Genomic DNA, 57,097 nt, shown 5'->3' on the forward strand with positions numbered 1-57,097 from the left:
CGGACAAGTCGCTTGACCTCAATGATCGGATGTATGGCTCGGATGATGCCGACGTCCTCTATGCCGGGAATGGCAATGACGCGGTCTACGCTTATGGTGGCGGCGACACGATCGTCGCGGGTCACGGGCAGGGTGCGGATTACTATGATGGCGGCGATGGCTCAGACACGGTGACTTTCACCAGTACCAGCGCCGGGATTACTGTTGACCTAGCTCGCGGAGTCGCGTCGGGCGTTGAGATCGACAATGACATTCTTGTTAGTATTGAAAATGCTATTGGTGGTGCCGGCAACGATATGCTGATCGGCAGTCTTGACGACAATGCGCTTGCCGGCGGGGGCGGAAACGACGTCTACGTCTACAACAGGGGCGGCGGTCACGACGTGCTTGTGGAGGGAGCGGGTCAGGGAGCCGCCGATGAGCTCGTAGTCAACGGCGTCAACGGAACCACAGAGACCCATATTACCGCCATCGGTGCGGATCTTCTCATCGAGATTTACGAGAGTGCGCCGGGGGCAGGGGACGGAGGGTCCATTGTCATCAAGGACCAATTGCGCTCCGATGGTGATTTCGGTGTCGAAACTATAGAGGACGGGTTTGGCAACACCTGGACCAAGCAAGACATTATCGACTTCCTCTATCCGGATGGCGAAGGGATAACCGTGGATGGTTCATCGGGCGACGACGACATCCTGGGCAGCGTCAAGGACGACAGCCTCTATGGGGGGGCCGGGAATGATACGATCCGAGGGCTGGATGGCGCAGACACGCTTTCCGGCGATTCTGGAAACGACCTTCTTGAGGGTGGCGCCGGCGACGATTGGCTCCTCGGCGGCGAGGGTAACGACACCTTCGTCTTCGGATCAGGCACGGGCGAAGATGGTATCGGAGACTTCGAAGCCCACGGCGGAACCGCCGACGGCGACGTCATCGAGCTACACGGCCAGAGCGCATCGACGTTCGAGTATCTGATGGCCAATGCAGAGGAGTGGGGCGGCAACAGCTGGCTCCACCTCGACGATGGCGATCTCGTCATTCTCTACGGCGTCGGGTTGTCACAATTGTCGGCCGACGACTTCCGATTTGTCGCCTGACTCACTTAGCACTTTCTGCAGGGGCGTCACTACGAGCGCCCTTGCAGTCCACGCGTTGCTATGAAACAGGCATTTTCCGGGCGTCTTTTAGCGTGGTGAAAGTCAATCGTCTCTTGCTTGCGAACTGTGATACAGAACGCGTATCAATTTGCCATTTCTCGTTGCATGTAGACGAGAAAACCTCGTAAATACAATGTATTATCATTGGGCCCGATTCCCTTCACCCGCTCCATTTTCCGCTCTGTGTAGTTCGCTCTATGCGCGGGATGCCGAAAGCCTTGCAGGCTGTCATTCGGTGCCGTCTGACGCACAGGCGGACGGTGCCAGCGGAGTAGCGCAGAACCCTTGCCTCGCTATTGGGCCGCACGAAGCCAGTTCGATGCGGTAGATATCCGAGGCCGTGGCGTGGCCACGGGCGTACCTGCCGCAGGATCGGGGTAGACCCGATATAAGAGGATGGGCTATGGAGGAAAAGGGCGTCGGCGTTGGCGACGCCGAACTGTGCCGAAAGCGCCTCGGCTCCGCCCATCTGGCCGACCAAGTCAGCCATGGTGGCTTCGTGTTCGGCAATGCGCGCAGTCATTTCTTCGGACTTGCCGAGGGCTTCGCCGATAACCGCGACCGATTCCAGTCCATCGAAATAGTCACCGGTGATGCTGTCGAGTACGATTGTGGGGCGATCTCGGACATGGCCTCGTAGACTTCGGCATGTCGGGAGGTGTCGGCAATAATCAGATCCGGCTGCAGGGAAGCCATAACTTCGAAGTTCGGCGCTTTGCGCGCGCCAACCGAAACCCATTCGTCCCCGATGGCATCGGTATAGGCGGGGATAACGTTCTCCTGGTTGTTATCGTCGGCAATGCCCACCGGTGCGACGCCCATTGCGGCAAGCGCGTCGATAAAGCTGTATTCAAGCACGGTCACGCGCTGGGGATTGTCGGGAACCTCGGTCGTGCCGAGCTTGTGGGTGACTTCTGCCGCCTGGCTTGCCGTGCTCGCAAGAGCCACCGCCGCGACGGAGAGCAGATGCTTCAGGGACATGTTTCAATGGTCAGTCGGACGGGCATGAGATTGGCACATTCCAGTGCCAATCATCCTTCAAAAGCGCCATTCTCCGGCCAATTCCCTATGGCTACGCCTTCGCGGGCAAGAAGATCTTTCGCCGTTTGGGGCATCTCGAACACCGGCGGTTCCGCGGACGGGTCCGGCGCCGCAAAGACCGCGGTTGCGATCCATGTGGTGCCTTCCGGCACTGCGCCAAGAAGGCGCGGGAAGAATGTGCGGGGGAACAGCAAGTTCGTGTTGGGCGCAGCGCGCACGATCGTTCCGTTCCGCGTTCCAGACAGATCGTGGATGGCCGATACCGCCGAAAGCGTCCGAACACGGGCATGTCCTGCCGACTCGTTGATCCAGTCTGGCGGCGTGATGTGTCCGTCTCCCGTGCGATCGACCGAGAACCCGCCTTCGGCAACCTTCAGGGGACGATCGGTGACGATCCGGTGCAAGCGCACGTGCCATCCCGGCGGGCCGACATCGAGCCAGCTGTCTACTGTCAGGCCCGCATCCGGCGCCCACCGACCCCAGGCCATGTCGCCGTCGATACCCGCCTCGGTGATTGTGGCGCGGGAAAGCCACGAGAGGCCGTCGCGCGAGATGGCCAGGCCGCAATCGACCGCCGCGCGCTCCGGCCGGTCGCCCCAGGCGTCCGAGGCGACGGAAACGGCGAAGGATGTGGAATAGGCGAAACGGCCGTATTTCGCGTCATGGCAACGATGTTCTCGGCCGTCCTGGCCGCCGGTCAGCATCAGGGCGTCCTCGGCGCTGCGTCGCGCGATGTAGCCACCGGGCCGGCACACGTGACGCGTTTTCGGCAGGGCCTCGGGCGGTTCTTCCTCGGCGGTCCAGAAGGGGTGATCGTCGGGGAGGGCCAGAACGAGGAAGGATTTGAGCGCCCAGTAGGGAGACCCCGGCGCATTGTAGGCCTCCGACATCAGCAGATTCGGATAGGCGTAGCCGATGGAGAGCACGCCATCCCGGTCGGTGATCGGCCGCTCGGCCCACCACCGCAGGTTTCGTAGCAGCAGGCCTTTCACCCGCCCCCATGGGAGCACTTCTTCGCCGGCGAAAGCACATGCGGCCCAGAATGCGCTCTGCGCGAAGCGGTAGGTCATCGACCGGCCGAACGGCACCGCCCCGCCATCGTCCGCAAACCAGTGCTGGAAACCCTGCGCAAAGGCACCGGCACGTTCGCGGTAACGGGCGGCCTGCTCGGGGAACAGGTCCGGTGCGAGCGTGGCGACCATCAGCCCGTAGAAATGCATCCCCATGGGCGTGTAGTAGTCGAGCTGATACCACTTGCCGTCCCGGTAGTGCCCGTCAGCGATGTGAAACGTCTCGATCCGGTCGAGCGCCGCGCGCGTCAGCTCTTCGGACCAGTCTTCGCCGACATGCCGCAGCGCGAGGTTGGTCAGCACGCGGAAGAACAGCCAGTTGTTGTCGGCTGGCGGAAACGCGTTAATGCGTTGAAGCCAGGCGGCGAGCCGGGTTTGCGCTTCCCGTCCCAACGGCGTCCAGAAGGTTGCGGGCGCGAGCAGCAGACCCAGCGACAACCCCGCCATTTCGACCATGCGTTGGTCGTGTTGGGCGACATCGCCCCAATATTCCCGGTGATCGGGATTCGTTCCGTTCGCAAGACCGGTGACCCAATCCGCAGCCAGTTGATTTTCGAAGCCGCCGGCAACCAGTGGCGCCAGGCCCCAAAACGGGCGCGCAAAAGCCTCCATTTCGGCCGCCGCCGCGCCATAGTGAGCTCCCCCCACACCTAGGCGGATGCGAGCGCGTCCTTCGGATACGTAAGGCAGAAGGGGGGAAAGCAGGGCGTGTACCGCCCGGGCGAGGTCCTCGCGGGTTGCCAAGGGGTTTCCATGCAGTGGATTGCGTCCGACAAGCATGCGCACCGCATCTTCAGCCAACCAGGCTGGCGTTGGAGGCGTGGGGGTCATTCGAGGCTTCCTGATCGAGAGGGTGATGCCGTGAGAGGCTTCAAGTTTATTGCGGCGCCATCGAACCCTACATCGGGTGAGATTTGCCGGCCGGTGCGAGGCGATGACTGTGCAACAGGGTGCGATGCCTGTCCTGGCTGCCGACCAGGTGATTGTGCATTGCCTTTTCGGCGCCGTCCCGGTCGCCATTGGAGATCGCGCGCACGATGGCGTCATGTTCGCTCATGACAAGGTCGCGATAGCCGCGGCGCGTTGCATCGTCGGATATAGGGCTAAGGTGGGATTGGGGTACGAGGTTCACGCCGATCCTGGAGATCACGTCGGTGAACTGCGCATTATTCGTCGCTTCGGCGATCGCGAGGTGCAGGCGGAAGTCGGCTTCCCGGAAGCTGTCGCCGCCCTCTTCGACAAGGTTAAACATGTCGGCATGGCAATTCAGGATACGCTCTTCCTGCGACGGTGACCGGCGTAATGCCGCAAGGCCTGCCGCCGCGACCTCGAGCGGGGTTCTGACTTCGAGAATCTCGAGAGTGGAAGCAAGTCTTGCCGTCTCGGTCGGCATTGTCGCCGCACGGTCAAGCACGAAGACGCCGGCGCCTTGATACGCCTCGACCAGTCCATCGAGCCGTAGTTGCGCAATCGCCTCGCGCACTACGGTTCGGCTGACGTTATGCGCTTCGGTCAACTGAGCCTCGCTGGGCAGCTTGTCGCCGGGTCTGTATTTGCCCGCGAGGATAGCCTGCCTCAGTTCGTCTCCGATTCGCTTTGACAGGGTTTCGACGCGGCGAGGCGCTCCATTGCTCAATTTTCGATTCCCATCCTCTCGTCCAGCCCGTCCAAAAATTCACTTATCTTGCTGGAGGGCGCGTATTCGACCCCCATTGCTTCGATCCGCGTCAGGGCGGGAAACGGCGACGGATCGTCTGCCGCTACGAGATCTTGTAGCACAAGTTGTACAACTTGTCGCTGCTTAATTGGAAAGGCCTGCCGCCGCCCCGTCTTGGCGAGCGCAAGGCTCTCCGTGTCGCCGTTGCCAAAGTTGATCGTGGCTGAGCGCCACCACGAATCGTGGGGGAAGTCTGCGCGCAGGGTCAGGGCGATCTCATCGATGATCACAGGCCGCCCGAATGTGACCGTGAGTGCCGCCCGTGGGTTCTGGGCGATTCCCCAAGAGGTGTATGGCCAGTGGCCATGCCCGTCGTTCGCGATCTCACCGTCGATGGCGGTGCGGGCGGCGAAGCAGGCCTCGCCCCTGGTTGCGGCATTGGCGCTGGCGTGCGGGAACGCAGTGCTTTGCGCGTGGTCGTAGGGGTTGAGTGCCAGATCGCGCCGCGCCGCGATCTCCTCGTGCCGTGCGAGCCGCACAATGGATCGCCGCCTTGTCCCCGTGAAGGCGCAGGGGGAATACCCTTCCGCTGCAGGACCGAACGGGATCGGGAAGGCGAAATGGCCATCGCGAAGGAAAATCAGAGCCGGTGCCATAGCGTCGTCGAGTGCGACAACCAGGAAGGAACCGTCCGGCGCATTCAGGTTCAGCACAGTTCCCTCTTCGTGCGACCGGTCGTGGACTAGGTAGAGTTCATCCTGGCCTTGGGCCCGGGCCACAACCGCGCCCGCCGCGTCCGTTACGGTGAGTTCCAGCATGTTTGCCTCATTCAATGATCATTCGCAGCCAGTTTCCTGGCACGTTCAGGCGTACCCGCCAGATGCCGTCCGGCCAGGATTCGGCGAGCCTCGGGTCGGTGACCTGCACATGTTCCACCCGGCTCGCCGCGCTGCCTTCGATGCTGATCCGGGCGCGGCCCGGCATGTGCAGTTCATTGTCTGAAATTCTCGGGGGCATGGGGAGGATGAGGGACAGTTCCGCCGACAGATCGCCGTCGTAACTGTCCTCGATCACGACCCCGCGTCCCTTCTGCAACTCGACCCGGCGCATCGCTCTCCGGATTCGCGCCGTTTCGGGCCAGGCGCCGGCCATGTCCAGGGACATGGAAGCCGTCGTGGCCTCGAGCCGCGTCTGAACATCGCGAGCGCCATGTTCCGCTCCCGCCGCCTGCATCACGCCACCGAAGGTGGGGAGATTGTGCCAGGCCGATTGCATCGTCCAGATCTGGTAGCGATCGGGCGAGAAGGTTTTGGCAGTGTAGGTCTCCACCCCGAGGTCGATCAGCACCGGCAGACCGTCGCTATAGAGAATCACGCTGCCGACATCGTTGTGATTGTGGCTGTCGCCATTGGTCCCGGCCTTGACCGCGAGGGTGAACCGCTCGTCCCGCGCCACCATGAGCCCGATGCTGGGATACCAGACGTCGCGCGGTTCGGGGGCGGCCTGCGGCTCGCTTATTTCGCTGGCGTGAAGCGCCTGCAGCAGCCGGTACCACAAGTTGATTTCATCGGGCAGGTCGGACCAGCCTTCGGTTGCGGCGTCCGCTTTGGCGAAGGCCTCCAGCCGGGCCGAACCGACAGCGCGGCCGAACAGGACCTCGCGTAGCGAACAGCGGGTGGCGACTGCGGGGCAGTCGGCAAAGTTGATGTAATGCCGGTCAGCAACGTGAACCGCTTCTACATACTCGGCGATATTGCGGACTTTTTCGTCACTCCAAACCGGAGCGAACACTTGTGGCATGGCGCGCGAGAGCAGATCCAGCGCACCCCACAGGCACAGCCCCGCATGCCGGTAGTACAGTACGCCTTCCTCGCAGGCGCCGTCTTCGCCATAATCCGCGAGAAAGGCGTCGAGGCTCTGGACCGCACGGGCGACGAGCGCCCCGCGACGGTGTGGCGCCATGGGCTGTGTCAGGCCGGTTAACAGGATATTCTGGGTGATCCACGCCGTCCAATTGTTGGTCGGCCCCTCGACGCCACCCATCCACCACCACTCCCGTGAGAGATAGGGGGTCAGTATTCTCGCCTCGATCTCGGATTGGGCCCGATCCCTGAGGCCGGGCAGTCGCGCGTCGAGAGCGTCGCCCAGAACTGCAAGCAGTATCGCGATCTGGGCTCCAGTCTCGGCGGCGAAAAGATCGAGTACCGGGGTGCCCGGGTCCGGCAGCGGTGAGCGCGCTGCGCCGCGCCGCTGTGCGTTGTGGGCGGGCAATTGCCAGCCGCTTTCCTCGCAGATCAGCCAGAGGCCGTCGGCGATATCGTCGAGGAAGCGTCCGCGCGCCTCCACCAACTCGCCCATGACCAGTGCATTCAGCTTGCGCCGCCGCGCGAAATAGTCGGCCTCGAAACGCGCCCGGTTCCCGTCGCGCACGAAGGCAGAATAAGCGCTGGCGGTAAGCATCGGCCAGGGCAGGGCGCGTGCTGCTTCGGCCCGGGAAAGTAACGTGCCGGTCACGGTAGCCGGCAGCCGCTCCCAGACGGTTCGCTCTGCCAAGGGCGGTACGGGTGAAATGGCAGCGATTTCGTCCGGCAATGCGAGAGGCACGCCCGCCAGGATAAGCTTCGAAGTCATTTTGTCCGCGTCTTCGACATCGTCCGGCCTGACCGTTTCACATATATCTTGTCTAACTTGTTATAGTATGTCATACAGAAACGCAACAAGTTGGTTCAGCCGCAAATCGGGACGTCGGCGAGCTGGCGGGAGGAATGACGATGAGCTCCAGCACTGATTTTGAAAGCGCCGTGGCGCACGCCGACCGTCCGCTCTTGACGAAGCGGCAGAGACAGCGGCGTTCGACGCTCGTCGCCCTCTCCTTTATTGCGCCCAATTTTCTCGGCTTTCTGATCTTCACGCTCGGGCCAGTTTGTTTTGCCTTTGCGCTGGCCTTTACGCATTGGGACGGGTCCAACCCGATCACCTTCGCCGGGCTCGACAACTTCTGGGAGCTGTTCGAAGACAAAGCCTTTCAGGCAGCGCTTTGGAACACCATTGTCTATACGGTGTTTTCTGTGCCTCTGACGCTGGCTGCAGCGCTCGGTGTGGCCGTGTTGCTCAATGAAAAGATCGTTGGCCGCGACTTTTTCCGAACCGCTATGTTCTTTCCCTATGTGGCCAGCCTCGTTGCCGTCGCCGTGGTATGGAACATGCTGTTCAACCCGGCGATGGGGCCGGTGAACATGGTGCTTTATACCTTGGGTATCGACCCGCAGCAGCTGCCTGGTTGGGCTGCCGACCGGCACTGGGCGATGGCTACCGTCATCCTGTTCGGGGTTTGGAAGGATCTGGGGTATTTCATGGTGATCTACCTCGCTGGTTTGCAGGGTATTCCGCGCGAACTCTACGAGGCCGCCGAAATCGATGGCGCCAATGCCTGGCAGAAGTTCTGGAAGATCACGGTTCCGCAGCTAGCGCCCACGACTTTTTTTGTATCGGTGATCCTGACGATCCAGTCGTTCAAGGTGTTCGATCAGATATTCATGATCACCCAAGGCGGGCCCGGCACGTCGACGCTCGTGCTTGTCTACCACATCTATAACGAAGCCTTCATCTCCTGGGACCTGGGCTATGCCAGCATGGTCGCGATGGTGCTTTTCCTGATCGTGCTGATCGTCACGATCGTCCAGTTCCGCGTCACCCGCGACATCGACTGAGGGGGAACATGACTGCTGCATCGACCAATATGACCCGCGCCGTCCAGCGCCGCGGCCGGTCCCGGGTCAAGTGGACTCGCGTTGCGCTTTACGCGGCGGTTATCGCGATCACCGCCATTATGGTGCTGCCGTTCTTCTGGATGTTGTCGGCTTCTCTGAAGCTCGACCGGGAAGTCTTCGCCTTCCCGATCCAGTGGATTCCGGAAAGCCCGCGCTGGCAGAACTATGTGGACATCTGGAAGATGATCCCCCTGGCGACCTTCGTTTTCAACACGGCCAAAATCACCGTCATCGTTACCATCCTGCAGCTTTTGACCTCCAGCTTTGCCGCCTATGCCTTTGCGAAGCTGCGTTTTCCGTACAAGAATGTCCTTTTTCTTGGATATATCGCGACAATCGCGGTGCCGTGGCACGTCTACATGGTGCCGCAATTTATAATGATGCGCGGGTTCGGGCTTAACAACACGCATCTGGCGTTGATCTTTTTGCAGACCTTTACCGCGTTCGGCGTATTCCTGATGCGGCAGTTCTACATGTCGATACCGGATGAGTTGTGCGAGGCGGCGCGGATCGACGGCATGAACGAGTACCAGATCTGGTACCGGATCATGCTGCCCTTGTCGAAGCCGGCTCTGTCGACCCTTACCATTTTCACCTTCGTGGCGACCTGGAACGACTTCCTCGGGCCCATGATCTACCTGACCGAGACGCGGCTGAAGACGATCCAGATCGGCTTAAGGATGTTTATCTCGCAGTATTCCAGCGAATACGGGCTGATCATGGCGGCCTCTGTCGTGGCGCTGATCCCGGTCCTTGTGGTCTTCCTCTCGCTCCAACGGTTTTTCGTCGAAGGCATCGCTTCGACCGGATTGAAAGGCTGATCTCCGATGAGCTTTCAGACAATAATCGAGGCCGTCGCGCCGCTCACGGATACCGAGCACGCTGCCGCGATCGATGTCGCGTGTGCCCAGGTTGAGCGGAATCTGCCCGCGTTCACCTACCAGGCGCAGAACCATTCATCGGTGAACAATGTCTATCCTGCGGTTGCGAACAATCAGTGGACTGCCGGATTCTGGCCCGGTCAGATCTGGTTGGCCTTCGAGCACACCGCAGATCCTGTATTTCGCCATGCCGCACAGATCCAGGTGCAGAGCTTTCTCCATAGGATCGAGAACCGGATCGAGACCGACCACCACGACATGGGGTTTCTCTATTCGCCCAGTTGTGTCGCGGCGTGGAAGCTTGTCGGCGACGAGGACGCCCGCCGCGCCGCGATCCTCGCGGCCGACCAACTGATCGAACGTTACCAGCCGGTCGGGCAGTTCATTCAGGCCTGGGGCCGCAAGGGTGTTGCCTCTGAATACCGCTACATCATCGACTGTCTCTTGAACCTGCCGCTGCTTTACTGGGCCAGCGATGAGACAAAAGATCCGAAATACCGCGATATCGCCCTGATTCATGCTCGCACGACGCTGGCGAATTCGATCCGGCCGGATAATTCGACCTACCACACATTCTACATGGATCCTGAAACCGGTGCGCCTTCGCACGGGGCGACGAAGCAAGGGTACAGCGACGACAGTTCCTGGGCGCGCGGTCAGGCTTGGGGAATTTACGGCATGGCGCTGAGCTACCGCTACGAGCGCCTTCCTGAGTATCTCGATACGTTCGAACGACTCCTCGACTACTACCTAACCCGACTACCGAGCGATCTCGTGCCCTACTGGGACATGATCTTCGTGGACGGCGACGAGCCGCGCGACAGCTCCTCTGCCGCGATTACGGCCTGTGGGCTTCTCGAAATGAGCGACCTCGTCGGCGGCGACCGTGCCGAAGGCTGGCGCGATCTCGCCCGGCGGATGACCGGCAGCCTTGTGCGCGGCTATTCGGTGACGGATCCGGCGGTTTCGAACGGGCAGCTCCTGCACGGCACCTATTCGAAAAAGAGCCCATTCAACACCTGCCGTGGTGAGGGCGTCGACGAGTGCGTGTCCTGGGGAGACTACTATTACATGGAGGCGCTTATGCGCCTCAAGGGAGACTGGTCCACCTATTGGTGAGACCGATGGAGACGATATGGCACAGATTTCCTTCAGGAAACTGAACAAGACCTACGGCAGTGCCACGGTCATCCACGATATCGACCTCGATATTGCGGACAAGGAGTTCATCGCGCTGGTCGGTCCGTCCGGCTGCGGCAAGTCCACGACACTGCGCATGATCGCAGGGCTCGAGGAGGTTTCGGATGGCGAGCTCTGGATCGGCGAGCATATGGTCAATGACGTGCCGTCGAAGGACCGGGACATCGCGATGGTGTTCCAGAACTATGCGCTTTATCCGCATATGAGCGTTTATAAAAATATGGCCTTCGGCCTGGCCCTACGAAAGGCGCCCGAAGCCGAGATCGATATCAAGGTGCGCGAGGCGGCGCAGATCCTCGACATTACGCATCTGCTGAACCGCAAGCCCAAGGCGCTGTCGGGCGGACAGCGGCAGCGCGTCGCCCTCGGCCGGGCGATGGTCCGCAACCCGGAAGTCTTCCTCCTCGACGAACCCCTGTCGAACCTCGACGCCAAGTTGCGCGGTACGATGCGGGCCGAAATCACCAAACTTCACAAACGGCTGAACGCGACCTTCGTATACGTCACCCACGACCAGATCGAGGCGATGACGATGGCCGACCGGATCGTGGTTATGAAGGACGGGCACATCCTGCAGGTCGACACGCCGCAGAATCTCTATGACCGTCCCGTAAACATTTTTGTCGCGGGCTTTATCGGTGCGCCGCAGATGAACATGCTGCCGGTTACGATCAAGCCGGTGAATGGCGGCTTCGTCGCGGACTTCGCCGGCACCACGCTGCCGCTGCCCGACACGATGGATCGCGACAAGATCGCGCCCTATGCCGGTCAGTCTGTCGTGCTCGGCGTACGGCCGGAGGACTTCCACGAAGCGCCACCTCCGGGCGTGGCGGACGCGCGCATTGCGCGGTTGGCGGCGACGGTGGACCTTGCCGAGCCGTTGGGGTCGGAAAAGCACCTCAACCTCAGTGCAGGAGATACCTCCATGATTGCGCGCGTCTCTGCTCGCTGTCCAGCTCAAGATGGTCAAGCCATTGAGCTGATCGTGGATATGTCGCACGTGCATCTGTTCGATCCGGAGACCGAGCTGTCGATCCTTCATACAGGCGTCAAGTGAATGAACCTGCTCTCCCGCATCTGGTCCCGTGAGGGACCCGGCGTGCCCAAGCACGAGGCTCCGAAGACGGGCCTTGCGCTGCTCGGTGCCACGATCCGACGCGAGGCGGGAGACTTGCTCGGGCTTAATCTCATGATCGTCGTCGCCTCTCTGCCATTGATTACTTTGCCAGCCGCTCTTGCCGCCGGTGCGCACGTTGCCATCGAGATGCTGGAAGACCGGCCGATCTATCTCTGGCGCCAGTACTGGCGCGCCTTTGCCGATTGTTTCGTCCGGGCAACAGGCTATGGGCTTGCACTCATGTTCCTGATTACTGGTGCGCTGTGGACGACCTGGATCTACGGCCAACTCGCCAGCCATCACCTTGTTTTCGTTCCGCTCCTTGTTATCGGGGCCTGCGTAGCGCTCGCGCTCACTGTATTGGCGCTTCATGTGATCTTGCGGATCGCAGAGGAGAAGCGGGGCCGTCCCGGTCTCCTGCGCCGCGCCGCGCTCGGCGCGTTGACCCGCCCTCTTGCGACATTGGTCGGGCTTGGAGCTGCAGCATTGCTGTGGGGCTCGGTACTCGTGTTTTACCCCGTCACGGTGCTCCTGGCCGCGACGTATCTGTTTTCGTTCAGCATCCTCGTAGTGACCTTCGCGGCGAGGCCTGGCGGAATTCCCAGAGTGGTAAAGGACCACTCGTCAACTTTGGAGGAGACCAAGTGAAAACTCTTATGACTTCAACATTCCTCGTCGGGCTGCTCGCGCCCGCCGTGGCTTTCGCACAGGACGAGCCTGTCAGCTTGAACTGGGCGCTGTGGGACTGGAACTCGGTCGCATACTATCAGCCGCTGATCGATGCCTACGAGGCGGAGCACCCCAATGTTACCATCGAGTACACGGACCTTGGCGCCGCCGACTTCCCCCAGATGCTCATGACGCAGCTTACGGGAGGTGCTGACGACATCGACATCGTGTCGATCAAAGATATCCCGAGCTATGCGCAGCTTATCAGCACCGACCGCCTCGTGGACCTCACTGGAGCCTATGACGAGCCTGTCGATCCCGCTCCCTATGGTGGCTTGCTTGAGGAACTGACCGTGGATGGTGGCCTTTACGGTCTTCCGTTCCGTGCCGATTTCTGGCTCGTCTACTACAATAAGGACCTCTTCGATGCGGCCGGTGTCGACTACCCGACCAACGATTGGACTTGGGATGAATTCTACGAAAAGGCCCGTGCGCTGACCTCGGGCTTCGGTGCGGACAAGGTCTATGGCGCGCATTTCCATACCTGGCGTTCGACCGTCGAATTGCCGGCGATCATGGACGGCGAGAACACGTTGATCGCCGAGGACTATTCCTTCCTCGCGCCATGGTATGAAAGCGTTCTAGCGTTGCAGGAAGAGGGCGCGGTCCAGTCTTACGGCGCGCTCAAGACGTCCCAGACCCACTATTCCGGCCCGTTCTACAACGAGCAGATTGCAATGTTGCCGATGGGCAGCTGGTTTATCGGCACCCAGATCAACAAGGTCGACTCGGGCGAGAGCCTGTCCGAGAACTGGGGCATTGCGAGCTATCCGCATCCTGAAGGGGTCGCGCCTGGCACCACCGCCGCCACGATCACGTCGCTCGGGGTGAACGCGAACTCAGCCCACCAGGAAGCCGCGCTCGACTTCATCCGCTGGGTGGCCAGCCCTGAGGGGGCCGCTATCATCGCCAAGACCGGAACGCTGCCCGCGATCCGCGACGATGCCGTGATCGAGACTATCGCCTCGAATCCGGGCTTCCCCCAGGACGAGAACAGCCGTGATGCTCTGCGCACGACGCAGACCTACCTCGAATTGCCGGTCGATTTGCAGGCTGCTGAAATCGAGCTCGTGCTGAACCGTGCGCATGATAACATCATGACTGGCAACGTCTCGGTCGAGGACGGCATTGCCGAAATGAACGCTGGCGTGCAGGATATCCTGGACTGACCATCTTTGCGGACGCGGGCGGCATGTCGCCCGCGTCCGTTCTCGGATCCGAAAGGAGCCGGATTGGCCCGTGGCGAGACGCCACCAATCATTGCGCCCATGTCAGGGCGACTCAGGCACCCATCAGAACAACCAGTGCCCGCGCTTTGTTGCCCGGGCAAAGTCGAAGAAAAGGAAGCACCCCATGCTGTCCGTCAAAACCATGCATGCGGTTCACCAGAGCCAGGCACGAACTTTCGATACCGCGACACTGCGTGAGCACTTCCTCGTTGAAGACGCCTTCCGTCCCGGCGAAATTCGCCTCACCTACACACACTATGACCGGTTCATCCTGGGCGGCGCGGTACCGAATGGCGGCAGCCTTACGCTTGGAGAGGTCAGCGAAGCCGGTACGCCGTCGATCCTTGACAGGCGCGAGATGGGAATCGTCAACATCGGCGAAACCGGCGAAGTTGCTGCCGGTGGAGAGAGCTGGACTCTCAACCGTGGTGACGTGCTGTATCTGGGTATGGGCGCTGGCGAGGTAACGTTTTCAGGCAGCGGCCGTTTTTACATCACTTCCGCGCCGGCGCATCGGGCTTGTCCCAACCGGCTTGTCGCTATTGGCGACGCGAAGGAGGTGAAGCTGGGCGAGGTCGCAAGCTCCAACAAGCGTACTATTCGCCAGTTCATTCACCCCGATGTCATGGAAAGCTGCCAGCTAACCCTCGGCTATACCACGCTCGAGGACGGATCGGTCTGGAACACGATTCCGAGCCATACGCATGATCGCCGTATGGAGGCCTATCTCTACTGGGGCATGGACCCTGAGGCTCGGGTCGTCCACCTGATGGGTGAGCCACAGGAAACGCGGCATCTGATGGTCGCCGACGAACAGGCGGTGATATCGCCTTCCTGGTCGATCCATTCCGGCGCGGGGATCGGCGGTTACACCTTCATTTGGGCAATGGCGGGCGACAATCAGTCCTTCACCGACATGGACTTCATCGCGCCCAAGGACCTGCTATGAGCGACGCCTTCTCTCTTGACGGCCGCAAGGCTCTAGTCACTGGCGCGAATACCGGGATCGGCCAAGCCATTGCGATGAGCCTCGCCGGACAGGGGGCCGATGTCATTTGCGCCGGTCGCAGCGCGTGTGCCGAGACGGTTGGCAATATCGAGGCCGCCGGTGGCACCGCCTCGGATCTGCGGCTCGATTTTTCCGACCCGATGGCTGCGCGCGAGATCTTCGAAGACGAGAGCATCGACATCCTCGTGAACAATGCCGGGATTATCCGGCGCGCGGACAGCGTTGACTTCACCGAGGCCGATTGGGACGACGTCATCGATGTGAACCTCAAGGCCGTATTCTTTTCCTGCCAGAGCTTTGCCCGCAGTTTGATGCGGCGCGGCGCCGACGGTGCTATCGTGAACATAGCCTCGCTCTTGAGCTTTCAGGGCGGAATCAGGGTCCCCTCTTACACGGCATCCAAGCACGGCGTGGCCGGGTTGACCAAAGTGTTAGCGAACGAATGGGCGCCGCACGGCATCACTGTCAATGCGATCGCCCCAGGGTATATCGCCACCAACAACACTGCGGCGCTGCGCGAGGATCCCGAGCGGTCGAAGGCGATCCTAGACCGCATTCCGGCGGGACGGTGGGGGGCGCCAGCGGATATCGGTGGCGCTGCAGCATTCCTCTGCGGTCCGGCCGCCCGCTATATCACCGGGGCCGTCCTGAACGTTGACGGCGGGTGGCTGGCACGTTGAGGCGCCCGTCCGAGCGGCGGTGACCGACCAAGTCTGCCCAAGGCTCTGCTGGGCTTACCGGCAATCGCCAGCCAGTGAATCGATTGACCTCGTTATGGCAGGTGTTGGTGTGCTGGCAATAATCGCGCGGCCTTATGCGACGCAGCACGGACATATCGGTCTATTCCCCGATCGCTACCCGTTACACGGGCCCGGCGCGCTGTGGCGGAATGACCGGTTAGCACTCTAAAATGTGTTTTCGGTCGCGGTGGGCCAGGGCGGCGCGCTTCTCTAGGTGTCGAGATGCTCTTCATTCACCTTATGGGTTGACTTATCGCGTCGTGTAGAGTAATTCACCTATATGGTTGAACGAAAAGATGACGCGCGACTAAGCGAGATCTTGAAGGCTGCCAGCGATCCGACGCGGCGTGCGGTGCTGACGATGCTCGCGCAGCAAGGCCCGACCCGGGTTACCGATTTGGCCAAGTGCTTCGACATGAGCCTCAATTCGGTGTCCAAGCATATCAAGGTTCTCGAAAGGGCCGGACTCGTCAGCCGCAAGACCGAATGGCGTGAGCACCTGATCGCTGTCGATATGAACCCGCTTTCGGAAATCGATCGCTGGTTCCGTGAACTCCGGTCGATCTGGGATATGCGCCTGGAAGCTCTGGACGACCTCCTAACGAAGGAAACCGACCATGACTGACACAATGAACGATATGAGCCTGACCGTTTCACGCACCATCAAGGCCCCCGTGGAGAAGGTTTTCGACGCTTGGCTCGATCCTAAAATGCTGGCGCGCTTCATGACGCCCGGCGAGGGCATGAGCGTGCCGTCGGCCAAAACCGACCCGGTGGAGGGGGGACGGTTCGAAATCATCATGAAGGCCGGCGACGACGAGATGCCGCACGCGGGCACCTACAAGACCATCAAGCGCAACAGCCAGCTCGTTTTTAGCTGGGAAAGCCCCTATTCGACAGACGGTAGTATCGTGACGCTCGATTTCGCGCCAGTGGCCGGTGGCACCGAGGTGACGCTGACCCACGTCAAGTTCGTGTCCGAAGAAAGCCGCGACAATCACAAGGCAGGTTGGGCCGCTATCCTCGCCGTGCTCGGCTCGGAGCTCGAAGCCGCCTGAGGGCTTTGGGCGCATAACATGGAGAGTGTCGAGGGGCGGTCGTTTGGCCGCCCCTTGCTTGGGCTATTCGTCGATGGTTTCCACGTCGACGATCTGCGTGCCGCGTTCCAGCGTGTTGCCAACCGTGCACAGGTCGTGAGCCTCGGCGATCAGCGCTTTACGTTCCGATTCATCAAAATCGCCTTCGATCCTGAAGGCGCTGCGGAATTTGGTGACGCGAGACGGTCCATCGGCGGCCTTTTCGTGCTGTACGTCGACATCGACGGAAACCAGCCGGTCCTGCCAGCCCCTCTTGCGTGCGGCGATGCGGACAGAGAGCACGAGGCAGCCGGCGAGCGCTGCGTCCAGCATTTCGACCGGGGTCATGCCGGACTCGCTTGCGCCGCCGGCAATCGTGAGTTCGGCACCCGAACGGGCCTTTACCGCACCCTGGCCCCGGCCGGGAAGGGAGGCGCCGACAGTGGTGGAGCGGGTTACGATCTTGACCATTTCGAAAAATCCTTTGCTGAAAACCGGGCTCCGGGTGGCCGCAACGGTCATGTCGGAACGGGGCGGATGCCGTGCAACAGGTGGCGTCGGTCTTTGGAAGGACATTGTAAGCATTTGCCAAACCAGCAAAAGCCATTCCGCGCCAGGGTTCAAAAAAGCAATCGAACTGACATGCTAGTGATGTTTCCGGACCGTTTCCGGCGCTAAGGTGGATGCAATGGACCCGCCGGTGCCCCCGGAAAGGGTCGGAGCCGCGAGGCGGGGTGCCGCGTTTGGATAGCGGGACTCACCGAAGCGGACATTTATAAGGAGCAAGATGACATGACACATCTTTCTAAGGGTGTAGTCCTCGCGGTTGCCGCGGTGCTGGCGCTGGGGCCGGCCGTGGCTTCGGGGCAGGACGCCGATCCTGACGCAATCATCCGTATCGGTTCGCTTTACGAGCCGCAGAATCTCGACAATACCGCTGGCGCCGGGCAGGGGATCAACGAAGCCTTCAACGGCAATGTCTATGAGGCGCTTTTCCAGCTTCAGGACGAGGGTGAGGTGACCGAGCAACTCGTTGCCGATTACGACATCAGCGAGGATGGGCTCACCTACACGTTCACGCTGCAGCCGGATGTCACCTTCCATTCGGGGGATCCGCTGACAGCGGAGGACGTGGTCTACAGCATCGAACGGGTGACGGCGGAAGAGTCGCAAAGCTCGCGCAAGTCGAGCCTTGCGACGATCGAGTCGGTCGAAGCCGTTGACGATCTGACCGTCGCGGTGACGCTGTCCGAGCGCTCGATCTCGCTGCCCTACAACCTCAGCTACGTCTGGATCGTCAACGACGCGGCGGGTGAAATCACGTCGAGCGAGGACGGCACCGGGCCCTATCGATTGGACGCATGGCGGCGCGGTTCGAGCCTGAGCCTCGTTCCTTACGAGAACTACTGGGGCGAGGCGCCCAGCAATGGTGGGGTGGTATTCAACTACTTCACCGAGGCGACCGCGCTCAACAATGCGCTGCTGACCGGCGCGGTGGATATCATTACCTCGGTGCAGAGCCCGGATTCGCTGGCGCAGTTTACCGGCAATCCGAGCTTTACGGTGACCGAGGGGGCCTCCACCACCAAGGAGTTGATGGCGTATAATGACCGGATCGAACCATTCAACAACGTGAAGGTGCGTCAAGCTATCGCCCGGGCAATCGACGACGAGCAGCTGCTGCAAGCGATCTGGGGCGACTATGGAACGCTGATCGGTTCGTTCGTGCCGCCCACGGACCCATGGTATGTCGATCTCACCGATGTCAATGCGTACGATCCCGAAAGTGCGCGCGAATTGCTGGAGGAGGCCGGGTATCCGGATGGGTTCAGCTTTACCCTCGACACACCGAATTACGACCCGCACCCGATCGTGGCACAGTTCGTCCAGAACGAATTGGCCGAGATCGGGATCGATGTTGAAATCAACATCATCACGGCCAATGAGTGGTACACCAAGATCTACCAGGCGCACGATTTCGAGGCGACGTTGCAAGAGCACGTCAACCACCGCGATATCGTCTTTTACGGCAATCCCGACTTCTACTGGGGTTACAACAATGCCGAGGTGATCGAGCTGATTTCATCTGCCGAAGCCAGCGAGACGGTAGAGGAGCGTAACGAAAAGCTGCGGCAGGCGAACATCATCATCGCCGAGGAAGCGGCGAGCGACTGGCTTTATCTCTACCCGCAGATCGTGGTATCGGCGGCTAATGTCAGCGGGTACCCGGTCAACGGGCTGAACTCGCAGTTCTACGCCTACGATATCGTCAAGACGAACTGATAGTGTCAGCCGGCGGAAAGGAGAGGGGCCATTCTCGCTTACATTTTCCGCCGGCTCGCCATCCTCGTCATTTCGCTCTTTGTCGCGGTGGTCGTTCTGTTCATCCTCCTGCGGCTCTTGCCCGGCGATCCCGCAAGTTCGCTCATATCCGTCGGCGCCGATCCCGATCAGATCGCCGCCGCGCGGCGGCAGGTGGGATCGGACCTGCCGCTTTTCGAGCAGTTCATCCATTTCCTCTCCAGCCTCGTCCGGCTCGATCTCGGCACTTCGTTTGTCAGCCGGGCACCGGTGCTCGATGAAGTGCTGGCGCGATTGACGCTCACCATTCCCTTGACGCTGCTCTCGTTTTCGCTGGCGATTGTCGTCGCGGTTCCCTTGGGGATCGTTGCCGCGGTCAAGGCCGACAAATGGTACGGAGCGGCGATTTCCCTTGTCTCCCAGCTCGGCATCGCCATCCCCGTCTTCTGGGTCGGAATCCTGCTCGTGACGCTTTTCGCGGTGAATTTGCGGCTGCTGCCTTCGGGCGGGTTTCCACCGCGGGGGTGGGGCGAGCCGCTGGCGGCGCTTCGGGCGCTCATTCTGCCGATCGTGACCATCGCCATTGTCATGGCGGCCTCGCTTCTGCGCTATGTGCGTTCGGCGACGCTGGACGTTTTGGGCAGCGACTATTTGCGGACGGCGCGAGCGCTGGGGGCAGGGTTTTCCGAATCGCTGGTGCGGCACGGGATCCGCAACGGCGCGGTCCCCGTCGTTTCGATCCTCGGGATCGAACTGGCGACGGCGCTTCTGGGCGCGGTCGTGATCGAGCGCGTGTTCGCACTGCCCGGGCTCGGGTCGATGCTGCTCCTGGCCATAGAGCAGCGGGATTATCCGAACGTCCAGGGCGTGCTCTTTATTTCGACCTTGCTGGTGCTGCTGATCGGCTTTTTCGCCGATCTGGCGCAGCGGTTCATCGACCCACGGCTTCGCGATCCGCATGGGAGTGTGCAGAGATGACGGCTGTCGCCGCAATCGCGCCGCGCCGGACGCGCACATCGCTGACGCTGAGCGTAGGGATCGCGCTCGTCGGGCTGCATGTCGTCGTGGCGCTTCTGACGCTGTTTTGGACACCTTATGACCCCACGGGCATGGCTGGCGGACGGCTCGAAGGACCGTCCTTTGCCCATTGGGCGGGAACGGACCGGCTGGGGCGCGATTCGTTAACACAGATCATGATCGGGTCGCGGATCGCGCTGACGGTCGGGGCGGGCGCCGTGGGCATCGGCGCGCTGATCGGGGTGACGCTCGGTGTGCTCGCTGCGTTTGCGACGCGGTTTCTCGACGACGTGCTCGCCGCCGCGTTCGATATCCTGATCGCGTTTCCGACGCTGCTGCTCGCGATGCTGGTGGTCGCCGCAACCGACAGCGCGAGCTTGTTTTCGGCGATTTTGGCGTTGGGAGTGGCGATTTCCGCTATCGTCGGGCGTCTGACGCGCATTCTCGCCAAGCGGGTGCTGGAGATGGACTATATCACCGCCGCGCGGACGGCAGGGACATCCTGGGCGGGGATCGTCTTCATCCACCTTCTGCCCAATATCTGGCCGACGCTATTGGTCAATTTCGCGCTGCAGTTCGGGCTCGCGGTCATTGCGGAGGCCTCGCTCTCCTATCTCGGGCTTGGCGCGCCGCCGCCCAACGCTTCGTGGGGGCGGCTGCTGCAGGAGGCGCAGGGGACGGTTTATACCGCGCCGTTCGGGGCGATTGCGCCAGGCCTTGCACTCGTTTCGCTGGTGATCGGGATGAATATGCTCGCGGACGGGCTGCGCGATATCGGCGATCCGACGCGGAGGCGGTCGCGATGAGCGCAGTGCTGGACATAGAAAAGCTGACCGTTCGGGCCGGGGAGACCGTACTGGTATCCGGCCTCGATCTGACCATTGGCGAAAACGCCCGGGTCGGGCTCATTGGTGAGTCTGGTTCGGGGAAATCGCTGACGGCGCTTGCGGTGATCGGGCTGTTGCCCCCGGGGTTATCGGCGGAAGGCTCGGTCGTGCTCAACGGGACGCAGGTTATCGGCGCGCGGGACGGCGATCTCGTGCTGCAACGCGGGCGCACCGTCGCGACGGTGTTTCAGGAGCCGCTGACGGCGCTCGATCCGCTCATGAAAATGGGCAGGCAGATCGCCCAGCCTGTTACGCGGCGGCGCCGCCGCGCGGGCGAGACCACCGCGCGGGCCGATGTCGAGGCGGATGTGCGGCGGCTGCTGATGCGCGTGGCGCTGCCCGATCCGGACCGGATTGCCAATGCGTATCCCTTCGAGGTCTCGGGCGGGCAGCGGCAACGTGTCGCCATCGCTATGGCGCTCGCGTGCCAGCCCAAGCTGCTCATTGCGGACGAACCGACGACGGCGCTCGACGTGACGACGCAGGCGGAGGTTCTCGACCTTTTGGCAGGGCTTGTGCGCGAGGAGGGGATGGCGTTGCTTTTTATCGGGCACGATCTGCCGGTCGTCGCGCAGATCGTCGACGATGTCACGGTGATGCGCCGGGGCGAAGTGGTGGAGCGCGGGCCGGTGGGGCAGGTGCTGGCCGAACCTGAACACGACTACACGAGGACGCTTGTCGCGGCGGCGGATGCGTTCGACAGGGCCCTGGGGGATGCGCGATGGGTTTGATTTCGGTCGAGAACATCGAATTTTCCTACGCACGCGATCAACGGGTTCTCGACGGCGTATCGTTTTCTGTTCGGCCCGGCGCCAATATCGGGCTCGTGGGCGAGTCGGGCTCGGGCAAGTCGACGATTTTGAAGCTGCTTTTGGGGCTCGCACGACCTTCCGGGGGTACGATCCGGTTCGAAGGCGATACATTCGATGCCCGTGATCGCGGGTTCATGCGGCGGTATCGGCAGGCAGTGCAGGCGGTCTTTCAGGACCCCTATTCCTCACTCGATCCCAGGCAGAGGGTAGAGGATATCGTTGGTGAGCCGTTGAGGTCGCTTCGCATTCCGGGCGACCGCACAGCGGCGATCCGGGCCGCACTTACCGATGTGGGATTGTCCGAGGATGCGGTGTCGCGCTATCCGCACGAATTCTCCGGCGGGCAGCGCCAGCGTATCGCCATCGCCCGGGCGATTGTGGCGAGGCCGAAGTTGATCCTTGCGGATGAGGCGGTGAGCGCGCTCGACCTTTCGACACGCATCAGGATCGTGGAGCTTTTGAAAACGCTCTCGGACGCGATGACGATCCTCCTGGTCTCGCACGATCTCGGGGTCGTTGCCGCGCTCTGCGAGGAGATCATCATCCTTGAGCGCGGGAAGATCGTCGAGAGCGGGAAGACACGGGATATTCTCTCCGCCCCACAGCATCCCTATACGCGGAAACTGCTGGCGAGCGTGCCGCGGATGCCGGGATAGGCGCTCCTATTGCGGTGGCGCTACAGAGCCACTGTTGTTTTGGCTTGATCTTCGGCCATGAACGCGGCCAACGCCTCCTGATCGATTTCCGCGCCCGCAAGCCCGCGTTTGGTGCGGCGCCAGAGGACGTCTTCCGGGGTATGCGCCCATTCGTTTTCCATCAGGTAGCGCACTTCGGCGGCGTACAACCCTGCGCCGAAATGTTGGCCGAGATCGCCGGTCGATTTGGCACCATCAAGAATTGTCCAGGCCCGTGTACCATAGCGGCGGATGAAGCGTTTGGCTTCGGGGCCGGAGAGGAACGGATAGTCTGTGCCAAGTTTCTCGACCTCGTGGGCAAACGCGCCAACGGGAAAGTCGCCGCCCGGAAGATGCGCATCGGCTGTCCATTTTTCTCCGCGTTTTCCGAGTACTGCCTCGATATGTTCAAGCGCTGATTCCGCCAATCGCCGGTAGGTCGTGAGCTTGCCGCCGATGACGTTGAGCAAGGCCGCCTCACTATTGCCTCCCGAGCGTTTGAGGACGTAGTCGCGGGTCGCTTCCTGGGCCTTGGAGGCGCCATCGTCGTAAAGCGGGCGGACGCCGGAATAGCTCCAGACGATCTGGTCGCGGGTGATCGGGGTGGCAAAATACTCGCTCGCTGCGGCGCACAGGTAGTCGGTCTCGCTTTCCGAAATCGCCACGTCGCGCGGGTCGCCGAAATAATCCTCATCGGTGGTGCCGATGAGGGTGAAATCGTCTTCGTAGGGGATGGCGAAGAAGATGCGGCCGTCATTGTTCTGGAAGAAGAAGCAGCGAGGGTCGTCATAGAGTTTCTTGACGACGATGTGGCTGCCCTTCACCAGGCGGACAGCGTGCTTTTCGTGCGCGTGGACCGACTGGTCGAGGACGGTATCGACCCAGGGACCAGCCGCGTTGACGAGCATTTTCGCCGCGATGGTTTCGGTTCGGCCGGTTTCGGTATTCTCGGTTTCAATGTCCCAGTGACTGCCGACGCGTTTCGCGGAGATGACCTTGGTGCGTGTATGGATGCGTGCGCCCTTGTCCACCGCGTCTCGGGCATTGAGCGCAACGAGGCGCGCATCGTCCACCCAGCAGTCGGAATATTCGAACGCTTTGCCGTAGCCGGGCTTAAGCGTTCTGCCGATTGGGTCGGTTTGAAGGTCGAGGTCTTTGGTGGCGGGCAGCAGTTTGCGTCCGCCGATGTTGTCGTAGAGGAACAGACCCAACCGTAGGAGCCAGGAGGGGCGGAGACCCTTATGGTGAGGAAGGACGAAGCGCAGCGGCCAGATGATGTGTGGCGCCGCCGCCCAGAGCACTTCACGCTCCTTGAGAGCTTCGCGGACGAGACGAAATTCGTAATGTTCGAGATAGCGCAGTCCGCCATGGATGAGCTTTGTGGCCCGCGAGGAGGTGCCGCTCGCGAGGTCGTCCATTTCGGCAAGGAATACCGAAAAGCCGCGGCCTACAGCATCACGCGCGATGCCGCAGCCATTAATGCCGCCGCCGATAACGAAGATGTCGTAGATGGTTTCGCTCAAGGCGCGACTCCGTAAATCCGAAACTGAATCGAAAGTGATGCGAAAATCGATGGGTGTCAATCGAAGGCGGCTGGGGCATTCGGGCGCATCCCTCCGAGGCTATCGCACTGGACATATGCTTCCGCCGAATACCCCTCGTCATCCCTCCCCTTGGTATGCATGCCAAAAACGTTACGAATCGTATCCTCGTGCATCAGCGCTTCGGGTGTTCCGGCAGCTTCCACCTTGCCGTCCTTGATGAAGACGAGGTTCAGGCAGTCGATCTGGTGGGCCATGTCGAGGTGGTTGACCGGCTCATCGAGGCAGATGATATCGCTTTCCTACGCGAGCTCCATGGCGATCCAGACCCGCTGGAGCTGCCCCCTGAAAGAGAGCCGAGCCGCCGTTCGCGCAGAGCGCACGCCCGTGCCGACCATGGCCTTGTCGATGGCGCGGCGATCCTCGGGCGCCGACCGGCTCTGGGTCAGAAGCCCGATCTGGCGGGGCATATCCTTGTGACCGAGTTTTGCGATGTCGATTTCTTCGAGCAGGATGCATCGGCCTCGCTCTGGAACAGCCTCAACGTCGTCCAGACAGGCGACGTCCGGCCCGTCAACAATGCGATCTGGAACACCGCCGGCGGCGACATCGCGGCCAATCTGAGGCTCGACGATATCATCGAGATCTATGGGCTGGACGTTGAATAGATATCTAGCCCTCCTTTCGCCATCCAATGCAAAGGGCCTCGTTCGTGTGGCCCTTTTTTGTCAGTAGACTTATCGGCTCGTATTCCGGCTACCCAAGGGCTCAGCCGTCCAGCCAGGCTGCGAGGCTGTCCATCGTTTGCAGCCCGTATTCCACCGCGCCGAAGCCGATGACCACCTGACGCCGCTCGCGGCTGGGGTGGAGTTGGCGCATGGTCAGTACCGTCTTGCCGTCGGTCTGCTCATCGAAGGTTACCGTGACGCGGAAACGGTCTGGATCGTCGGGCTCGGGCGTGCCGTAGTCCATCACGATCCGTTCGTTGGGCACGATCTCCAGAAAGTGCATGAGGTTGGGGAAGCGCCGTTCCTGACCCTCGAACACGCCCACCATGTCGAAGCGCCAGACACCGCCCTCGCGGATATCGGCCTCGTGCGTCTCGATGCTAAGGCCCGCCGGGCCGTACCATTGGGCCAGGGCCTTGGGATCCATCCAGGCGGCGAAGACCTTTTCGCGTGGGTGGTTCAGAAGCTTGACCAGTACGATTTCGCGATCGGGCGACCACGTCTCAAACGGGTTTGCCATGTCCTTGATCATCCTCTTCGATCTTGTCCAGATAGCCTTCCAGCCGGTCCAGCCGCTCGGTCCAGCGCCGGCGTTCCGCTTCCATCCAGTCCGCCGCCTCGTTGAAGCGCGCTGGCGCCAGCCGGCACCAGCGGCTGCGTCCGCGCTTTTCGCTGGTGATCAGCCCGCAATCTTCCAGGACCTTGAGATGCTGGGCGAAGGATGGCAGCGCCATGTCGAAAGGCTCGGCGAGGGCGCTGACCGGCAACTCGCCCTCGACCAGCCGCGACACCACGGCGCGACGGGTCGGATCGCTGAGAGCGTGAAAGGCGAGATCGAGAGGAGACGAATGGTAAGGCATGTGTGACAGTAAATTGGTCGGATATAACGGTCAAGGATAAAAAGGTACTTGCCTAAGTGTTGTGGTTTGATATGAAGGCATATGCCTTAGCATTAAGCCTTCGCCGGCTGGCGTCGGTTGCAACCACTTCATGAAGGATTCCAGTGGCAGTTCGTGTCGATCTCAACATTTCCCTCGATGGTTTCGCGACAACGACGGACCAGACGCCCGAAAACTCGTTCGGCGAAGATTGGTCGCGTCTCGTCAGCGCATATGCAGCAACGCGAACGGTTCGAGAGCGCGTTTTCAAAGAGACCACGGGGGCCGGGACCACGGGTGTCGATGACGAATACGCGAAGGCGTACTTCGTCAATGTGGGGGCCGAAATCATGGGTGCGGGTATGTTTGGCCTCCACACCTTTCCCGACAATCCGGACTGGCGCGGCTGGTGGGGCGACGAACCTCCGTTCGGTTTTCCGGTCTTTGTGCTAACCCACAATCCGCGCCCCCCTATGGAGATGGCGGGCGGTACAACGTTTCACTTTCTCAACACCACTCTTAAGGACGCACTTCGACAGGCTCAGAGGGTCGCGAACGGCAAGGATGTTCGGGTTAGCGGTGGTGCAACCGTCGTCCGCGATTTCCTTAAGGCTGGTCTTGTCGATCGTCTGCACGTCGCGATCACGCCAATCCTGCTTGGGCGCGGCATCCGCCTCTGGGACGATCTGCGCGGCCTCGAATCCGGCTACACGGTAACGGCGGAAACGGCCGAAAGCGGCATCGTCCACCTCACCTTCCAACGAAATGCGGGCTAGCGATAACCTGTGATTTGCGTGATCGTGGACCGCCCGCGGGTGGTCTATGGTGTCGGCGTGCGCGGTGCCCCCGGCGCGCCGAACCTTTGTCCGCCTTTCGGTGTGGCGTCCTGAAAGCTGAAAGACGGTTTCCACCCCAAAGGCGAGATAGGGCAGATCATTCGGGTGCGATGGGAAACGACGTGAAGTCGGCCGCCATCCTCGCCCATTGGGATCAATCGAAAGCGGACATACCCCAATCTTTTGGACGAAGATCGTCTGCAAGGCCCCGGTAATCCGGGACCCTGCAACGTTTGTAGATCAGTTCGTCAGGCGCTGCGTTTCTCGCTGCGCAGCCAGGCGTTGCGTTTCTCGTTGCGCAACCCTTGCAGGATGGCCCAGCACATCAGCAGCAGGATCACCGTGAACGGCATCCCGATCGAGATCACCATGGCCTGAAGCGAAACGAGACCGCCACCAAGAAGCAGCGCGATGGCCACCAGCCCCTCGAAGGTGGCCCAGAATACACGCTGTGGCACCGGCGCGTTGACCTTGCCACCCGATGTGATCGTGTCAATCACCAACGAGCCGGAATCCGAGGAGGTAACGAAGAACACGATCACCAGGATGATTCCGATCGTTGACGTGATCGCCGCCATCGGCAGGCTTTCGAGCAGCGCAAAGAGCGAGATTTCCGGATGATAACTGTCGATCACATTGGCCTTGACGGCACTTCCGATCGGATCGCTGAGCACCTGCTCGATCGCGGCGCCACCGAAAACAGCCATCCAGAGGACGCAGACCAATGAGGGAACGATCAGCACGCATATCAGGAATTCGCGCACCGTACGGCCGCGGCTGATGCGGGCGATGAACATGCCCACAAAGGGCGACCAGGAAATCCACCAGGCCCAGTAAAAGGACGTCCAGCCCTGCACGTAACCGGTATCCTCACGGCCGAACGGGATCGACAGCGGTACGATTTCGCGCACATAAGAGCCAAGGCCGACAAAGAATTCGACCAGGATCGTACCTGCGCCCGCCGCGAACAGCACAAACAGCAGCAGCACGGCGGCGATCACCATATTGATCTCCGAAAGCACCTTCACGCCGCCCTCGAGACCGCGCACCACCGAAATCAGCGCCACCGAGGTAATCCCGATGATCAACAGCACCTGAACGTTGACCGAGTTGGGCACGCCATAGACGAATTCAAGCCCCGCATTGGCCTGCTGCGCGCCGATACCCAGCGAGGTGGCCAGGCCAAACAGCGTAGCGAGCACGGCTATGATGTCGATGACATGACCCCACCAGCCCCAGACGCGTTCGCCCAGAAGCGGGTAGAAGGCTGAACGGATCGAAAGGGGTAGGCCCTTGTTGTAGGTGAACAGTGCCAGCGCCAGCGCCACCACACCATAAATCGCCCAGGGATGCAGCGCCCAGTGATAGGAGGTTGCGGCCAGCGCCATGCGCCGGGCTTCCTCGATGTTGGCGGCGATCAAAGTGCCGTCCTCAGCGAAGGGCCGGACCGCCCCCAGCGGCTCGTCGCCCCAGGGTGTACCAAAATAATAGACCGGTTCCAGCACGCCAAAAAACATCAACCCGATGCCCATGCCTGCCGCGAACAGCATCGAAAACCATCCAAGATAGCCGAAATCCGGCCGCGCATCGGAACCGCCCAGCCGGACCGAACCCCAGGGGCTGACGATCAGAAACAAGCAGAAGAGCACGAAGATATTGGCCGACGACAGGAAGAACCAGTCGAAGTTCGATGTCAGCGTGGGCCGTAGCCAACCGAAAAACTCCGCCGCCTGTCCTGGCGCGATCAACGCATATGCCACGAAGATGATAGCGGAAAGACCCGAAATCAGAAAAACCGGGTTGTGAATATCGAGCCCGAAAGGCCCCAACTTAGCCTGGATATTGTCCTGACCGATCTCGTAATCGGTTTCGATAATTTCTGCCGCGCCTTCCGGCGTGGGAATGCCTTGATCTTCTACATCTTCGGCCATGAAATTCGACCTCCTGTCCTGATTGTTTCCTTATTGAAGTTTCAGTAAGGTTCCGTCGGTCCCCCCAGCAGATAAGTTACAATCAAGCGGCCTATTCTGATAGCTGAAAAGACAACTTTTCCCCTTATCTGAGCAAAAGCGTACCCCGGCCTATTCAACTTTCGTAGGCCCTTTTTGTTCGTGCTGGCAAAGTTTTCGAGTTGTTCTGCACAGTGATTTTGACAGGCTGCACGGCCTTGCCTCCCACGCTGTCATACCGGGGCTAGTCCCCGGAATCCCTTTCACGCGCTGTCCAGCGCGTGAAAGGACTCGTCTTTGCGTTCAAACGAACCGGGTAATCAGCGCCCGGTTCGCACGCACAAGGTCCTGTGCACCTGGCACTGGACCCCGGGAACACGTTCCGGAGTGACACGAAGGTAGGGGAGGCACGGCTTTGCCCTGAACCGGACAGCAGTACGTTTGACGCGAGGATGACGGCGGAGTGAAGGAGAGATCGTGCAACCTGTCAAAGTCACTGTGCGGAACAACTAGCCGCTTTCGTATGACTGCGAGGTTGAGGGAACCACTGGCGGTATGAAGCGGCGACGCTGAAAACGGACGTTACAGCTTGCATTGAGCGAATGGGATGAACTGCCGTTCCACCAATATGCGCAACAATAGCTGCTCTCGGTGGGAAGGCAGCTCATCCCAAATCCGAAAGGCAGCGCATTCTTCATTGGGATAGAGGACGACAACCGAGCATTTGAAACTCTTTTTGATAGCGACAAAACAAGAGCTCCAAGTCTTTGCCTTCTGGAAACGTTGTGGCCGGCGCAACGCCCGTCCCAAGCGCTGCTCCGCGCCTATCGCCTCATCGCGTCGCTTTCCCCCTCCACCAGGTCCATCGGCCACAGTTTGTGCACCGGGCCGGGGCGGTCGGTATCGGCGAAGGCAGGCATGGTGGCGAGGAGGCCCTCGGCCAGCCCGATGCCGAGATCGCGCAGGGACATGCGGAAGCAGGTCAGAGCAGGGGACAGGAAGCGGGCCAGCGGGCCCTCGCGAAAGCCAATGACGGCGAGGTCGCGTCCCGGCATGAGGCCCGCTTCGTTGAGGCGGCGATAGAGGCCGATGGCCATCATCTCGTAGACGAGCACAACGGCTGTCGGGCGGTTGTTCATGGCCAGCAGTGCGTCGCCGACGGCGTAGCCGCCGTGTTCGCTCGATCTGGCACGGATGATGTAAGAAGGATCGACAGACAGGCCATGCCGCTCCATGGCATCCACGAAGGCGTCGCGGAAGACATGGCCGAGGTTGATGTCGGTATCGGGGACGGCCACGGCGATCTGTTTGTGCCCGCGCGCGGCAAGGCGCGCCACGGCTTGGTGGGCGACGCCTTCGAAGTCCAGGTCGATCCAGGCGTGTTCGTCCGCTCCGCCGGTCCGGCCCAGGGCAATGAAGGGAATGTTGGCCGCTTTGAGAAGCGCGATGCGCCGGTCGTTCCTTTGCGTGGCCGAGATGATGACCGCATCGACGAGGCGCCGTACCACGATGCGCTGGAGATAGTCGTGTGGGTCTTCGTTGACCGAGCACGGCAGAACGACGAGATCGAGGTTATGCTGCGCGAGCGCCCCCGTCAGCCCGCCTATGACGCCGAGGAAGAAGTTGTCGCTATTGGTTTCGTTTTCGTCGTTGGATTCGATCATGAAGCCCACGGCGCTCGTCGCACCGCGCCGCAGGGAGCGCCCAGCCTGGTTCGGCGCGTAACCGAGCTCGGCGGCCGCCGCGAGGACGCGCTTGCGCGTTTCCTCATTGACGTCGGGGCGTCCGTTGAGAGCACGCGAGACCGTGCCGATCGAAATATCGAGATACTGCGCTAAGCGCCTGATTCCAACCATACAATATGCTGCGTCGACGCGGGGCCGTCCACAATCTCCGTAATCGTTTACGAAAACCTATTGACACGTTTCCGGTTTCAATCCTAGTCTCGTAAACGTTTACGGGCCAGTGCAAAGTGAAGCACTCGTAAGAGCCCGAGAGGAGAGAGTACCGTGACATATACGGCCATTCTGGCCGGGTGCGGAGCTATGTCGAAAGGCTGGCTCGATGCGATCGCGCACGCCCCGCTGCTGGACAATCGCATTGAGATCGTGGGGCTCGTCGATCTGGACGGGGGGCTGGCGGCAGACCGGGCGCGCGAGTTCGGTCTCGACGTCCCGTGCGGGATCGACCTCACCGATGCGCTTTCAACGCTCAAACCCGATCTTCTGTTCGATGTGGTGCCGCCGGCGGCGCGGAAGTCCGTGGTGCTCACGGGCTTCGATTATGGCTGCCACGTTCTGAGCGAAAAGCCGATGGCCACCTCGCTCGCCGATGCGCGGGAGATGATCGCGGCGGCTGAGCGGGCAGGGCGGGTTCACGCCATCGTCCAGAACCGTAGGTTCATTGAAGGCGTACGTCGCATCGAGGCCTTCTTGGCATCCGGCGCTATCGGCGAGTTGACGAGCGTGCACTGCGATTTTTTCCTCGCGCCGCATTTCGGCGGGTTTCGCGAGGAGATGGAGCACGTCCTGCTCCTCGATATGGCGATCCACACCTTCGACGCCGCGCGCTTCATGGCGGGCAAGGTGCCGCAGGCCGTCTACGCGCAGGAGAGCAACCCGAAGGGGTCGTGGTATGCGCATGGCGCTTCGGCTAACGCGATCTTCGAATTCTCCGACGGGGTGACCTTCACCTATCGCGGCTCATGGTGCGCCGATGGCGCGCCGACGAGCTGGGAGGCCGCGTGGCGGTTCGTGGGGACGAAGGGATCGCTGATCTGGGACGGTGCAGAGGCGTTCGACGCGCGGGTTCTGGCGGGCGAGGGGAAGTTTCTCAATGACCTGAAACCGGTCGCCGTCCCCCCTATGGAGGCCCCCGACCGGGCGCTCGGCCATGCCAGTGTCATCTTCGAATTCATCGACGCCATCGAGGGTCATCGTCGCCCCGAAACGGTATCGAGCGACAACTTCAAAAGCCTCGCCATGGTGCTCGCCGCCATCGAGAGCGCGCGGACGCAAGCCCGTGTAAACATTGAACTTTAGGGAAGAGTATCGTGAGCGATCCAGCCAAAGCCATCCGTATCGGCACCATGGTCAAAGCCAATGGCGGAACCCTCGATGGTTCCATTGCGGCCATCGTAGACAAGGGGTTCGAGAGCTTCGAGCCGTTCTTCTGGCAGACCACGGAAGGCCAGGATCTCGCTGAATTGGGCAAGCGCGCCCGCGACGCAATCGGGGATCGCGACATCACGATCTCCACCATCGGCATGTTCGGCAACCCGCTCGAAGACCAGCCGCTCGACCGCGAGACGCTGGAAGGCTGGAAGCAATGCATTGATAATGCTCATCATTTCGGCGCCGACTGCGTCGCCGGCTTCACCGGCCGCGTGCGGGGCAAGCCGATCGAGGAGAGCCTGCCGCAGTATAAGACAGTCTGGTCCGAACTCGCCAAACGCGCCGCGGACAAGGGCGTAAAGATCGCCTTCGAGAACTGCGCCATGGACGGCAACTGGCAGACCGGCGATTGGAACATCGCCCACACCCCCGACGCCTGGGAGCTCATCTTCAACGAGACGCCGGACGACAATATCGGGCTCGAATGGGAACCCTGTCACCAGATGGTCTATCTCATTGATCCGCTTCCACAAATTCGCAAGTGGGCGGACAAGATTTTTCACGTTCACGGCAAGGATGCGACCATCCGCTGGGACGTGATCAAGGAGCACGGCATCTTCGGGAAAGAGCCCTTCGTCTTCATGCGCACGCCGGGATTCGGCGACAGCAATTGGACCGACATCATCTCGGAATTGCGCTTGGCCGGCTGGACCGGATCCATCGACATCGAAGGCTGGCACGACCCGGTTTACCGCGATGCACTGGAGATGACCGGGCAGGTGCACGCGCTCAACTATCTCAAACATTGCCGGGGCGGCGATTTCGTCGCCGACGCAGCGTAATTTTCCGGCCGGGACGGGAGCCCGGCCATTTAACCAGAGAGCCCATAGAGGAGGAGTGGACTATGTTGAAATTCAAGAGCTTAGCGGGAAGCCTCGCGCTTGCGGGTGTTTCCGTTCTGGCGCTTACGAGCGCTAGCGCGGCGCAGACCACGATCACGGTCTGGTCGCTCGACGACGAGAACCAGCCAGCGCTCAATCTGGCGCGGGAATTTTCGGAAATGGATAACGGGATCACGGTCGAATATCGGCAGATCCAGTTCGACGACGTGGTGAGCGAATCCATGCGCGCCTTCGCGACCGGGCAGGCGCCGGACATCATCGCTGTGGACAATCCCGAGCACGCGCTGTTCGCCTCGCGCGGGGCGTTTCTCGACATTACGGATATGGTGGCCGAGTCCGATGTGATCGATCCGGACAATTATTTCCCCGGTCCGCTGGCGTCCGTGACGTGGGACGGCAAGCTCTACGGCGTGCCCAAGGCGACCAATACCATCGCGCTTTACTACAACAAGGACATGTTCGAAGCGGCGGGGCTCGACCCCAACGATCCGCCCGAGACCTGGGATGAGCTAGTTGAAGCCGCGCGGGCGCTCAACGACCCGGAAAACAACGTCTATGGCCTTGCGTTCTCGGCCAAGGCGAACGAGGAGGGCACCTTCCAGTTCCTGCCCTGGGCGCAGATGGCCGGTGGCGGGTACGACAACCTCAACGCGCCGGGTGTCGTCGAGGCACTCGAAGTCTGGAAGACCATTCTCGACGAGAAGCTTGCTTCGCCCGATACGCTGACGCGCGGGCAGTGGGATTCGACCGGGACGTTCAACGCCGGTAACGCGGCGATGGTGATTTCCGGGCCGTGGGAACTTAACCGCATGTTGGAAGAGGCCGAGTTCGATTGGGGCGTGGCGCTTCTGCCGGTGCCCGAGGAAGGCGCGGAGCGGTCCTCGGCCATGGGTGATTTCAACTGGGCGATCTTCTCGACCTCCGAGCATCCCGAAGAGGCATTCCAGGCGATTGAGTACTTTGCGAGTCAGGATGACCGGCTGTTCCCCGAATTCGGCCAGCTTCCGGCGCGCTCGGATATCGAATTGCCGGCGACCGGTGAACCTCTCAAGGATGCGGCTTTGCAGGTGTTCCTTGAGCAACTCCAGTATGCCAAGCCGCGCGGCCCGCACCCTGAATGGCCGCAGATTTCGCGCGCTATTCAGGACGCGATCCAGTCCACGCTGACGGGGCAGATGAGTGCCCAGGATGCGCTCGATCAGGCTCAGGCTACGGTTGACGGGATTCTTAAATAAGAGGCCCCGACCCTTCCGGGCCTGGCCTGGGAGTCTCCCGAGGGGCGGGATGGGCGATCTTCGGCCATCCCGTTCGGGAGCGCGTTACGAATATCGGAGCGTTTTCATGAACCGCGTTATATCCAGCTTCCGCGACGGGAAAGGGTTCGACATAGCGCTTGTCGGTGCCGCCCTGCTTTTCCTGGGCGTCTTCGCCGGGCTGCCGCTCGCCTACAACGTCGTGATGAGCTTTCAGGCCGTCGACATGTTCAGCCTGGGGACTTTCGCGCGGCCATTCGTCGGGTTCGATAACTATGTTGCTGTCTTCTCCGAGCCCATCTTCTGGCCAGTTATGCGCAACACCGTTGTGTTCGTCGTGGCCTCGATTGGCGGACAGTTCCTTATCGGATTCTCCCTGGCGCTGTTCTTTACGCTCAAGTTTCCCGGATCGAGCTACATCCGGGGGCTGTTTCTCGTGTCGTGGGTGATGCCGGGGCTCGTCGTCGGTGCGATCTGGAACTGGATTCTCGCGGGAGATTTCGGTGTCCTCAACTTTGCGCTGACCGGGCTGGGGATTATTGAGGACAATATTTTCTGGCGTTCGGATACCGCCTTTTCGCTCTGGGCGGTGATTATCGCCAATATCTGGCTGGGAACGTCGTTCAACATGATTTTGCTGTCGGTTGGGCTGGCTTCGATCCCGCGCGATCTCTATGAAGCGGCGTCGCTCGATGGTGCGAACGGGTGGCAGCGTTTCTGGACGATTACACTGCCGATGATGCGGGCGACGATCGGGGCGGTGATTTCGCTGGGGCTTATCTTCACCCTGCAACAGTTCGATCTTTTTGCAGCGATCACCTCGGGCGGACCGGCGAACTCCTCAAACGTTGCGCAATACTGGGCGTGGGACTTCTCGTTCCGGCAGTACGATTTCGCCAAGGGCGCGACGATCTCGGTGCTGATGATCGCGCTGGTGATGATCGCGTCGGTCATCTATGTGCGCTCGACGCGCCACGAAGTGCGGGGGTAGAGCGATGAATGCAAGCTTGCGCAACTGGTCTCTGCTGGTCGTCGCCCTCGGGTTAGCAGCGCTCTATCTCTTCCCGCTCTACTGGATGTACGTGACGAGTCTCAAGACCGGCTCGGAAGTTTTTGCGACGCCGCCAGGCTTTGTGCCGCGCGACGCACAGTGGGACAATTTCCCTTATGTCTGGTCCGTACGCGACATGGGCAGCTATATCTGGAACTCGCTCGTCATCGCCTCGGGTACGACGTTTCTGACCGCTGCCCTGGGGACCGGATGCGCCTATGTGCTGGCGCGGTATCGCAATATGTGGATCGATATCGGGCTCTTTCTGATCCTGATGCTGCAGGTGCTGCCGGCGTCGCTGATGATCACGCCGATTTTCGTGGGCTTCTCTCAGGTCGGGCTTTTGGAAACGCCCCGGTTTGCGGTGATCCTGGCATTGACGGCGAAGACCATGCCGTTCTTCGTGGTGCTGGTGCGTGCGACGTTCATGAGCGTGCCAAGCGAGCTTGAAGAGGCGGCGCTGGTCGACGGCAATTCGCGGATCGGTGCGTTCTTTGCCATCGCGCTGCCACTGGCGCGCAACGGCATCCTCGTTTCGGCCATCCTCATTTTCATGCAGGCGTTTGGCGAATATGTCTATTCGAAGTCGATCATCCAGTCGCCAAGCCTGCAACCGGCGAGCGTTGGGCTCAACGCCTTCATGGGCCCCAACACCAACGAGTGGAACAACATCATGGCCTATGCCTCGATCTATGTGACACCGATCCTCGCCGCCTTCGTTCTCCTTCAGCGCCGCATTGTTGCCGGCCTTACCTCGGGAGCGCTCAAATGACCGCACAGCCCCAGATCGAACTATCGAATATCGATAAGCACTATGGCGCTTTTCATGCGCTCAGGGACATCAATCTGACGATTGAGAACGGGCAGTTCGTTGCACTGGTCGGGCCTTCGGGCTGCGGGAAATCGACACTGTTGCGGTCGCTTGCGGGACTGGAGAGCATCTCGGGCGGGACGATGAAGATCGCCGGGGAGGTTATGAACGGAGTGCCGCCGCGCAAGCGCGATGTAGCAATGGTGTTCCAGTCCTATGCGCTCTACCCGCATATGAGTGTTTTGGACAATCTCACATACTCATTGCGGTTGAAGCGAAGGCCAAAGGTAGAGGCCGAAGTGGCGGCGAACGAGGTTGCGGCGACGACTGGACTTCAGAAGCTCTTGAAACGCCTGCCGCGCGAACTTTCGGGTGGGCAGCGACAACGCGTGGCGATGGGGCGGGCGATCATCCGGCATCCCAAGGCATTCTTGTTCGATGAGCCATTGTCTAATCTCGATGCAGCGCTACGGGTGCATATGCGTAAGGAGATTCGCGCGCTGCACGACCGGCTCAAGGCGACGTCGGTTTATGTCACGCACGACCAGATCGAGGCGATGACGATGGCGGATCATGTTGTCGTCATGCGCGAAGGGGTGATCGAGCAGCAGGGCGCGCCGCTTGAGCTTTATGACCGGCCTGCCAACATGTTTGTCGCCGGTTTCATCGGTTCGCCGGCGATGAATTTCGTCGAAGGCACTGTTGACGACAGTGGGGCACACGTGACGCTGACGCTGCCTGATGCACCTTCGATCGGCATCGGCCGGGCGCTCGGCCCCGGGCGCAAGGTCACGCTCGGGCTACGCCCCGAGTTTCTCAGGCTTGCCACCGGCGATAAGGCCGGCCTGCGGCTTTCGGTGACCACGGTCGAGTCGACCGGCGCGACAACCTACATTTCGTCACTGGGTGAGCCTGAGATCGTGGTTGTGGTCAATGGGCGAACCGATGTTGCTGCCGGGGATACCATCGCGCTTACCATCGCGCCTGAGAATGTGCATGTGTTCGATCCGGAAACGGGTATGGCGATCTGACCTCCATGCCCATGCAGGGCGCCGATCCATCGTCATGCAATCGTCGTAAATTCTTGAACCACCCGTCATAGATGGGCACTAGCGTGCGCCTCCATTGGAACCCCATGGAGGCACCAAATGTTTCAACGTACTATTGTAACGTCGATGGCGCTGGCGCTTTGCGCGTCGACCGCCATTGCCCAGGACTTACCGCAGGCCGGCACAGATTATTACACTGCCGCCGAGGAACGGCTCGAGTCGTTTATCAATATGCAGCCGAACACCAACCGGGCGAAGAACGTCATCCTGTTCGTCGCAGACGGGATGGGTGTCGGTACCAATTATGGTATCCGTCTCTTCCAGGGACAGCAGATGGGACTTCTGGGCGAAGAGCACAACCTGCCCTACGATCTCTATCCGCATACGGCGATTGTGAAGACCTACAATATCAACGCCCAGACGCCGGACTCCGCGCCGACGGCCGGCGCGATGAATACCGGCACCAAGCAGATTTTCAACACGATCAATATGGCCGATACCGTGGTCCATAACGACTGCGCGACCGAAGCACCGCTGACTGTTTTTTCGGAAATCGTATCGGATGCCGGGAAGTCGGTCGGCATCGTTTCGACGGCGCGTATCACGCACGCAACTCCTGCTGCCGTTTATGCCAAAACCGCTAACCGTAACTGGGAAAATGAAGCGCCTGAAGGTTGCACGGACATCGCCACGCAGCTCATTGACGCCATGGAAGCCGGCACTGTCGACGTCGTGCTCGGTGGCGGCGCGCGATCGTTTGCGCCCGAGGGGATCGAGATCGACGGTACGCTCGTGGGCAACCGTCCCGACGACGTTAACCTGATCGAACGCGCCCGCGAACTCGGCGCCCAGTGGGCCTATGATCGTACTTCGGCTGAAGCTTTGGATCTGACCGCAGGTTCGCCAATCCTGGCGCTATTTAGCGACAGCCATATGCAGTACGAAGCCGACCGCGACGTGGAAACCCAGCCTTCGCTCGCCGAAATGACCGAAATGGCCATCGAAGCGCTCTCGGGCAACGAAAACGGCTTCTATCTCGAAATCGAAGCCGGCCGCGTCGATCACGCCAGCCACGGGGGGAATGCCTACCGGACCTTTACCGACGGCATCGCCTTCGCCGAAGCCGTCGCGCTGGCCGATGAGTTAACCGACGACGAGGATACCCTCATTATCGTGACTGCCGACCATGAGCATGCGATCACCTTCAACGGCTATTGTGGCCGCGGCACGCCGATCCTTGGCCTGTGCATGGGTGTTCAGGCCGGTCAGATCGCGCATTCGGGTGAGCCGAACCTCGCTGCCGATGGCAAGCCCTATACGGTCGTCGTCTTCGGTGATGGTCCCGGTTCGTCTTTCGTCGAGCAGGAAGATGGTACCTATTCGGGTACCCGTCCGGAACTGACGCAGGAACAGGTCCTCGACGTCGATTATCTTCAGGAAGCCGTCGTTCCGATGAACTCGGAGACCCATTCGGGCGTCGACGTCGCTCTTTGGGCCAAAGGGCCCTGGGCGCACCTGTTCGGTGGCACGATGGATCAAGAATATATCTTCCATGTGATGAACCACGCTGCGCTTGGCGTCGAATAAACGTCTCGCGGATACGAGGATGCCAAGGGCCTGGAGTGATCCGGGCCCTTCGTCCTAGTGTCATATGTCCAGTGTAGAGGGACCTGTCGGATGGAATGGAGGCCAGTCATGAACCGTCGCGCGTTTTTTGCCACGGCCACCGGCGCCGCGATTTGTGCGCCGTTTATCGCAACCGAAGCCCGCGCTGCATATGAACAGGTGCGGCTCCGTGAGCTTTATAACACCGACATGAGCTTTACCGACTATGCCCTTGAGAAAGAAGGCCAACGGGTAAGCATTGTCGGTTATATGGCGCCACCGCTCAAGGCTGAATCGACATTTTATGTTTTGACCAACAGGCCGATGGCCGTTTGCCCGTTTTGCGAGAGTGAGGCCGAATGGCCGGATGACATCCTTGCGGTCTATGCGCGTAGGGTGATCGACGTGGTTCCGTTCAACGTCATGATCGCAACGACGGGGACGTTGGAACTGGGGACCTACAAGGATCCTGAATTGGGCTTCGTGAGCCGCGTGCGGCTTACCGATGCGTTTCAGGAACGGGTCTAGTGGGGCTTGGTCTTGCCATTTCGGCGCTTGCGGTGACCGGACAGGGCAGCCGCACACTTCTTGCGGTTGAAGAGTTGCAGATTGCGCCAGGCAGTTGTGTGGCCGTCAAGGGTCCATCCGGGGCGGGTAAGTCGACTTTTCTTTTCGCGTGCGCGGGGCTGATAGAACACGCCCTGGGCCGAGTCGTATGGGGTGATACCGACATCCTCGCAATGGGCCCCGAAGGGTGTGCAGCGTTCCGGCGGCGCGCGATCGGGCTGGTGTTTCAGGATTTTTTGTTGTTCGAAGAACTCTCCGCCCTCGCCAACGCGGCGTTACCGGGGGCCTACGGGCCCGCGAGTATACAAAGGTCGATACGGTTGCGCGCCGCCACGGTCCTCGAACGGTTGGGGATTGCACCGACAGGTGCGCGGACAGTCGAAAGCTTTTCGGGCGGGGAGCGCCAGCGCGTAGCGATTGCGCGGGCGCTGGCCGGTAATCCGCAGGTCATTCTTGCCGACGAGCCAACCGCCAGCCTTGATCGCAAGACGGCAGACGCGCTGGTCGATGATCTTGTTCGGCTCGCGCGCGAAGACGGCAAGACGATGATCGCTGTCAGCCACGATCCGGCAGTGCATGAGCGTGCCGACCGCGTTATCGAAATCATTGACGGCCAGATAGCGAGCGATACCGTCCATGCTTGATCCCTTTTTTATGGCCTGGGACGGTCTGCCCGTGGCAGCTCAGGATGCGCTGCAGTTCGTTTTTTTGCTGCTGCCGGCCGTTGCGATCGGCGCTCTCGTCGTCTTCGGATACCGGCCGTGGTCGTTGGTGCAAGCGATGATGTGGCGGTTCAAATGGACGAACCTGCTGTTTATCACGCTGATCGCGGTTTCGGTCGGGATCGGGGTCGGGCTGATCGCCCAGGAACGCGGATTGCGACAGGGCACGGCGCGGGCAGCGGACAAGTTCGACCTGGTCGTTTCGGCTCCGGGCAGCGAGATCACCATGCTGTTCGCGGCGGTCTATCTGCAGCCCTCCGATGTGCCGCTTCTCACCGGCACCCAATATAATGCCATTGCGAACGCCGAGAACGTTTCCCTCGCCGCGCCGATCGCGTTCGGGGATAGCTATCGATCCGCGCCGGTGGTCGGGACGACGGGGGATTTTGTCACGCATATGACGGAAGCGCTTGCGGACGGACGGATGTTCGAGACCCGCGCCGATGCCGTTATTGGTGCCAATGTCGATCTTGCTCTGGGCGAAAGGTTTTCACCCGCGCATGGGATTGGCGATGCCGCCGAGGAGGACGCGCACGGGCATTTCGAATATGAGGTGGTCGGGCGTATGCAACCGACCGGCAGCCCTTGGGACAAGGCGATCCTCGTGCCGGTCGAAGCCGTTTGGGAAGTGCACGGGTTGCCCAATGGTCATCCGCCCGATGACGCCAATACAATCGGACCGCCTTTCATTGCCGAGCAATTCCCGGGAACGCCGGCGGTGTTGGTGCGGGCGGAGGAGCTGTGGGCCAATTATGCATTGCGTTCTCAGTTCACGACGAACGAGACCATGGCGTTCTTTCCCGGCGCGGTCCTTGCGAGTCTGCACGGGCTTATGGGCGACGTGCGCGAGGTGATGAGCGTCATGGCGGTGGTCACGCAAGTTCTGGTGACCGCCGGGGTACTCGCAGGGCTTGCGATCCTTACGCGGCTGTTCGCAAGGCGGTTGGCGTTATTGCGTGCGCTCGGGGCTCCGCGACGGTTCGCTTTCTCGGTTATCTGGAGCTATGCAAGCATCCTGATCGGCCTAGGCGCGATCCTGGGGATTGTGGTAGGGCTCGGCGCTGCCGAGGTCATTTCGCGGATCGTTACAGCGCGTACCGATATCCTGGTGCGGTCGAGCCTCGGCTGGCCGGAGCTTCATCTGGTTGCTGCTTTTGTGAGTGTTACCGTCGCACTTGCTCTGGTACCGGCCTTCATCGCTTTGTCACGCCCAGTCGTTACTGATCTGCGCGGTTAGAGTGTGTTGGAGCCCGATCATGATCCGTGCCGTCCTTTTGTCGCTTGCCCTCGTCGCGACTCCGTCCTTCGCGAAGGACGAACCTAGCAAAGAGCATCATACAGCGCACGAGGAGGACGACGATCATGTTTCGGAGGGGCATGGGGTTCGGGCAGTTCATGCCTGGACTCATGCGACACGAGACCATCATGCCTTGGTCTTCGTCGAGATCGAGAACAATTCTAATACCGAAGTGACGCTTGTCGGCGGCGAGGCCGGCAACGCGAACAGTGCTGCGCTTGTGGGCTTTGCGCTTGTCGATGGCGAGCCGGACTTTGTTGAACTGCCGGGCATGCCGATACCAGCTGGTGGCGAGGTCGTGCTGGCCCCAAACGGGCTGGCGATCAAACTTGATGGGCTCTCTGGGGACCTGCACGAGGACGAAAGCTTCGAGATGGAGCTCGCGTTCGATTTCGGCCATCTCGATATCGTCGTTGCGGTCGAAACCGCTGACGCAAGCCAGCACAGTCATGCCGGACATCAGCATTGATGTGCTCTCCTCTCTGGTACGAAGGCACGTGAAATGCTAGGACCCTTTCCGAACTGTTTCGGGGAGGGCAGGCATGGCTGAAGCGTTACGTTGGGGTATTCTCGGGGCGGCGAATATCGCCCGGACGGCTCTGGCACCGGCAATTGCGAGGGCTTGGGACGCCGACCTCGTCGCGTTGGCGACGACAAGCGGCGAGAAGGCGGCGCCGTTTCTCGCGCGGTATCCCGGCTTGCGAGTGATCGGGGACTATCAGGCGTTGCTCGATGACCCTGAGGTGGACGCGGTCTATATTCCGCTCCCCAATCACCTGCATGTCGAGTGGACGCTCAAGGCGCTGGAGGCCGGCAAGCACGTGCTGTGCGAGAAGCCGTTGGCGCTTGAGGCCGAGCAGATCAAATCCTTGATCGCGGCACGCGACAGATCGGGCAAGCTTGCGGCGGAAGGTTTCATGGTGGTGCACCATCCGCAGTGGCAGGACGCAAAGGCGCTTGTCGCGGAGGGGGCGATCGGGAAGCTTCGTCATATCGATGGCGCGTTCACCTACCGTAACCTCGACCCAGCCAATATCCGCAACCAGGCCGCGACCGGCGGAGGCGGGCTATACGATATCGGGGTTTATCCCTCGATTACGGCGCGATTCGTGACCGGAGCCGAGCCGACACGGTTGCGCGCCGACATCGATCGTGAAAACGGCGTCGATACCTTCGCTCGGGTATGGGCGGATTTCCCCGACTTCACCATGAGTTTTTACGTCGGCATGCGTCATGCACCGCGCCAGGAGATGGTGTTCCATGGGGAGGAGGGCTGGCTGCGGCTCAGCGCGCCCTTCAATACGCACCTATACGGCGATGTGCGGCTCGATATCCGGCTCGGCGACGGTACGACGCGGTCGCAGAGCTATAATGCGGTGGACCAGTACCAGCTGATGGTCGAGGCATTCATCCGGTCGGCGCGAACGGGTGAGCCTTTTGCCTGCCCTCTGGAATTCTCCTACGGCAACCAGAAAATGATCGATGCGATCCTGGCTGCGGACCCGGCGTGAGGTCTACCGGAACAGCATCACGGGAATCGTCACCGAGCGGATCATTTCGGTCGTTGTCGAACCGATGATGAAGGTTCGGATGCGCGAGTGGCCATAAGCGCCCATGACGAGGAACTGGACCGCATTGTCGATGACGTAGTCGGCGATGAGCGCTTCGGGTTCGAGGTCGGCGAGTTTGGTCGAAACCTTGTATCCTGCGTTTACGAGTTGCGTACGCGCTGTGTCGAGTTTGCCACGGTTTTCCTCGGTGTCCTTGCCGGCCATCACGACGTGACATTCGAGCCCCGGGAAGAGCTTGCCCTGCGCGATGTGCGCGATGGCTTTGGTGGCGCTGACGCCGCCGTCGAAAGCGACCATGAATCGTTCAGGCCGGGTAAAGGCGCGGGCGGCCACGATGACGGGCTTGGAGCTCTCGCGAACGACGCGCTCAAGGTTGGAGCCCAAGTGAAGTTTGGCAAAGTCCGCTGCCTCCCCGCGCTTGCCGATGACGATCAGGTCGGCGTCGGGTTCGAGATCCTGTACCGCGTCGAGGATATCGCCCTTGCGCAGTTTGGCGTGGGCCTCCTTGACACCGGCCTCCTGGAGCCGCGCGACCGCGCCATCCACCAGGACCCGGCCGCGCTCCATGGCGAGGCGGGCCTTTTGTGCGTCGAGTTCGGCGAGTTCGTTGAGGAGGTTTGTCCGCGCGCCGAGCATGAGGCTGCCTGAAAGGTCGAATGTGGTCGTCGAGATATCCCGCCGGCCGATAACGTGAACGACATCAACGCTGGCGTCGAGCCTTTGGGCGGCCCAGGCAGCGTGGTCGAGCACGCTGTCGGAATAGACCGAGCCGTCGATAAAGGCGATGATCCTAGACATTACTACCTCCCTTAGTGCCCCATGAGGCTGTCGAGCGCGCCGGGCTTGTCGTGGATCGCAAGCTTGTCGACGAGCGTCTCGCTGGCTGCGTTCATTCCAAGCACCTCGACGTCCGCACCTTCGCGGCGGAATTTGAGGATGACCATGTCGAGCGCCTGAACGCTCGAAATATCCCAGATATGCGCGCGGCTTACGTCGATTATGACCTTATCGAGCGCTTCCTTGAAGTCAAAAGCAGCCGTGAATTCGTCCGCGGAGGCAAAAAAGAGCTGGCCTTCAACGATATAGGTGCGTTGGCGACCGTCGTCGGTGGCTTCGGACGTGATCCGGAAAAGCTGGGCGATTTTCCAGGCAAAGAAAATGCCCGAGAGAAGAACGCCGATCAGGACACCGATGGCGAGGTTGTGGGTGTAGACCACGGTAACCACCGTTGCAAGCATTACGATAGACGAACTCTTCGGGTGGGTTCCGAGGTTCTTGATCGAGCTCCATGAGAAGGTGCCGATCGAAACCATGATCATAATGGCGACGAGCGCTGGCATGGGGATCGCACTCACCAAGTCACTCAGAACGAGAATCATGAACAGCAGATACACACCGGCAAGGAAGGTTGAGAGTCGTCCCCGCCCGCCGGATTTCACGTTGATCATGGACTGGCCGATCATGGCGCAGCCGGCCATGCCGCCGATGAACCCGGTCGCCGTGTTGGCGACGCCCTGGCCGATGCATTCGCGGTTCTTGTCCGATCCTGTATCGGTCAGATCGTCGACGATCTGGGCGGTCATCAGGGATTCCAGGAGACCTACGACGGCCACGGCTGCCGAATAAGGCAGGATGATCATCAGTGTCTCGAAGGTGAGGGGGATCTGCGGGATGAGGAAGACCGGCAAGGTGTCGGGCAAGTCGCCCATGTCGCCAACGGTTCTCACGTCGAGGCCAAGCGCGATCGAAAGGGCTGTAAGCACGACGATGCAAACCAGCGGGGACGGGATCGCCTTGGTCAGGTACGGGAAGAGATAGATGATGGCGAGGCCGCCGATGACAAGGGCGTAGGTGACCCAGGTCACGTTTGTCAATTCGGGCAATTGCGCCATGAAAATCAGGATTGCCAGCGCATTGACGAAGCCGGTCATGACCGATTTCGAAACGAAGCGCATCACATAGCCGAGCTTGAGAAAGCCCGCACCGATTTGCAGTAGACCGGCAAGGACCGTCGCGGCGAGGAGGTATTGCAGGCCATGATCATGCACGAGATGAATCATGAGCACCGCGGTCGCCGCGGTTGCCGCGGAAATCATGCCGGGACGACCGCCAACGAAGGCGATAAGGACTGCGATTGAGAAGGAAGCGTATAACCCGACCTTGGGATCGACGCCGGCTATGATGGAAAAGGCGATGGCTTCTGGGATGAGGGCCAGAGCGACGACGAGGCCAGACAGGATATCGGCGCGGACGTTACCGAACCATTCGGTGCGATATCGGGTAAGGAATTCCATGCTGTTTTGTTTGTTCTTGCGGTCAGCACAAGCGTTCGGCGTTCGACGTCGAGATGATAATCGCGAATGCTGAAGGTGACCGGGGGATGGGCGCCCGGAGAAGCCACTCGGCGGAGCGGGCCGAGTCCGTTTGGGTATGCTCTTAAAGGGTACTGGCTTGATTGCAAGTCATGTCTGCAATGCGCTGGGTGCATGGCGGGTGAGACTTCGCGGGCTTCCGTGCATGGGAGGTATACGAGAGTCGGGCTTTCATCGGCCACGCGCCTAGTTTATGACAGCCACAACAAAAGGGGCGTAAAAACGTCCTTGTCGCGGAGCGAGCCATGAGCCATTCCAAGCCGGTCAAGGTGCTGACGCCGCCGGATATTCGCGCACGTAAGGGCAAGACGCCGCTTGTCTGTCTTACGGCCTATACGACGCCAATCGCCAAGCTTGTCGATGAACATTGCGACATCGTGCTCGTTGGAGACAGCGTCGGCATGGTTATGCATGGGCTGGCATCTACGCTTGAAGTCACCATGGACATGATGGTGATGCACGGAAAGGCGGTGCGGCGGGGGCTTTCGAAGGCGTTGATGGTCGTCGATATGCCGTTCGGGTCCTATGAGGAAAGCCCGGAGCAGGCGTTTCGCAATGCCGCGGCGCTGATGCGGGAAACAGGGTGCGCAGCGGTCAAGCTCGAGGGCGGTGGCGCGATCGCCGAAACCATCCGGTACCTGACCGCGCGGGCGATACCGGTCATGGGGCATGTCGGGCTCACGCCGCAATCGGTGAATACCTTTGGTGGGTACAAGGTGCAGGGCCGGGGCGCCGATGCCGACGCGGTGCTGGCCGACGCGCGGGCCGTGGCGGAGGCCGGAGCCTTCTCGGTGGTTATCGAGAAGGTGCCCGATATCCTCGCGCGGCGGATCACCGGTGCGGTCGATATTCCAACCATAGGAATCGGCGCTTCAGCGCAGTGCGACGGGCAAATTCTCGTAGTCGACGACATGCTGGGCGTGTTCACCGACTTTCACCCAAAGTTCGTCAAGCGTTATGCGGAACTCGGCAAAATGGCTGAAGAGGCCATTGCGGCTTATGCCGAGGACGTTCGGTCGCGGCGGTTTCCCGGACCGGAGCATGTGTTCGGGGATTCGCCCAAGGCTTTGCCGAGCGGGACCGAAGGATGAGCGTTTCGATCGTCCGAACGGTTGCCGAGCTGCGCGCGCGGATCGAGCAGTGGCGGCATGCGGGCTATCGCGTGGGGCTCGTGCCGACCATGGGCGCGCTGCATGATGGGCATCTGAGCCTTGTGCGGCTGGCGAAGACCCGCGCAGACCGTGTCGTCGTGACGCTTTTTGTCAATCCCAAACAGTTCAATAATGCCGACGATCTCGCCGCCTATCCGCGCAGCGAGGCTGAGGACGCCGGGAAGCTTGGCGCGGTGGGTGCCGATCTATTGTTCGCGCCAGGGCTCGATGAAATGTATCCGCAAGGGTTTTCGACGACGGTTTCGGTCGCTGGTGTGAGCGAGGGGCTTTGCGGCGCGTTCCGGCCAGGGCATTTCGACGGTGTCGCGACGGTTGTGACCAAACTGCTCTTGCAGAGCCAGCCCGACGTCGCCGTGTTCGGCGAGAAGGACTTTCAGCAGCTTGCGGTGATCCGGCGGCTGGTGGCCGATCTTAATATGCCAGTCACGATTGTCGGCGGGCCAATCGTGCGCGAGGATGGCGGATTGGCGATGTCTTCGCGCAATCTGCGGCTGACGCGGGGGGGGCGGGCGGCTGCACCGCGGTTGAGCGCAGCGCTGTTCGACGCCGCAAAGCGGATTGCGGCCGGGGAAGACGTTGACTCTGTGATCGCGCAGACAAAGGCGGATATTCTGGCGGCTGGATTTACAGAGGTCGAATACCTCGAACTGCGGGATGCCGAGACGCTGGCGCCGGTAGCAAAGCCGGGACAGGCGGCGCGATTACTTGTGGCGGCATGGCTCGACGGTGTGCGGTTGATCGACAATGTGCCGGTCAGCGCGCAGATTTATGCTTGAGTATTGCGATTCTCGCTGCTGAATTGGAGTGAGATTTATGGATTCCGAGGGTGATCTTGTTACAATTGTGCGCGGGTACGGTGCCTCGGAAACCCAGGTGATCGTGGCTTATCTGAGTGCCTACGGCATTTCCGCGGTTCCTTTTCATGCGCATACGGCGGCTGTTGCCTGGCACTTGATGCATGCGATTGGTGGTGTCGAGATCAAGGTACCCGCTGCGCAGGTCGAAGAAGCGATGGCGCTTCTTGCCGAAATGGGAACCGGCTCCGGGGAAACCGAAGCGCCAGCGTTGATCGATTGGTGGCGCGGGCTGTGGGCAACGCTGGTTTTCCTCCTCTTCGGCGTTCCGCCTCCAGCGCGCGGATCGATCCGCAACGATGACCAGCGGTCTTCACGGTGATTTTTGCAAAATCTTCGTGGGTGTCGGCAGCGGTGCCTTAAGAGTGCGTGATACGGTCTCATTTGGGGACGATCGGCAGGGACACGCGGAAGCATGCCCCTTCGAGCCAGCCCGGGATCAGTTCGAGCGTGCCGTTCATGCGCGAGATGATCTCCCGGGAAATCGGAAGTCCGAGACCGGCTCCTGAATAGGGGCCGGTTTCGCCTAGGCGACCGCGATAGAATTTGTCGAAGATGCGGGCGCGTTCTTCTTCGGCGATCCCCAGACCATTGTCGCAGATCTCCACGACATAACGGCTGTTTTCGATACGCGAGCGTACTTCGACCTCGGGCTGAATGGCGCCGTTGTACTTGACCGCGTTCGAGATGAGGTTGATGAGCACCTGGCTCAGCCGGTCGGGTTCGGCGAGGACGGTGACGTCAGCCGCGCGCTCCAAGGCATTGAGTTTGGTGTTGTTCTGCCGGGCGAGGGCGTCGCAGACGCGCAGGGCCTGATCGAGGGCGTCTTCGGCAGAAACGGGCCGGTTTTCCCAAGACCGTTCGCCACGCTCGAGGGCGGAAAGATCGAGGATTTCATCGAGCAGCGAGGTGAGCCGGAGGCTTTCCTTGTGGATGGTCTGGACGAATTTTTGGCGCGATTTCTCCTCGAGATCCTTTTCGTGCAGGAGGATTTCGGAAAAGGCACGGATCGCGGTCATTGGCGTACGGACTTCGTGGCTGACCTGGCTGAGGAATTCGTCTTTTTGCAGGTCGACCTTGCGCAATTGCTGGTTCGCGATCTCGAGCTTATCGGCGGTGGCGCGCAACTCGTTGGAGGTTTTTTCCAGTTCCTGGGAATATTCGATGGCCTGCTGGGTTTCGTCGGCCATCTGCATGACTTCCTCGAGTGAGATGGCATCGCCCGAGACCACTTTCGAGAGCATGACATGGGCCGAGGCGGCTCCGATCGAGCCGGCAAGCTCGCGTTCGAGCTTGCGGATGAAGGCGGGGCTGGGCTCGAGGCTCGACCAGGGCATGCGGGCCTGTTTGGCCTCTTCGGAAAAGAGCGCGACGGCGCGGCCATGGCCAAGGACGCGGCGGGCGACGAGGAAGAGGTCGTCAGCGGCGGCCGAGCCGCGCAACGGGCCGGCATTTTGAGGGCGGTTGCGGAAGACGTTCAGGAAGAGTGCGGCCTGGACGTGCTCGAGCGCTGACTGGCTGGTCATGAGCGAGCCGACGATCAACACTGAGGTGTTGAGAAACAAGCTCCAGAAGACCGCGTGGGCAAGGGGGTCGAGGCTTTCGAGGCCGAAAAGGGCCTGAGGACGCAACCAGGTGATGCCTGCAGGACCCTGGGTCATGATCTGCGCGACCAGCGGCGAGGAGGAGGCGAAACTTGGCATGAAGCTCGACCAGAGCCAGACGATGAACCCCAGGATGATCCCTGCAGTCGCCGCTTTTGCCGACGCATCGCGCCAGAAAAGGCTCGCGAGGATCGCGGGGAGGAATTGGGCCACCCCAGTAAACGAGATCAGTCCGATTGGGGCGAGGGCATCCGAGCCGCGGGTCAGGTAGAAATAGCCGAAGCCCAGAAAGAGGATGAGGATGATCGAGAAGCGGCGGGCGTTGAGGATGATTGCGCGTACGCCCTGGCCGTCATCGATCCCGTTATTGGCAGTCATCCTCAGCATGACGGGCACCACGATATGGTTGGAGATCATAATCGAGAGTGCGATGGATTCGAGGATAATCATCGAGGTTGCAGAGGAAAATCCGCCGATGAAGGCGAAAAGCGCCAGCCCGTCCTGACCGGCGGCGAGCGGCAAGGTCAGGGTGAACATGTCGGGGTTCGAGCCCGGGGGCATCGAGGTGAGCCCGAAAAGCGCGATAGGCAAGATGAAGAGACTCATGGCGAGCATGTAGCCGGGGAAGACCCAGCTTGCGGTACGCAGGTGACTTTCATCGGAATTTTCGACGACAGTGACCTGGAACTGGCGCGGCAGGCAGATGACGGCGCTTGCGGCCAGAAGCGTCATAGCAACCCAGCGATCGCCGAACGAATTGCGCGCGTTGATCTCGATACCGGCTTCGGCGGCGTTGGCGAAGATCGGGTCGATACCACCGCCGATATAGAGCACGAAGATGCCCACCGAAATGAGCGCGGTCAGCTTGACCACGGCCTCGAAGGCGATGGCCGCGACGACGCCGTGGTGCTGCTCTTTCGCGTCGACATTGCGGGTGCCGAAAAGGATGGTGAACATCGCCATGCCCGCCGCAACGCCCAGGGCAAGGCCGACGTCGTCGAGCCCGGCGAGGCTGCCGCGGCCGAATTCGGATGAGCCGGCGATGGCCTCAATCGAGGAGGTAATGGCCTTGAGTTGCAGCGCAATATAGGGCGCGATGGCGATGACGGCGAGGATGGTGATGAGGACGGCGAGCCGGCTCGACTTGCCGAAGCGCGACGAGACGAGGTCGGCAATCGAGGTGATGCGCTGGTCGTGGCTGATGCGGACGAGGCGCCTCAGGATGAACCACCAGCCGACAAAAACGAGGGTGGGGCCCAGATAGATCGTGACGAATTCGAGCCCCGAACGCGCGGCTGTGCCGACGGCGCCGTAGAAGGTCCAGCTCGTGCAATAGACCGAGATCGAGAGCGTATAGACGAAGGGCGAGCGCAGGAATCCGCCGTCGCGGCGCTGGGTGTGGCTGTCGCCGATATAGGCGATCAGGAACAGGAGCCCGACATAGGCGATGGCCGTGGCGATGACCAAATCGGCGGTGAGCGTCATTGGTCCTTGTCCCAGTTCTCGAGGGCCGAGGGTTCATCGGGGGGCAGCATGGTGGCGAAGCGCAACGCGCCGATGACGAGCGCGATCCAAAGCCCGAAGATATAAAGAACTTCAAGCGGCACACCGAAAACCGGACTGTCGGCCTGGAACAGCCAGATCACGGGCGGAAAGATCGCAATGGCGCCGAACAGAGTGAAAAACAACGAGGCACCGACGATTTTACGACGGGTCATCGGGATGGCACCGCTATGACGTGTTCCGGGGGGCCGGATTGCCAATCATCCGGCGGACGGTGTCGACGACCTCGGCGTTGGCATATGGCTTGGTGACGAAGACGTCGGCACCCAGTTCCTCCGCAATCCGGCGGTCCTGTTGCTGGCCCCTGGCCGTGAGTACGAGGACAGGCAGGTCACGGGTGATGCGGTCCCCGCGGATCTGCTTGAGCACCTCAAAGCCGCTGCGCTTGGGGAGCATGATATCGAGTACCAGAATGCGTGGCTGCATGCGATGCACGGCGTCCATGACGGCCTCTCCGTCCATAACCGAAGCGATCGACCATCCTGCGCGCTGCAGGACGAAATCAAGGGCTTCGAGGATGGATGGTTCATCTTCTGCGATCAGAATATCGATTGCCAAATTTCCCCCTCCAGTTCCCTCCTCCAAAGGAACGCAATGGTTCACTTAAACGGAAAGGTGCGGTTTCGCCAAGTGTTCGTTTGGATAAGAAGGTGGTGGGCACGGCTTGTCGTCCGACGGCGCGTGCGCCTCGGATGCTGAATGACGTGAGCGGTATGCGGCGAGACGCGCCTCATACTGATTATATAGATGCGAGACGAGCCTCGCCGCATACGCCCGGGATTTTTGGCTTGGCGTCCGCTCGGGCTGGGGCCAATCCCCGCCAGGTTTCCCCGGTGACCACAGGATCGCTGTGGCTGGCCACGGTGACGTTTGGGCCTCCGCTGGGACGACTCCCATCGGACCCGGACCGGTCCCGCCCAAACGTTCGTTGCGCCTGCGCCCATCAAAAGCGGGTCCGTATGCATAAGAATAAGCGAGGTTTTGAAGGCGGGGATAAGTTTCCCGGTTTTGCTGTTTTTCCAATGTGGTGCGGCGAACATAGCAGCCTGCCGGTACGCCTCTCGCTTCCCATCTTTCTCCAGGGCAATCGGATGAAGCCTACCTCTCCACTACCCCTCACTGCCCCCGACTTGATCGGGGGCCCATCAGCGCTTTGGCGACCCGGGATCGTCGTGCGATGCACGGCAGCGCCACCGACCTCTGCGGTGCCGAATGGTGAGGGCATCGGGTGCATTGGGCCGACAACGCGCCCCTCGCGGTCTCACCATTCGGTAAGCACCCGGTTCCGGGCAACGCTTTGCATCGCACTGCCAATTCGGGCGCGCAAACGCTGATGGGCCCCCGATCAAGTCGGGGGCAGCGAGGGGGTGGTGGAGGCGCCAGAGCCCGCCTCCATCCGGGCAGATCGCACGTCCCTTCAAGCGATCGCTCTGAAGTTGGTGCCTATGGCGCTTGTGCCAGCACATGCGAAACAAAACCGACCTCTTGACGGGGAGGAGGCGGTGGGGCTCGTCCAGGCTCACCTGGCATTGTCGGACGCTATCGTCGCCAGAGAATGTGCGGGCAGGTCGGCTCCGCCCGGGGCCCAGGCGTCTTCCTGGCGGGAGGCGCAGTCCGCGCGGGTGCAGAGGCGGCAGGTGGGGCCAACGGGAATGTCGGCCTGAGCGTCGGTCAGGTCGAGGCCATCGGCGTAGACGGTTTCGTCGGCATGGAGGATGTCGGTGACCATGAGGATGGAGTGGGGCAGGGCCTGATCGGCGAAACCCGAACTGCGCCGGGTGACGGCCTTGGCCACGAACAGGAAACGCGAACCGTCGGAAAAGCGCGCGATCTGCCTGACGACCGCGCCGGGGGTGCGGAAGGCCGAATAGATGGCCCAGAGCGGGCAGGCATGGCCGGTATGGGGCAGCAAGAGGCCGGGAATGGGGAAATGTTTTGTCAGGCGCCCTGCAGGATCCGCGCGCAAAAAGCCGAAGGGGATGCCTTGGTCGTCTTCGCGCCGGAGCGTGACGAGGCGGTGGGCGATCTGTTCAAAACTGGCGTTGTAGCGTTCGGCCAGCGCGTCGATGTCGTAACGTTGGGCCCGGGCGTCTGCGAGAAAGGTATCGTAGGGGAACACGATTGCTCCGGCGAGGTAGGAGCCGAGATAGCGACGGGCCATGCGACGCGCCGCATCGCTCGTGAGCGTGGGGCCGGTGGCGATCTCATCGAGGATCTGGTGAGCGCGCAGCTGGGCGAAAAGACGGGCCATCTGGAATTGCCGGGTCGATTGGGGCACCGTGTTGCGGAACCAGAGTGTCCGGGTTTCTCCGTCATAACCGAAGGCGCGGCCGGTTTCGTGCAGATCGTCGGGCAGGCGCGCGGCACGGCGTACAGTTATGGCGTTTTCGGTTTCCAGCGCCGCTTGAAGCGTCGTTTCGTTGAAGGGGCCATGCCAGTCGATCCGGGCGCGAAGGTCTTCGGCGTGGCTTTCGAGTTGCGGGAAATAATTCTGCGCTGCGAAGATCATATCGTCGACCTCGCGCCGGATCGATGCGCTGCGGCGGGCACTGCTGGCCTGGTCGAACTGGCCGATGAGGTTGCGCGCGACTGCTGAGAGCCCCTTGGTCTCACGGGTGATCGAGCCGACGAAACGCTGGCGCTCCTCAACGCTCAAATCGTCGATGTCTTCGAGAATTTCCGCGCCGGCGCGCACTGCCGTGATGCCCGAGAGCACACGATGGAGCAATTGGCTCAGAAGCGGGTCGGCATGCAGGCGGTTGGCATAGGCATCGGCATTGGCGTTCGCTGTGCCGTAGGCGCGGTAGAGGCGGGCGATGAGTTCCGCAATTCGGGGCGCCGTCGCGACGAGCGTGCGCGCTTCGTCTAGGCCCATATTCGCGCTCACGAGAACCGGGTCTGCGAAGGCCTCGACGAGTTCGTGCATCAGCCGATGCTCGGCCTCGCCGGTCAGGGCATCGAGCTCGACATCAAGAGCGCTGGCGATGCGCGCGAGAAGGGTGCCACCGACCTGACGCTTATTGGCCTCGATGAGATTGAGATAGCTCGGAGAGATCTCGACCTGGCGCGCGAGCGCGGCCTGGGAGATGCCCAAGGCCTTGCGGCGCGTAGAGATTTTCAGCCCGATCGGCGCGCGCATGGGCTCCCCCAATTTCTGACGTCATGTCAACGAATTTACAACACACTTTGGTTGTGAGTGCAATAATTTACAAAATTTATGTGGAATTACAATGAGATATTGCGAAGCTGTTAATGGCGGTCGATAGTACGTGTCCAGCGGTGAGCATCGGCATCAAGATTCGAGCCTCCGCAACACAGGAGGAGATTTAATGAGCTTTATGAAACGCGGTATCAGCCGCCGGAACGTCATGAAGACCGGCCTGGCCGGTGTTCTTGCGACCGGCGTTTCGCCCCTGGTGTTCTCGAAAGGGGCGTGGGCGCAGGAGTTCTGCAACGCACCGACGGGCGATACGGTGACGCTGGGGTTCAACGTACCCCTGACGGGGCCATATGCCGACGAAGGCGCCGACGAATTGCGGGCTTATGAGCTCGCTGTCGAGCATCTCAATGGCGAAGGCGACGGAGGCATGATCCCGACCTTCTCGTCGGATGCGCTTACGGGCAACGGGATTTTGGGCAAGCGCGTCGCATATGTGACGGGCGATACGCAGACTGCGTCGGACGCCGCACGCGATTCGGCGCGGCGCATGATTGAACGCGACGGCGCGGTGATGGTCACTGGCGGGTCGTCCTCGGGCGTGGCGATTGCCGTGCAGGGGTTGTGCCAGGAGATGGGGATCATCTTTATGGCGGCGCTGACCCACTCCAACGACACGACCGGCAAGGACAAGAGGCGCTATGGCTTCCGGCATTTCTTCAACGCCTATCAGTCGGGTGTTGGGCTGGGGCCGCAATTGGGCGCAGCCTATGGTAACGACCGCCGCGCGTATCACCTGACTGCCGACTACACCTGGGGCTGGACGCAGGAAGAGTCCATGATCGGGGCTACCGAAGCTCTCGGCTGGGAGACAGTCGAGACGGTGCGGACGCCGGTGGGCGCGGGGGATTTCTCCCAATATATCACGCCGGTCCTCAATTCGGGTGCGGACGTCTTGATCCTCAACCACTACGGGTTTGACGGGATCAATTCGCTGACCCAGGCCGTGCAGTTCGGGCTCAAGGAACGGCAGGCGAACGGGAAAGACTTCAAGATCGTCCTGCCGCTGGTTTCCGACCTGATGGCCGCCGGTGCCGGCGATGCCATGCAGGGCGTTTACGGAACCTCGAACTGGTATTGGAGCCTGCAGGACGAGGGATCCAAGGCCTTCACGGCGTCCTTCGGCGCGAAATACGGTCAGCCGCCCAGTCAGGCGGCGCATACGGCCTATGTGCAGACGCTGCTTTATGCGGATGCCGTCGAGCGGGCAGGCACGTTCTATCCGCCCGAGGTCATCAAGGCACTCGAGGATTACGAGTTCGACGGGCTGGGCAACGGTGCTACGCTCTATCGTGGCTCGGACCACCAGTGCTTTAAGGATGTCTATGTGGTTCAGGGCAAGGAAGAGCCATCCAACCAGTTCGACCTGCTCGAAGTGGTCAACACAGCCTCGCGCGAGGATGTCACCTACGACCCGTCGATCTTCGGCGGCGAGCTCGGTCCTTACGAACCGAACATGTGCTGAGGCCTTAGGGCTGAACCGCATTTCTGCCCGGCCGCCAAGGCGGCCGGGCAAGACCATCGTTCCGGAGCCAAATTAATGGATGCCATTCTCGCGCAATTGCTCAACGGGCTGGACAAGGGCGGAGCCTACGCCCTGATCGCCCTGGGGCTGACCCTGGTTTTCGGCACTTTGGGCGTCGTCAATTTCGCCCATGGTGCCTTGTTCATGCTCGGCGCTTTCTGCGCTGTCACGTTCCGGGCCTTGATAAGCTGGGAAGTCGTGACGGTCGACGAAACGCAACTCTCCCCATGGGGGACCCCGCTCGAGGTCCGGACGCCGATCGTCGAGCAGTGGTTCGGCGAGTGGGGGGCGGTGATGGTCGACTATTCGGTGCCGCTTTCGATCATCATGGCCATTCCGGTGATGCTGGTAATCGGCATCGTCATGGAGCGGGGGCTGATCAAGCATTTCTACAAGCGCCCGCATGCCGAACAGATCCTCGTGACGTTCGGGCTCGCGATTGTGCTCCAGGAATTGATCAAGGCGTTCTTCGGGCCAAACCCCTGGCCGCAGCCGGTACCGCCCGATCTGCGCGGCGCGGCCGATGTCGGAGCGTGGTTCGGGCTGCAGGCGGGGGCGGTGACCTATCCGCTCTGGCGGCTGGTTTATCTGCTCTTTTCCGTGGTGGTTCTCGGAGCGGTGTTCGCGTTCCTGCGATTTACAACCTTCGGGATGGTCGTGCGCGCGGGTATGGCGGATCGAGAGACGGTCGGGCTTCTAGGGATCAATATCGACAAACGGTTCACCATTATGTTCGGCATCGCCGCGGTGGTCGCGGGGCTGGCGGGCGTGATGTACACGCCGCTTCTCCCGCCCAATTATCACTTGGGAATGGACTTCCTCGTCTTGTCATTCGTCGTCGTGGTGGTTGGCGGCATGGGCTCGCTGCCCGGCGCCGTTGCAGCCGGGTTCCTTCTTGGCATCCTGCAATCCTTCGCCTCGATGACGCAAATAAAGGCACTCATTCCGGGGATAGATCAGATCATCGTCTATCTGGTCGCCGTGATCATTCTTCTCGTGATGCCTCGCGGCCTGCTGGGCCGGCGCGGCGTGATGGAGGGCTAAGGCTATGGATTTTCTTCGCCTTCCAAGACGGGACCTCGTCACCTTCGCGCTCTTCTCGCTTGTGGTGCTCACCATGCCGATCTGGCTGCAGCCGTTCGGTGCGGCCTATCCGGGGCTGATGCAGAAATTCGCGATCTTCGCGATCCTCGCGGTGGGGTTCAACATCCTGTTCGGGCTTACCGGGTATCTGAGCTTCGGGCACGCGGCCTTCCTGGGCGTCGGGTCGTACACCGCGGTGTGGTCGTTCAAGCTTTTCACCATGGACGTTATCCCCGCAATGATCTTTGCGGTGGCCATGGGCGGGCTCTTTGCGCTGGCGATCGGCTATGTGAGTCTCAAACGCTCAGGCATCTACTTTTCAATCCTGACGCTCGCCTTCGCGCAGATGAGCTACAATCTCGCCTATTCGGTTCTGACACCGATCACCAATGGCGAGACGGCGCTTCAGCTCACGCGCAACGATCCGCGTGTCATCGATAGCCTCTTCGGCGAAAGCAGCATCGGATTGCCGCCGCCGAGCCTTTTGGGGGCAAGCCTCAACGGGTTTGAGGCGTTCTATCTGTGCGCGGTGGTTCTGCTGGTATCGTTCTTCATAGCCCAGAAAATCTTCGTCTCGCCCTTCGGGATGATGCTGCGGGCGATCAAATCGAACCAGACGCGGATGAGCTATACCGGGTTCAATACACGACCCTATGCGCTAGCAGCTTTCGTCATCTCCGGGATGTATGCCGGGCTCGCGGGTGGGCTTCTGGCAATCACCGATCCGCTGGCGGGTGCGGAGCGCATGCAATGGACGGCTTCGGGCGAAATTGTGTTGATGACGATCCTCGGTGGGGTCGGCACGATGATCGGGCCGGTTATCGGGGCGTGGCTGATCAAATACCTTGAAAATATCTTCTCGGCGTTCAACGAGGCGACGCTGCACCGGGTCTTCTCCTTCCTGCCCGAGGGGGTCGAGGACTGGGTGGTGCTGGTCGCTTCGAAATTCGTCGGTGAAGGCTGGCATCTGACGCTCGGTCTGGTCTTCGTGCTGGTCGTTGTTTTCCTGCCGGGAGGCATCATGGAAGGTGTGCGGCGCTTGCGTGCCGCGTTTCCCTCCGGGCCTTCGCGGCGGCAAAACGGTCGCACCGAACTCAACCCCTCGGCAGCAGAGTAGTTGGCGATGAACATGCAAGAAAATGTCGTCCTGCACGTTGCGGACGTTCACAAGAACTTCGGCGGGCTGCATGCGCTGGCCGACATCGACCTGGCGGTCGAAGAAGGCAAGACGCATGCGATCATCGGACCCAACGGCGCGGGCAAGTCGACGCTGCTCAATGTTATTATTGGGCGCATTCCGCCCACGAGCGGTGCAGTGGTGTTCGATGGCGAGGTGCTCACGGGCAAGAAGCCGCATGAGATCAACCAGCTCGGGGTGAGCCGGGTGTTTCAGACCCCGGAGATCTTTCCTGAGCTCTCGGTGCTGCACAACGTCATGACCCCGGCCTTTGCCAAGCGGGACGGTGCCTT

55 protein-coding genes and 1 other annotated feature (2 of these 56 cut by a window edge) are annotated in these 57,097 nt (G+C 61.0%); of the genes, 37 read left to right on the forward strand and 18 right to left on the reverse strand.

Features of this window, described 5'->3' with window-relative positions:
• On the forward strand, positions 1-1,094 hold the end of the coding sequence (locus LG281_RS00885) for a hypothetical protein (protein WP_404403451.1). Its footprint begins 1,810 nt before the window's first position; the window shows 1,094 of its 2,904 coding nt (coding positions 1,811-2,904); its start codon lies off the left edge, out of view; the stop codon is at positions 1,092-1,094.
• Between the two features lie 220 nt (positions 1,095-1,314).
• Here LG281_RS00885 and LG281_RS00890 read toward each other — a convergent pair whose 3' ends face one another.
• From LG281_RS00890 to LG281_RS00915, 6 genes are all read right to left on the reverse strand, one after another.
• Positions 1,315-1,644, reverse strand: a complete 330-nt coding sequence (locus LG281_RS00890; RefSeq protein WP_404403453.1) for a hypothetical protein — start codon at positions 1,642-1,644, stop codon at positions 1,315-1,317.
• 29 nt (positions 1,645-1,673) lie between these two features.
• On the reverse strand, positions 1,674-2,135 hold the full coding sequence (locus LG281_RS00895; protein WP_404403455.1) for an ABC transporter substrate-binding protein: 462 nt from the start codon (positions 2,133-2,135) through the stop codon (positions 1,674-1,676).
• 50 nt (positions 2,136-2,185) lie between these two features.
• Positions 2,186-4,096: a DUF2264 domain-containing protein gene (locus LG281_RS00900; protein ID WP_404403457.1), complete on the reverse strand. Its 1,911-nt coding sequence runs from the start codon at positions 4,094-4,096 to the stop codon at positions 2,186-2,188.
• 67 nt (positions 4,097-4,163) lie between these two features.
• Positions 4,164-4,901 carry a FadR/GntR family transcriptional regulator gene (locus tag LG281_RS00905; RefSeq protein WP_404403459.1) on the reverse strand — a complete coding sequence of 246 codons (738 nt, stop codon included), beginning with the start codon at positions 4,899-4,901 and terminating at the stop codon, positions 4,164-4,166.
• Positions 4,898-5,740, reverse strand: a complete 843-nt coding sequence (locus LG281_RS00910) for a carbohydrate-binding protein (protein WP_404403461.1) — start codon at positions 5,738-5,740, stop codon at positions 4,898-4,900. Before LG281_RS00910 ends, LG281_RS00905 begins: the two co-directional genes overlap by 4 nt.
• A gap of 7 nt (positions 5,741-5,747) precedes the next feature.
• On the reverse strand, positions 5,748-7,553 hold the full coding sequence (locus LG281_RS00915; protein WP_404403463.1) for a heparinase II/III family protein: 1,806 nt from the start codon (positions 7,551-7,553) through the stop codon (positions 5,748-5,750).
• A 134-nt stretch (positions 7,554-7,687) separates the two neighbouring features.
• Here LG281_RS00915 and LG281_RS00920 point away from each other — a divergent pair, with 134 nt between their 5' ends.
• From LG281_RS00920 to LG281_RS00965, 10 genes are all read left to right on the forward strand, one after another.
• A complete protein-coding gene (locus tag LG281_RS00920) occupies positions 7,688-8,632 on the forward strand; it encodes a carbohydrate ABC transporter permease (protein WP_404403465.1) in 945 nt (314 codons plus the stop codon).
• Between the two features lie 29 nt (positions 8,633-8,661).
• Positions 8,662-9,513: a carbohydrate ABC transporter permease gene (locus tag LG281_RS00925; protein WP_404406574.1), complete on the forward strand. Its 852-nt coding sequence runs from the start codon at positions 8,662-8,664 to the stop codon at positions 9,511-9,513.
• 6 nt (positions 9,514-9,519) lie between these two features.
• Positions 9,520-10,692 (forward strand): glycoside hydrolase family 88 protein, encoded by a 1,173-nt coding sequence (locus tag LG281_RS00930; protein WP_404403467.1) that lies wholly within the window; start codon positions 9,520-9,522, stop codon positions 10,690-10,692.
• A 16-nt stretch (positions 10,693-10,708) separates the two neighbouring features.
• The gene (locus LG281_RS00935; RefSeq protein WP_404403469.1) at positions 10,709-11,830 is read left to right on the forward strand and encodes an ABC transporter ATP-binding protein; all 1,122 of its coding nucleotides are present in this window, start codon (positions 10,709-10,711) and stop codon (positions 11,828-11,830) included.
• Positions 11,831-12,538, forward strand: a complete 708-nt coding sequence (locus tag LG281_RS00940) for a DUF624 domain-containing protein (protein WP_404403471.1) — start codon at positions 11,831-11,833, stop codon at positions 12,536-12,538.
• An 8-nt stretch (positions 12,539-12,546) separates the two neighbouring features.
• Positions 12,547-13,788, forward strand: coding sequence for an ABC transporter substrate-binding protein (locus LG281_RS00945; protein WP_404403473.1), 1,242 nt, complete (start codon positions 12,547-12,549; stop codon positions 13,786-13,788).
• 184 nt (positions 13,789-13,972) lie between these two features.
• Positions 13,973-14,797, forward strand: a complete 825-nt coding sequence (gene kduI / locus LG281_RS00950; protein WP_404403475.1) for a 5-dehydro-4-deoxy-D-glucuronate isomerase — start codon at positions 13,973-13,975, stop codon at positions 14,795-14,797.
• Positions 14,794-15,537, forward strand: a complete 744-nt coding sequence (gene kduD, locus LG281_RS00955) for a 2-dehydro-3-deoxy-D-gluconate 5-dehydrogenase KduD (protein WP_404403477.1) — start codon at positions 14,794-14,796, stop codon at positions 15,535-15,537. The genes kduI and kduD overlap by 4 nt, the downstream gene beginning before the upstream one ends.
• A 340-nt stretch (positions 15,538-15,877) precedes the next feature.
• Positions 15,878-16,222 carry an ArsR/SmtB family transcription factor gene (locus tag LG281_RS00960; protein WP_404403479.1) on the forward strand — a complete coding sequence of 115 codons (345 nt, stop codon included), beginning with the start codon at positions 15,878-15,880 and terminating at the stop codon, positions 16,220-16,222.
• Positions 16,215-16,655 carry an SRPBCC domain-containing protein gene (locus LG281_RS00965; protein WP_404403481.1) on the forward strand — a complete coding sequence of 147 codons (441 nt, stop codon included), beginning with the start codon at positions 16,215-16,217 and terminating at the stop codon, positions 16,653-16,655. Before LG281_RS00960 ends, LG281_RS00965 begins: the two co-directional genes overlap by 8 nt.
• A gap of 63 nt (positions 16,656-16,718) precedes the next feature.
• On the opposite strand, the gene LG281_RS00970 is transcribed toward LG281_RS00965, so the two are convergent.
• Positions 16,719-17,144: an OsmC family protein gene (locus LG281_RS00970; RefSeq protein WP_404403483.1), complete on the reverse strand. Its 426-nt coding sequence runs from the start codon at positions 17,142-17,144 to the stop codon at positions 16,719-16,721.
• A 321-nt stretch (positions 17,145-17,465) separates the two neighbouring features.
• Here LG281_RS00970 and LG281_RS00975 point away from each other — a divergent pair, with 321 nt between their 5' ends.
• From LG281_RS00975 to LG281_RS00995, 5 genes are read left to right on the forward strand one after another with little or no spacing between them, the layout of a single operon-like run.
• Positions 17,466-18,956, forward strand: a complete 1,491-nt coding sequence (locus LG281_RS00975; RefSeq protein WP_404403485.1) for an ABC transporter substrate-binding protein — start codon at positions 17,466-17,468, stop codon at positions 18,954-18,956.
• 42 nt (positions 18,957-18,998) lie between these two features.
• A complete protein-coding gene (locus tag LG281_RS00980; protein ID WP_404406576.1) occupies positions 18,999-19,952 on the forward strand; it encodes an ABC transporter permease in 954 nt (317 codons plus the stop codon).
• Positions 19,949-20,797 (forward strand): ABC transporter permease, encoded by an 849-nt coding sequence (locus tag LG281_RS00985; RefSeq protein WP_404403487.1) that lies wholly within the window; start codon positions 19,949-19,951, stop codon positions 20,795-20,797. The genes LG281_RS00980 and LG281_RS00985 overlap by 4 nt, the downstream gene beginning before the upstream one ends.
• Positions 20,794-21,609, forward strand: a complete 816-nt coding sequence (locus LG281_RS00990; protein WP_404403489.1) for an ATP-binding cassette domain-containing protein — start codon at positions 20,794-20,796, stop codon at positions 21,607-21,609. The genes LG281_RS00985 and LG281_RS00990 overlap by 4 nt, the downstream gene beginning before the upstream one ends.
• Entirely contained in the window at positions 21,600-22,346 is a 747-nt protein-coding gene (locus LG281_RS00995; RefSeq protein WP_404403491.1) for an ABC transporter ATP-binding protein, read from the forward strand. Before LG281_RS00990 ends, LG281_RS00995 begins: the two co-directional genes overlap by 10 nt.
• A gap of 20 nt (positions 22,347-22,366) precedes the next feature.
• Here LG281_RS00995 and glpD read toward each other — a convergent pair whose 3' ends face one another.
• On the reverse strand, positions 22,367-23,887 hold the full coding sequence (gene glpD, locus LG281_RS01000; protein WP_404403493.1) for a glycerol-3-phosphate dehydrogenase: 1,521 nt from the start codon (positions 23,885-23,887) through the stop codon (positions 22,367-22,369).
• A gap of 188 nt (positions 23,888-24,075) precedes the next feature.
• Between glpD and LG281_RS01005 the strand changes: the two genes are divergently transcribed.
• Positions 24,076-24,573 (forward strand): hypothetical protein, encoded by a 498-nt coding sequence (locus LG281_RS01005; protein ID WP_404403495.1) that lies wholly within the window; start codon positions 24,076-24,078, stop codon positions 24,571-24,573.
• 100 nt (positions 24,574-24,673) lie between these two features.
• On the opposite strand, the gene LG281_RS01010 is transcribed toward LG281_RS01005, so the two are convergent.
• Both LG281_RS01010 and LG281_RS01015 read right to left on the reverse strand, forming a co-directional pair.
• Entirely contained in the window at positions 24,674-25,153 is a 480-nt protein-coding gene (locus LG281_RS01010) for an SRPBCC family protein (RefSeq protein WP_404403497.1), read from the reverse strand.
• Positions 25,137-25,493, reverse strand: a complete 357-nt coding sequence (locus LG281_RS01015; RefSeq protein ID WP_404403499.1) for an ArsR/SmtB family transcription factor — start codon at positions 25,491-25,493, stop codon at positions 25,137-25,139. Before LG281_RS01015 ends, LG281_RS01010 begins: the two co-directional genes overlap by 17 nt.
• Before the next feature lie 143 nt (positions 25,494-25,636).
• On the opposite strand from LG281_RS01015, the gene LG281_RS01020 reads away from it, so the two are divergent.
• Complete coding sequence (locus LG281_RS01020) at positions 25,637-26,287, forward strand: dihydrofolate reductase family protein (RefSeq protein WP_404403501.1); 651 nt, start codon at positions 25,637-25,639, stop codon at positions 26,285-26,287.
• 308 nt (positions 26,288-26,595) lie between these two features.
• Here LG281_RS01020 and LG281_RS01025 read toward each other — a convergent pair whose 3' ends face one another.
• Entirely contained in the window at positions 26,596-28,278 is a 1,683-nt protein-coding gene (locus LG281_RS01025; protein ID WP_404403503.1) for a BCCT family transporter, read from the reverse strand.
• Between the two features lie 842 nt (positions 28,279-29,120).
• A complete protein-coding gene (locus LG281_RS01030) occupies positions 29,121-30,152 on the reverse strand; it encodes a LacI family DNA-binding transcriptional regulator (RefSeq protein ID WP_404403505.1) in 1,032 nt (343 codons plus the stop codon).
• Between the two features lie 153 nt (positions 30,153-30,305).
• Here LG281_RS01030 and LG281_RS01035 point away from each other — a divergent pair, with 153 nt between their 5' ends.
• The 12 genes from LG281_RS01035 to LG281_RS01090 all read left to right on the forward strand — a co-directional run bounded on the left by LG281_RS01035 (position 30,306) and on the right by LG281_RS01090 (position 42,177).
• A complete protein-coding gene (locus tag LG281_RS01035; protein ID WP_404403507.1) occupies positions 30,306-31,337 on the forward strand; it encodes a Gfo/Idh/MocA family protein in 1,032 nt (343 codons plus the stop codon).
• Between the two features lie 11 nt (positions 31,338-31,348).
• Positions 31,349-32,251, forward strand: a complete 903-nt coding sequence (locus LG281_RS01040; protein WP_404403509.1) for a sugar phosphate isomerase/epimerase family protein — start codon at positions 31,349-31,351, stop codon at positions 32,249-32,251.
• Positions 32,252-32,313: 62 nt separating this feature from the next.
• Entirely contained in the window at positions 32,314-33,546 is a 1,233-nt protein-coding gene (locus tag LG281_RS01045) for an ABC transporter substrate-binding protein (protein ID WP_404403511.1), read from the forward strand.
• Between the two features lie 106 nt (positions 33,547-33,652).
• On the forward strand, positions 33,653-34,555 hold the full coding sequence (locus tag LG281_RS01050; RefSeq protein WP_404403513.1) for a carbohydrate ABC transporter permease: 903 nt from the start codon (positions 33,653-33,655) through the stop codon (positions 34,553-34,555).
• A 4-nt stretch (positions 34,556-34,559) separates the two neighbouring features.
• Positions 34,560-35,387: a carbohydrate ABC transporter permease gene (locus tag LG281_RS01055; protein ID WP_404403515.1), complete on the forward strand. Its 828-nt coding sequence runs from the start codon at positions 34,560-34,562 to the stop codon at positions 35,385-35,387.
• Positions 35,384-36,457: an ABC transporter ATP-binding protein gene (locus tag LG281_RS01060; protein WP_404403517.1), complete on the forward strand. Its 1,074-nt coding sequence runs from the start codon at positions 35,384-35,386 to the stop codon at positions 36,455-36,457. Before LG281_RS01055 ends, LG281_RS01060 begins: the two co-directional genes overlap by 4 nt.
• A gap of 117 nt (positions 36,458-36,574) precedes the next feature.
• Entirely contained in the window at positions 36,575-38,062 is a 1,488-nt protein-coding gene (locus LG281_RS01065) for an alkaline phosphatase (RefSeq protein WP_404403520.1), read from the forward strand.
• A 108-nt stretch (positions 38,063-38,170) separates the two neighbouring features.
• A complete protein-coding gene (locus tag LG281_RS01070; protein ID WP_404403522.1) occupies positions 38,171-38,608 on the forward strand; it encodes a hypothetical protein in 438 nt (145 codons plus the stop codon).
• Entirely contained in the window at positions 38,608-39,291 is a 684-nt protein-coding gene (locus LG281_RS01075; protein WP_404403524.1) for an ABC transporter ATP-binding protein, read from the forward strand. The genes LG281_RS01070 and LG281_RS01075 overlap by 1 nt, the downstream gene beginning before the upstream one ends.
• Positions 39,284-40,606, forward strand: coding sequence for an ABC transporter permease (locus LG281_RS01080; protein WP_404403526.1), 1,323 nt, complete (start codon positions 39,284-39,286; stop codon positions 40,604-40,606). Before LG281_RS01075 ends, LG281_RS01080 begins: the two co-directional genes overlap by 8 nt.
• Positions 40,607-40,625: 19 nt before the next feature.
• On the forward strand, positions 40,626-41,135 hold the full coding sequence (locus LG281_RS01085) for a copper chaperone PCu(A)C (RefSeq protein WP_404403528.1): 510 nt from the start codon (positions 40,626-40,628) through the stop codon (positions 41,133-41,135).
• A gap of 73 nt (positions 41,136-41,208) precedes the next feature.
• Complete coding sequence (locus LG281_RS01090; protein ID WP_404403529.1) at positions 41,209-42,177, forward strand: Gfo/Idh/MocA family oxidoreductase; 969 nt, start codon at positions 41,209-41,211, stop codon at positions 42,175-42,177.
• Between the two features lie 3 nt (positions 42,178-42,180).
• Here the strand turns inward: LG281_RS01090 and LG281_RS01095 are convergent, their stop codons facing one another.
• Both LG281_RS01095 and LG281_RS01100 read right to left on the reverse strand, forming a co-directional pair.
• Complete coding sequence (locus LG281_RS01095) at positions 42,181-43,035, reverse strand: universal stress protein (protein ID WP_404403531.1); 855 nt, start codon at positions 43,033-43,035, stop codon at positions 42,181-42,183.
• A gap of 11 nt (positions 43,036-43,046) precedes the next feature.
• Entirely contained in the window at positions 43,047-44,531 is a 1,485-nt protein-coding gene (locus LG281_RS01100) for a SulP family inorganic anion transporter (protein WP_404403533.1), read from the reverse strand.
• A 73-nt stretch (positions 44,532-44,604) separates the two neighbouring features.
• Positions 44,605-44,662, reverse strand: a sequence feature (sul1 is cis-regulatory element that is thought to sense ions involved in sulfur or methionine metabolism; They are found in Alphaproteobacteria).
• 192 nt (positions 44,663-44,854) lie between these two features.
• On the opposite strand from LG281_RS01100, the gene panB reads away from it, so the two are divergent.
• From panB to LG281_RS01115, 3 genes are read left to right on the forward strand one after another with little or no spacing between them, the layout of a single operon-like run.
• Positions 44,855-45,700: a 3-methyl-2-oxobutanoate hydroxymethyltransferase gene (gene panB / locus LG281_RS01105; RefSeq protein ID WP_404403535.1), complete on the forward strand. Its 846-nt coding sequence runs from the start codon at positions 44,855-44,857 to the stop codon at positions 45,698-45,700.
• On the forward strand, positions 45,697-46,557 hold the full coding sequence (gene panC, locus LG281_RS01110) for a pantoate--beta-alanine ligase (RefSeq protein ID WP_404403537.1): 861 nt from the start codon (positions 45,697-45,699) through the stop codon (positions 46,555-46,557). The genes panB and panC overlap by 4 nt, the downstream gene beginning before the upstream one ends.
• 37 nt (positions 46,558-46,594) lie before the next feature.
• On the forward strand, positions 46,595-46,957 hold the full coding sequence (locus LG281_RS01115) for a hypothetical protein (protein ID WP_404403539.1): 363 nt from the start codon (positions 46,595-46,597) through the stop codon (positions 46,955-46,957).
• A 58-nt stretch (positions 46,958-47,015) separates the two neighbouring features.
• Here LG281_RS01115 and LG281_RS01120 read toward each other — a convergent pair whose 3' ends face one another.
• From LG281_RS01120 to LG281_RS01135, 4 genes are all read right to left on the reverse strand, one after another.
• Positions 47,016-49,724, reverse strand: coding sequence for an ATP-binding protein (locus LG281_RS01120; protein WP_404403541.1), 2,709 nt, complete (start codon positions 49,722-49,724; stop codon positions 47,016-47,018).
• Positions 49,721-49,957, reverse strand: coding sequence for a hypothetical protein (locus tag LG281_RS01125; protein WP_404403543.1), 237 nt, complete (start codon positions 49,955-49,957; stop codon positions 49,721-49,723). Before LG281_RS01125 ends, LG281_RS01120 begins: the two co-directional genes overlap by 4 nt.
• A 13-nt stretch (positions 49,958-49,970) precedes the next feature.
• Complete coding sequence (locus tag LG281_RS01130; RefSeq protein ID WP_404403545.1) at positions 49,971-50,360, reverse strand: response regulator transcription factor; 390 nt, start codon at positions 50,358-50,360, stop codon at positions 49,971-49,973.
• Between the two features lie 961 nt (positions 50,361-51,321).
• Positions 51,322-52,941 (reverse strand): short-chain fatty acyl-CoA regulator family protein, encoded by a 1,620-nt coding sequence (locus tag LG281_RS01135; protein ID WP_404403547.1) that lies wholly within the window; start codon positions 52,939-52,941, stop codon positions 51,322-51,324.
• A 190-nt stretch (positions 52,942-53,131) separates the two neighbouring features.
• Between LG281_RS01135 and LG281_RS01140 the strand changes: the two genes are divergently transcribed.
• The 4 genes from LG281_RS01140 to LG281_RS01155 all read left to right on the forward strand — a co-directional run.
• The gene (locus tag LG281_RS01140) at positions 53,132-54,484 is read left to right on the forward strand and encodes a substrate-binding protein (protein WP_404403549.1); all 1,353 of its coding nucleotides are present in this window, start codon (positions 53,132-53,134) and stop codon (positions 54,482-54,484) included.
• A 75-nt stretch (positions 54,485-54,559) separates the two neighbouring features.
• Positions 54,560-55,588, forward strand: coding sequence for a branched-chain amino acid ABC transporter permease (locus LG281_RS01145; protein ID WP_404403551.1), 1,029 nt, complete (start codon positions 54,560-54,562; stop codon positions 55,586-55,588).
• A gap of 4 nt (positions 55,589-55,592) precedes the next feature.
• Positions 55,593-56,744: a branched-chain amino acid ABC transporter permease gene (locus LG281_RS01150; RefSeq protein ID WP_404403553.1), complete on the forward strand. Its 1,152-nt coding sequence runs from the start codon at positions 55,593-55,595 to the stop codon at positions 56,742-56,744.
• Between the two features lie 6 nt (positions 56,745-56,750).
• A protein-coding gene (locus LG281_RS01155; protein ID WP_404403555.1) for an ABC transporter ATP-binding protein crosses the window boundary here: on the forward strand, positions 56,751-57,097 show its beginning. Its footprint extends 421 nt past the window's final position; 347 of the gene's 768 nt are visible here — the first part of the coding sequence; its start codon is at positions 56,751-56,753; the stop codon falls past the right edge of the window.

The organism is Pelagibacterium halotolerans, from assembly GCF_044811015.1.
Classification (GTDB): domain Bacteria; phylum Pseudomonadota; class Alphaproteobacteria; order Rhizobiales; family Devosiaceae; genus Pelagibacterium; species Pelagibacterium halotolerans_A.

Bases quoted from the DNA above. Each gene is read 5' to 3' on its own strand.
- LG281_RS00930 (WP_404403467.1), top strand. From the start codon at position 9,520: ATGAGCTTTCAGACAATAATCGAGGCCGTCGCGCCGCTCACGGATACC.
- LG281_RS00970 (WP_404403483.1), bottom strand. From the start codon at position 17,144: ATGGTCAAGATCGTAACCCGCTCCACCACTGTCGGCGCCTCCCTTCCC.
- LG281_RS00925 (WP_404406574.1), top strand. From the start codon at position 8,662: ATGACCCGCGCCGTCCAGCGCCGCGGCCGGTCCCGGGTCAAGTGGACT.
- LG281_RS01065 (WP_404403520.1), top strand. From the start codon at position 36,575: ATGTTTCAACGTACTATTGTAACGTCGATGGCGCTGGCGCTTTGCGCG.
- LG281_RS01015 (WP_404403499.1), bottom strand. From the start codon at position 25,493: ATGCCTTACCATTCGTCTCCTCTCGATCTCGCCTTTCACGCTCTCAGC.
- LG281_RS01090 (WP_404403529.1), top strand. From the start codon at position 41,209: ATGGCTGAAGCGTTACGTTGGGGTATTCTCGGGGCGGCGAATATCGCC.
- LG281_RS00890 (WP_404403453.1), bottom strand. From the start codon at position 1,644: ATGGCTGACTTGGTCGGCCAGATGGGCGGAGCCGAGGCGCTTTCGGCA.
- LG281_RS01120 (WP_404403541.1), bottom strand. From the start codon at position 49,724: ATGACGCTCACCGCCGATTTGGTCATCGCCACGGCCATCGCCTATGTC.
- LG281_RS00975 (WP_404403485.1), top strand. From the start codon at position 17,466: ATGACACATCTTTCTAAGGGTGTAGTCCTCGCGGTTGCCGCGGTGCTG.
- LG281_RS01150 (WP_404403553.1), top strand. From the start codon at position 55,593: ATGGATTTTCTTCGCCTTCCAAGACGGGACCTCGTCACCTTCGCGCTC.
- kduI (WP_404403475.1), top strand. From the start codon at position 13,973: ATGCTGTCCGTCAAAACCATGCATGCGGTTCACCAGAGCCAGGCACGA.
- LG281_RS00935 (WP_404403469.1), top strand. From the start codon at position 10,709: ATGGCACAGATTTCCTTCAGGAAACTGAACAAGACCTACGGCAGTGCC.
- LG281_RS00940 (WP_404403471.1), top strand. From the start codon at position 11,831: ATGAACCTGCTCTCCCGCATCTGGTCCCGTGAGGGACCCGGCGTGCCC.
- LG281_RS00960 (WP_404403479.1), top strand. From the start codon at position 15,878: ATGGTTGAACGAAAAGATGACGCGCGACTAAGCGAGATCTTGAAGGCT.
- panC (WP_404403537.1), top strand. From the start codon at position 45,697: ATGAGCGTTTCGATCGTCCGAACGGTTGCCGAGCTGCGCGCGCGGATC.
- LG281_RS01085 (WP_404403528.1), top strand. From the start codon at position 40,626: ATGATCCGTGCCGTCCTTTTGTCGCTTGCCCTCGTCGCGACTCCGTCC.
- LG281_RS01050 (WP_404403513.1), top strand. From the start codon at position 33,653: ATGAACCGCGTTATATCCAGCTTCCGCGACGGGAAAGGGTTCGACATA.
- LG281_RS00945 (WP_404403473.1), top strand. From the start codon at position 12,547: ATGACTTCAACATTCCTCGTCGGGCTGCTCGCGCCCGCCGTGGCTTTC.
- LG281_RS01030 (WP_404403505.1), bottom strand. From the start codon at position 30,152: ATGGTTGGAATCAGGCGCTTAGCGCAGTATCTCGATATTTCGATCGGC.
- LG281_RS00910 (WP_404403461.1), bottom strand. From the start codon at position 5,740: ATGCTGGAACTCACCGTAACGGACGCGGCGGGCGCGGTTGTGGCCCGG.
- LG281_RS00985 (WP_404403487.1), top strand. From the start codon at position 19,949: ATGACGGCTGTCGCCGCAATCGCGCCGCGCCGGACGCGCACATCGCTG.
- LG281_RS00895 (WP_404403455.1), bottom strand. From the start codon at position 2,135: ATGTCCCTGAAGCATCTGCTCTCCGTCGCGGCGGTGGCTCTTGCGAGC.
- LG281_RS01060 (WP_404403517.1), top strand. From the start codon at position 35,384: ATGACCGCACAGCCCCAGATCGAACTATCGAATATCGATAAGCACTAT.
- LG281_RS00965 (WP_404403481.1), top strand. From the start codon at position 16,215: ATGACTGACACAATGAACGATATGAGCCTGACCGTTTCACGCACCATC.
- LG281_RS01140 (WP_404403549.1), top strand. From the start codon at position 53,132: ATGAGCTTTATGAAACGCGGTATCAGCCGCCGGAACGTCATGAAGACC.
- LG281_RS01080 (WP_404403526.1), top strand. From the start codon at position 39,284: ATGCTTGATCCCTTTTTTATGGCCTGGGACGGTCTGCCCGTGGCAGCT.
- panB (WP_404403535.1), top strand. From the start codon at position 44,855: ATGAGCCATTCCAAGCCGGTCAAGGTGCTGACGCCGCCGGATATTCGC.
- LG281_RS00995 (WP_404403491.1), top strand. From the start codon at position 21,600: ATGGGTTTGATTTCGGTCGAGAACATCGAATTTTCCTACGCACGCGAT.
- LG281_RS01045 (WP_404403511.1), top strand. From the start codon at position 32,314: ATGTTGAAATTCAAGAGCTTAGCGGGAAGCCTCGCGCTTGCGGGTGTT.
- LG281_RS01100 (WP_404403533.1), bottom strand. From the start codon at position 44,531: ATGGAATTCCTTACCCGATATCGCACCGAATGGTTCGGTAACGTCCGC.
- LG281_RS01095 (WP_404403531.1), bottom strand. From the start codon at position 43,035: ATGTCTAGGATCATCGCCTTTATCGACGGCTCGGTCTATTCCGACAGC.
- LG281_RS01115 (WP_404403539.1), top strand. From the start codon at position 46,595: ATGGATTCCGAGGGTGATCTTGTTACAATTGTGCGCGGGTACGGTGCC.
- LG281_RS01010 (WP_404403497.1), bottom strand. From the start codon at position 25,153: ATGGCAAACCCGTTTGAGACGTGGTCGCCCGATCGCGAAATCGTACTG.
- LG281_RS01145 (WP_404403551.1), top strand. From the start codon at position 54,560: ATGGATGCCATTCTCGCGCAATTGCTCAACGGGCTGGACAAGGGCGGA.
- LG281_RS00900 (WP_404403457.1), bottom strand. From the start codon at position 4,096: ATGACCCCCACGCCTCCAACGCCAGCCTGGTTGGCTGAAGATGCGGTG.
- kduD (WP_404403477.1), top strand. From the start codon at position 14,794: ATGAGCGACGCCTTCTCTCTTGACGGCCGCAAGGCTCTAGTCACTGGC.
- LG281_RS01025 (WP_404403503.1), bottom strand. From the start codon at position 28,278: ATGGCCGAAGATGTAGAAGATCAAGGCATTCCCACGCCGGAAGGCGCG.
- LG281_RS00990 (WP_404403489.1), top strand. From the start codon at position 20,794: ATGAGCGCAGTGCTGGACATAGAAAAGCTGACCGTTCGGGCCGGGGAG.
- LG281_RS01055 (WP_404403515.1), top strand. From the start codon at position 34,560: ATGAATGCAAGCTTGCGCAACTGGTCTCTGCTGGTCGTCGCCCTCGGG.
- LG281_RS01070 (WP_404403522.1), top strand. From the start codon at position 38,171: ATGAACCGTCGCGCGTTTTTTGCCACGGCCACCGGCGCCGCGATTTGT.
- LG281_RS01125 (WP_404403543.1), bottom strand. From the start codon at position 49,957: ATGACCCGTCGTAAAATCGTCGGTGCCTCGTTGTTTTTCACTCTGTTC.
- LG281_RS01135 (WP_404403547.1), bottom strand. From the start codon at position 52,941: ATGCGCGCGCCGATCGGGCTGAAAATCTCTACGCGCCGCAAGGCCTTG.
- LG281_RS00920 (WP_404403465.1), top strand. From the start codon at position 7,688: ATGACGATGAGCTCCAGCACTGATTTTGAAAGCGCCGTGGCGCACGCC.
- LG281_RS00915 (WP_404403463.1), bottom strand. From the start codon at position 7,553: ATGACTTCGAAGCTTATCCTGGCGGGCGTGCCTCTCGCATTGCCGGAC.